Annotated in this window: 35 protein-coding genes, 1 tRNA gene, 1 rRNA gene and 1 pseudogene; 15 read left to right on the top strand and 23 right to left on the bottom strand. The window is 70.1% G+C overall.

Features of this window, described 5'->3' with window-relative positions; all coding sequences use genetic code 11:
• Positions 1-304: 304 nt before the first annotated feature.
• Positions 305-1357: a hypothetical protein gene (locus tag ACIBU0_RS14270; protein WP_398816783.1), complete on the bottom strand. Its 1053-nt coding sequence runs from the start codon at positions 1355-1357 to the stop codon at positions 305-307.
• Positions 1358-1670: 313 nt separating this feature from the next.
• Between ACIBU0_RS14270 and ACIBU0_RS14275 the strand changes: the two genes are divergently transcribed.
• Complete coding sequence (locus ACIBU0_RS14275) at positions 1671-1811, top strand: hypothetical protein (RefSeq protein ID WP_398816786.1); 141 nt, start codon at positions 1671-1673, stop codon at positions 1809-1811.
• Between the two features lie 80 nt (positions 1812-1891).
• Here the strand turns inward: ACIBU0_RS14275 and ACIBU0_RS14280 are convergent, their stop codons facing one another.
• Entirely contained in the window at positions 1892-2296 is a 405-nt protein-coding gene (locus ACIBU0_RS14280; RefSeq protein WP_398816789.1) for a MazG nucleotide pyrophosphohydrolase domain-containing protein, read from the bottom strand.
• Positions 2297-2391: 95 nt separating this feature from the next.
• On the opposite strand from ACIBU0_RS14280, the gene ACIBU0_RS14285 reads away from it, so the two are divergent.
• A complete protein-coding gene (locus ACIBU0_RS14285) occupies positions 2392-3387 on the top strand; it encodes a TAXI family TRAP transporter solute-binding subunit (RefSeq protein ID WP_398816792.1) in 996 nt (331 codons plus the stop codon).
• Between the two features lie 329 nt (positions 3388-3716).
• Here the strand turns inward: ACIBU0_RS14285 and ACIBU0_RS14290 are convergent, their stop codons facing one another.
• Together ACIBU0_RS14290 and ACIBU0_RS14295 are read right to left on the bottom strand one after the other, a co-directional pair.
• Complete coding sequence (locus tag ACIBU0_RS14290; RefSeq protein WP_398816794.1) at positions 3717-5108, bottom strand: sensor histidine kinase; 1392 nt, start codon at positions 5106-5108, stop codon at positions 3717-3719.
• A 9-nt stretch (positions 5109-5117) separates the two neighbouring features.
• Positions 5118-5804, bottom strand: coding sequence for a response regulator transcription factor (locus tag ACIBU0_RS14295; protein WP_398816797.1), 687 nt, complete (start codon positions 5802-5804; stop codon positions 5118-5120).
• Between the two features lie 297 nt (positions 5805-6101).
• On the opposite strand from ACIBU0_RS14295, the gene ACIBU0_RS14300 reads away from it, so the two are divergent.
• The 8 genes from ACIBU0_RS14300 (at position 6102) to ACIBU0_RS14335 (ending at position 12868) form a co-directional block, all read left to right on the top strand.
• Positions 6102-6878, top strand: a complete 777-nt coding sequence (locus ACIBU0_RS14300; protein WP_398816800.1) for an amino acid ABC transporter ATP-binding protein — start codon at positions 6102-6104, stop codon at positions 6876-6878.
• Positions 6879-6973: 95 nt separating this feature from the next.
• Positions 6974-7813, top strand: a complete 840-nt coding sequence (locus ACIBU0_RS14305; RefSeq protein ID WP_398816803.1) for a glutamate ABC transporter substrate-binding protein — start codon at positions 6974-6976, stop codon at positions 7811-7813.
• Between the two features lie 96 nt (positions 7814-7909).
• Positions 7910-8584, top strand: coding sequence for an amino acid ABC transporter permease (locus ACIBU0_RS14310; protein WP_398816806.1), 675 nt, complete (start codon positions 7910-7912; stop codon positions 8582-8584).
• Complete coding sequence (locus tag ACIBU0_RS14315; RefSeq protein WP_398816809.1) at positions 8581-9492, top strand: amino acid ABC transporter permease; 912 nt, start codon at positions 8581-8583, stop codon at positions 9490-9492. Before ACIBU0_RS14310 ends, ACIBU0_RS14315 begins: the two co-directional genes overlap by 4 nt.
• Positions 9493-9668: 176 nt before the next feature.
• Complete coding sequence (locus tag ACIBU0_RS14320; protein ID WP_398816812.1) at positions 9669-11339, top strand: FAD-dependent monooxygenase; 1671 nt, start codon at positions 9669-9671, stop codon at positions 11337-11339.
• 146 nt (positions 11340-11485) lie between these two features.
• A complete protein-coding gene (locus tag ACIBU0_RS14325; RefSeq protein ID WP_313960178.1) occupies positions 11486-11572 on the top strand; it encodes a putative leader peptide in 87 nt (28 codons plus the stop codon).
• 91 nt (positions 11573-11663) lie between these two features.
• Positions 11664-12212, top strand: coding sequence for a cysteine dioxygenase (locus tag ACIBU0_RS14330; protein ID WP_398816815.1), 549 nt, complete (start codon positions 11664-11666; stop codon positions 12210-12212).
• Positions 12213-12382: 170 nt separating this feature from the next.
• Positions 12383-12868 carry a rhodanese-like domain-containing protein gene (locus tag ACIBU0_RS14335; RefSeq protein WP_398816932.1) on the top strand — a complete coding sequence of 162 codons (486 nt, stop codon included), beginning with the start codon at positions 12383-12385 and terminating at the stop codon, positions 12866-12868.
• A gap of 201 nt (positions 12869-13069) precedes the next feature.
• Here ACIBU0_RS14335 and recX read toward each other — a convergent pair whose 3' ends face one another.
• From recX to ACIBU0_RS14355, 4 genes are all read right to left on the bottom strand, one after another.
• Positions 13070-13990: a recombination regulator RecX gene (gene recX, locus ACIBU0_RS14340; RefSeq protein ID WP_398816818.1), complete on the bottom strand. Its 921-nt coding sequence runs from the start codon at positions 13988-13990 to the stop codon at positions 13070-13072.
• Between the two features lie 4 nt (positions 13991-13994).
• Positions 13995-15122, bottom strand: a complete 1128-nt coding sequence (gene recA, locus ACIBU0_RS14345) for a recombinase RecA (protein WP_398816821.1) — start codon at positions 15120-15122, stop codon at positions 13995-13997.
• A gap of 388 nt (positions 15123-15510) precedes the next feature.
• Entirely contained in the window at positions 15511-16785 is a 1275-nt protein-coding gene (locus tag ACIBU0_RS14350) for an AI-2E family transporter (protein WP_398816824.1), read from the bottom strand.
• A gap of 60 nt (positions 16786-16845) precedes the next feature.
• Entirely contained in the window at positions 16846-17040 is a 195-nt protein-coding gene (locus ACIBU0_RS14355) for a DUF3046 domain-containing protein (protein ID WP_398816827.1), read from the bottom strand.
• Positions 17041-17120: 80 nt separating this feature from the next.
• On the opposite strand from ACIBU0_RS14355, the gene ACIBU0_RS14360 reads away from it, so the two are divergent.
• Complete coding sequence (locus ACIBU0_RS14360) at positions 17121-18065, top strand: hypothetical protein (protein WP_398816830.1); 945 nt, start codon at positions 17121-17123, stop codon at positions 18063-18065.
• A gap of 7 nt (positions 18066-18072) precedes the next feature.
• On the opposite strand, the gene ACIBU0_RS14365 is transcribed toward ACIBU0_RS14360, so the two are convergent.
• From ACIBU0_RS14365 to ACIBU0_RS14375, 3 genes and pseudogenes are all read right to left on the bottom strand, one after another.
• Positions 18073-18381: an AzlD domain-containing protein gene (locus ACIBU0_RS14365; protein WP_398816833.1), complete on the bottom strand. Its 309-nt coding sequence runs from the start codon at positions 18379-18381 to the stop codon at positions 18073-18075.
• Positions 18378-19109, bottom strand: a complete 732-nt coding sequence (locus ACIBU0_RS14370) for an AzlC family ABC transporter permease (RefSeq protein ID WP_398816836.1) — start codon at positions 19107-19109, stop codon at positions 18378-18380. Before ACIBU0_RS14370 ends, ACIBU0_RS14365 begins: the two co-directional genes overlap by 4 nt.
• Positions 19016-19971: pseudogene (locus tag ACIBU0_RS14375) on the bottom strand (AraC family transcriptional regulator); the annotation flags it as partial. The gene ACIBU0_RS14370 and the pseudogene ACIBU0_RS14375, both read right to left, overlap by 94 nt.
• 142 nt (positions 19972-20113) lie before the next feature.
• Here ACIBU0_RS14375 and ACIBU0_RS14380 point away from each other — a divergent pair.
• From ACIBU0_RS14380 to ACIBU0_RS14390, 3 genes are read left to right on the top strand one after another with little or no spacing between them, the layout of a single operon-like run.
• Positions 20114-25063, top strand: a complete 4950-nt coding sequence (locus ACIBU0_RS14380) for an ATP-dependent helicase (RefSeq protein ID WP_398816839.1) — start codon at positions 20114-20116, stop codon at positions 25061-25063.
• Between the two features lie 50 nt (positions 25064-25113).
• Entirely contained in the window at positions 25114-25983 is an 870-nt protein-coding gene (locus ACIBU0_RS14385; RefSeq protein ID WP_398816842.1) for an Fpg/Nei family DNA glycosylase, read from the top strand.
• Positions 25984-26015: 32 nt separating this feature from the next.
• Complete coding sequence (locus tag ACIBU0_RS14390) at positions 26016-26777, top strand: SDR family NAD(P)-dependent oxidoreductase (protein ID WP_398816845.1); 762 nt, start codon at positions 26016-26018, stop codon at positions 26775-26777.
• Here ACIBU0_RS14390 and ACIBU0_RS14395 read toward each other — a convergent pair.
• From ACIBU0_RS14395 to ACIBU0_RS14435, 9 genes are all read right to left on the bottom strand, one after another.
• Complete coding sequence (locus tag ACIBU0_RS14395; protein ID WP_398816848.1) at positions 26725-27003, bottom strand: hypothetical protein; 279 nt, start codon at positions 27001-27003, stop codon at positions 26725-26727. The genes ACIBU0_RS14390 and ACIBU0_RS14395 overlap by 53 nt on opposite strands.
• A gap of 288 nt (positions 27004-27291) precedes the next feature.
• Complete coding sequence (locus ACIBU0_RS14400) at positions 27292-27672, bottom strand: helix-turn-helix domain-containing protein (RefSeq protein ID WP_019756312.1); 381 nt, start codon at positions 27670-27672, stop codon at positions 27292-27294.
• A 109-nt stretch (positions 27673-27781) separates the two neighbouring features.
• The gene (locus ACIBU0_RS14405; RefSeq protein ID WP_398816851.1) at positions 27782-28327 is read right to left on the bottom strand and encodes a CinA family protein; all 546 of its coding nucleotides are present in this window, start codon (positions 28325-28327) and stop codon (positions 27782-27784) included.
• Entirely contained in the window at positions 28324-29103 is a 780-nt protein-coding gene (gene pgsA, locus ACIBU0_RS14410) for a CDP-diacylglycerol--glycerol-3-phosphate 3-phosphatidyltransferase (RefSeq protein WP_398816854.1), read from the bottom strand. The genes ACIBU0_RS14405 and pgsA overlap by 4 nt, the downstream gene beginning before the upstream one ends.
• Positions 29100-30581 carry a 30S ribosomal protein S12 methylthiotransferase RimO gene (rimO, locus tag ACIBU0_RS14415; RefSeq protein WP_398816857.1) on the bottom strand — a complete coding sequence of 494 codons (1482 nt, stop codon included), beginning with the start codon at positions 30579-30581 and terminating at the stop codon, positions 29100-29102. Before rimO ends, pgsA begins: the two co-directional genes overlap by 4 nt.
• 94 nt (positions 30582-30675) lie before the next feature.
• Positions 30676-31506: a helix-turn-helix domain-containing protein gene (locus tag ACIBU0_RS14420; RefSeq protein ID WP_398816860.1), complete on the bottom strand. Its 831-nt coding sequence runs from the start codon at positions 31504-31506 to the stop codon at positions 30676-30678.
• 279 nt (positions 31507-31785) lie between these two features.
• Positions 31786-34527, bottom strand: a complete 2742-nt coding sequence (locus tag ACIBU0_RS14425; RefSeq protein ID WP_398816862.1) for a DNA translocase FtsK — start codon at positions 34525-34527, stop codon at positions 31786-31788.
• Between the two features lie 161 nt (positions 34528-34688).
• Positions 34689-35369: a two-component system response regulator gene (locus ACIBU0_RS14430; protein ID WP_398816865.1), complete on the bottom strand. Its 681-nt coding sequence runs from the start codon at positions 35367-35369 to the stop codon at positions 34689-34691.
• Positions 35370-35613: 244 nt separating this feature from the next.
• Positions 35614-41088, bottom strand: a complete 5475-nt coding sequence (locus ACIBU0_RS14435; protein ID WP_398816868.1) for a HAMP domain-containing protein — start codon at positions 41086-41088, stop codon at positions 35614-35616.
• 386 nt (positions 41089-41474) lie between these two features.
• Here ACIBU0_RS14435 and ACIBU0_RS14440 point away from each other — a divergent pair, with 386 nt between their 5' ends.
• Positions 41475-44225, top strand: a complete 2751-nt coding sequence (locus ACIBU0_RS14440; protein ID WP_398816871.1) for a SpoIIE family protein phosphatase — start codon at positions 41475-41477, stop codon at positions 44223-44225.
• 60 nt (positions 44226-44285) lie between these two features.
• Here the strand turns inward: ACIBU0_RS14440 and ACIBU0_RS14445 are convergent.
• From ACIBU0_RS14445 to rrf, 3 genes are all read right to left on the bottom strand, one after another.
• Positions 44286-44361 (bottom strand) — tRNA-Thr (locus ACIBU0_RS14445).
• 78 nt (positions 44362-44439) lie between these two features.
• The gene (locus ACIBU0_RS14450) at positions 44440-45102 is read right to left on the bottom strand and encodes a DegT/DnrJ/EryC1/StrS family aminotransferase (protein WP_398816935.1); all 663 of its coding nucleotides are present in this window, start codon (positions 45100-45102) and stop codon (positions 44440-44442) included.
• A gap of 113 nt (positions 45103-45215) precedes the next feature.
• Positions 45216-45302 (bottom strand): 5S ribosomal RNA (rrf, locus tag ACIBU0_RS14455); the annotation flags it as partial.

Raw genomic sequence — 45302 nt, forward strand, 5'->3', positions numbered from 1 at the left:
ACCGACGGAGCGCCAACGGCAGAGGCCGGCAAAGCCGAGACCCGGCACCCGCATGTTTCCGCTGGACCGACGCCAAGGCTGTCCGCCCAAGGCCGACCGACGGAGCGCCAACGGCAGAGGCCGGCAAAGCCGAGACCCGGCACCCGCATGTTTCCGCTGGACCGACGCCAAGGCTGTCCGCCCAAGGCCGAGCGGCGGGTTGCCGGCCGGGCAGGGGCCGACGGGACCGGGCCGCCGGGCCGTAGTTCGGGTGCGGTCACCGGGCCGTATTCGGGTGCCGTCACCGGGCCGTACTCGGGTGCGGTCAGACGTGGGCCTTGGCGGTGGTCATGACTTCCTGGCGTTGTCGGTGGCGCCGTTCGTACTCCAGCACCTGGCGGGCCGTGTCGGAGGGGGCGTCCTGGAGGCTTGCGGAGATCTCTTCCGTGGCCATGGCGTCGTAGCCGGTCCACGGCTCGTCGCCGCGCAACTGCTCGATGGCGTCCAGGACCCTCTTGCGGCGGTCGTGTGCGAGCTCGTAGCCCTCCACCACGGTCAGATCCAGCTGGGACAGGGTGCGCAGCCGCCTCTCGATCTGGTGCGCGCTGAGCGTGCTGAACCCGGGAATCGGCAGATCCTCCTCCCGCCTGACCGCTCCCAGGATCTCCTCGGCCATGGGGCCGCGCTCACGCATCTCCCGCGGCGTGCCCCCGACCGCACTCCGGGCCTTCTGGACGCCGCGCTGGGCGACGTCGCGTGCACGGTCGAAGGCGGTCCACATCGCCTGGGCCGCTGTGTCGGCAAGACCGGTGTTCGCCCCTTCACTCGGGGCCTGGCCGTTTCCGGCCGTCGCCACGGCGCGGGCGTGTTCGGCGAGGCTGTACTCCAGTTCCTGCAGCAGTTCCTCGTCCTGGCGGCGCAGCGAGCCGAGCAGGTCGGCGGTGGACTGCTCGTCCATCTGCTCGGCGAGCACCTCCCCGGCCCGGCACGCCGCCAGCGCCCGGGCTGCCGCGGCGTACTCGTCCTCCGTGTTCCTCATCAGCCGGCGTGGATCGGCCGGGCCCGCGGCGGGCAGCATGCCCTTGACGGCCCTCGACCCGAGCGTGAACGGCAGCATCGCCGTGCGCACCGCGCCCCGCGAGACGGAACGCGTCACGCCGGCCGCGGTTCCCAGCACGCCCCGGGGACGCAGGGCACGCTGCTGGCGCTGAAGGCGTTGAAGGCCGCTTTCGACCTCGGCGGCCCGGCGTTCGAGAAGCTGGCGATGCGGGCCGGGTGGCGTGACCGTGGCGTCCGTGCGGAGGCGGTCGAGGACCGCGGTATGCGCCTGATGCGCGTCCTCCAACGCCGGTACGAGTTCCTCCGTCATCACTGCCATGAGGGGCTCCTGGGTGAGGAAGGGGGCGGCGGTGCGCCGCACACGAGGCTGCGTCGGTCAGCCGCACACGAGGCTGCTGCGGTCAGCCGCACACGGGAACGGCTGCCCTCGACGGCCCCCTGACCGGGCAACCGCCACCATCCTGGGGGACCCACGCGAAGATCGCCCGTCGAAGCGGATCGGGGAGCGGCACAAAGACGCCGGGCTCGACGGCGGTCTCACTATGCGATCGCCCTTTTGGTCCCTATTCGGACAGCCCGTTGAATGAGGCCTTCCACCGAAGGAGGGCTTCCAGGCCGGAGGGAGACGAGTGATGGGCGAGCACGTTCACGTGCGCATCGCGGACGGCGTCCGAGTGGGCGACGACGGGGAGCTGGTCGAGTTCTCCCGCTGCCGCTGCGGCGCCACCTGGACCAAGACTTTTCGGGTGGCCGACGGCGCCCCCGAGGAGTAGGCGCGGCCCAGGTCACCCCGTACACAGTGGCGGCATCTGAGAGGGGCTTCCCCGACCCGCGGCGCGTACCGGTGAGAGCCCTACGCCCTGCCGACCGCCCACCCCTGACGCCGCAGTACGCCCGACACGTCCGGTGCCTCGTAGTGCTCGCCCTTGAGGACCTTGCCGTCCGCGCGGCGGGCGACCTGGCCGTCGGGGCCCAGCTTGGTCATGTTGGAGCGGTGGATCTCGGCGATCACCGCGTCGAGGTCGATGCCATGGACCAAGGCGGTGCCGTACGCCACGTAGACGACGTCGGCGAGTTCGTGCGCCAGCCGGTCCAGCGGCCCGCCGACGGACACCTCGGCGACCTCCGCCGCCTCCTCGGCGAGGAGTTCCCCACGGTGCGCGGCCAGTTCCGGGGACACCTCGGTCGGTGTACTGCGGGCGTCGAGCCCGAAGGCGAGGTGGAATTGGCGGACGAGGTCGGCGGGCGAGGAGTTCATGGCCCGACTGTAACGTCCGCCTCCGACACTCCCTGCCGCACCGCTGTGACCCCCGCCCTGGTCAGCCCCGTGTACCGGCTGGCAGGATCTCGGCCATGTCCAAGGCACTCACCCGCATCAGCAGGCGCCGGGCCCTGCAGGGCTCGGCCGCAGGGCTCGTCGCCCTGGGGCTGCTCCTGTGGTGGCTGCTGCCCCTCGGTGAGGAACCGCCGAGCGGGACGATCACCTTCAGCACGGGCACGCGCGCGGGGGTCTATCAGGAGTACGGCGCCCTGCTGCGCAAGGAGCTCGCCAAGGACATGCCGCAGCTGAAGGTGCGGCTGCTGACGAGTGACGGCTCGCAGGAGAACGTCGAGCGCGTGGCGACCGGGCAGGCCGACTTCACGATCGCGGCCGCCGACGCGGTGGACACCTTCAAGATCGAGGGCAAGCCCGTCCTCGACCGGCTGCGCGGTGTGGCCCGTCTCTACGACGACTACGTCCAGCTCGTCGTCCCGCCCGACTCCGACATCCGCTCCGTCGCGGACCTGAAGGGCAAGCGGGTGGCCATAGGGCTGCCGAACTCCGGTGTCCGGCTGATCGCCACCCGGGTGCTGGAGGCCGCCGGCATCGACCCGGAGAAGGACATCACGCCCCGGTCGGACGGCATCGACACCGGGCCCGCGCGGCTGGGACACGAGCTCGACGCGTTCTTCTGGTCGAGCGGGGTGCCGACGGACGGGCTGGAGAAGATCGCCGAGACCTCCTCCTTCCGGTTCGTTCCGATCGAAGCCGGCCTCGTCGCCAAGGTGCACGCCCAGGGCGACGTGGCCCACTTCTACCGCGCGACCAACATGCCGGAGTCGGCCTACCCCACCATCCAGAACGGCGACACCGTGCCGACGATCGCCGTCTCCAACCTGCTGATCACCCGCAAGGACATGGACCCCCGGCTCACCGAGTGGCTGACCCGCACGGTGATCAAGAGCCGCGACGGCATCGGCGCCCACGTCCACTCCGCGCAACTGGTCGACCTGCGCACGGCGATCTACACCGACCCCCTGGCCTTGCACGAGGGCGCCCGGCGCTACTACCGCTCGGTCAAGCCGTAGGAGCCTGCCGGCGCCGATACCGCCATTCCACCGGCCCCGATCCCGCCATTGCACCGGCGCCGCCCCCCGCCCGCCACTACGCGGGCATCGCTGCCGCCACTGCGCCGGGCCCCACTGCGCAAGCCCTGCTGCTGCCCCGGCCCGGCCGCCGCGTCACGCCGCGCGTGCACCGGCCCCGCCACCACGCCACGCCGCGCGTGCACCGTCCGGGCCACCACGCCATCCCGCTGCCGCTGCCGCTCGCCCCGACACTGAGCCGGCCCCGCTACCCGTGCACCCCACGTCTGCGGCCGGCCCAGTCGCCGCGCCCTCCCGCTTCCGCTCGCCCGCTACTGCGTCGGCGCCGTCCTGGGCACGGTCACCGTCACCCGCAGCCCGTGCGGTTCATTGCGGCCGTACGAGATCGAGCCACCGCCCGCCGCGAGCAGTGCCCGTGAGATCGACAGGCCCAGGCCCGAGCCCTTGATGTTCTGGTGCCGGCCGCTGCGCCAGAAGCGGTCGCCGATGCGGGCGAGTTCCTCGTCGGTGAGACCGGGGCCGTGGTCGGTCACCACGATCGTCGAGATACCGCCGTTGGACGTGACGGTCACCTCGACGCACTCGTCCTTCGCAGTGAACTTGACCGCGTTGTCGATCACCGCGTCCAGCGCGCTGGACAGCGCCACCGGGTCGGCCCAGGCCGTGGTGGGCGGGCAGTCCCCCACCAGCCGTACCCCCTTGGCCTCGGCGGTCGGGGCCCAGGCCGCGACGCGCTCGGCGGTCAGCGCGCCGACGTCGGTGAGCCTCAGGTCGGCTTCGGTGTGCTCGGCGAGGGCAAGATCGAGCAGGTCGTCCAGGACCTGCGCCAGGCGCTTGCCCTCCGCCTGGACCGAGGCGATCTCCTCATTGCCCTCCGGAAGTTCGAAAGCGAGCAGTTCGATGCGCAGCAGCAGCGCCGCGAGCGGGTTGCGCAGCTGGTGCGAGGCGTCGGCGACGAAGGCGCGCTGCTGCTCCAGCACGTCCTCGACGTTGTCCGCCATCTCGTTGAACGACCGGGCCAGGCGCCGGAGTTCCGGCGGACCGCTGGCCACCGCGACGCGTGTCTTCAGTCGCCCGCTCGCGATCGCGTGCGTGGTGCTGTCCAGCACCCGGACCGGCCTGAGCACCCAGCCGGTCAGCCTGAGCGCGGCTCCGACGGCCACCAGCATCGCGGCCGTCAGCCCCGCGCCGATGATCAGCCAGCCCTCCAGGATCCGCGAACGCATCTGCCCGGTGGGCGAGTCGGTGACGACGACCGCGACGACGTCACCGTCCCGGATGACCGGCGAGGCGATGACGAGGCGGTTGCGCTGCCAGGGCCACACCTGCTTCGGGTCGTGGCTGCGCCGGCTGAGCAGCGACTCCTCGAAGGCGTCGCGCACCTCGCCGGTCTCGGGCAGGAACCAGGTCGTGGGCCCGTTGGCGAGAGGCGTGTCATTGGGCAGGAAGACCCCGGCCCGGATGCCGTAGACCTCGTAGTAGTTCTCGAGTTCCCGGCTGAGGATGCGCAGCTCGTCGCGGGGTCCGGAGGTCGCGTCGGCGGCGGGCCGCGCGATGGCCGCGAAATAGGCCGTGTCGTCGATCCGGTCGACGACCACCTTCTGCTGCTGGGCCGAGGCCAGGCTGACGGCGAGCGGTACGCCGAGGGCGAGCAGGACGGCCGCCATCAGGACGATGAGCAGAGGGAGAAGACGAGTGCGCACCCTTACCCGCTATGCGGCCGGGGCGACGAGCCGGTAGCCGACGCCGCGTACGGTCTCGATCAGCGCGGGCATCCGCAGCTTGGCGCGCAGGGACGCCACATGCACCTCAAGAGTGCGCCCCGTCCCCTCCCAACTCGTGCGCCACACCTCGCTGATGATCTGCTCCCGGCGGAAGACCACGCCGGGGCGCTGCGCGAGCAGGGCCAGCAGATCGAACTCCTTGCGGGTCAGCTGGACGACCGAACCGTCCACGCTGACCTGACGGGTGGGCAGTTCGATGTGCACCGCGCCCAGGCGCAGCACGCTGTCGCCGCCCGTCCCGGGGTCCTCCTGCACGGTGCGCCGGCTGACGGCATGGATCCGAGCCAGCAGCTCCCCGGTGTCGTACGGCTTCACCACATAGTCGTCGGCCCCGAGGTTGAGGCCGTGGATGCGCGAGCGGACGTCGGAGCGCGCGGTGACCATGATCACCGGGGTGCTGGTGCGCTTGCGGATCTTGCCGCAGACCTCGTATCCGTCCTGGTCGGGCAGGCCGAGGTCGAGGAGGACGACGCCGAAGCCGTTGCCCTCGGGGACGAGCGCCTGCAGGGCCTCCTCGCCGCTACGCGCGTGCGTGACGTCGAAACCGTGCCGCGCCAGCACCGCGGACAGCGCGGCTGCGACATGGTTGTCGTCCTCGACGAGGAGGAGTCTCATCCCGGCCTCCCTCGGTTCACCGGCCGTACGATTCAGATGGATACACGTGGATGCACAGTGCGTGCACACGCGCGCGTGCACCATGCAGTCACGCTGATGGACGAGGACGCCGTCAAGTGGGTTCCGGTTGCGGGCGGCTTCCGTTATCCAGCCGGTACGCGCCCAGCTCACAACTGCTACGACACGTGTCCGATTGCTATCGGATCGTGATGCTCAGATTCCCCTCAGAACTAATGACGCAGGTCGGATACGGTTATTACTGTCCTCCGAAACCGAGGAGGACGGAGCCTGAGAGCGATGACCGAAGTATCGGTGGCCAAGGAAGATGTGGCCGCGACCGGCGAGCTGGTCGTCCTGAAAGACGTGAACAAGCACTTCGGCGCGTTGCACGTACTCCAGGACATCGATCTGACGATCGCCCGCGGCGAGGTCGTCGTGGTCATCGGGCCCTCCGGGTCCGGGAAGTCCACCCTGTGCCGCACCATCAACCGCCTGGAGACGATCGACTCCGGCACGATCGCGATCGACGGCAAGCCACTGCCCGCGGAGGGCAAGGCGCTGGCGAAACTGCGTGCCGACGTCGGAATGGTCTTCCAGTCCTTCAACCTTTTCGCGCACAAGACCGTGCTCGAGAACGTGATGCTGGGCCAGATCAAGGTCCGTAAGACGGACAAGAAGAAGGCCGAGGAGAAGGCCCGCGCCCTGCTCGACCGGGTCGGCGTGGGCACCCAGGCGGACAAGTACCCCGCCCAGCTCTCCGGCGGCCAGCAGCAGCGTGTGGCCATCGCCCGGGCGCTGGCCATGGACCCCAAGGTCATGCTCTTCGATGAGCCGACGTCGGCCCTCGACCCGGAGATGATCAACGAGGTCCTGGAGGTCATGCAGCAGCTCGCCCGCGACGGCATGACCATGATCGTCGTCACCCATGAGATGGGCTTCGCCCGTTCGGCCGCCAATCGGGTGGTGTTCATGGCGGACGGCAAGATCGTCGAAGAAGCTGTGCCGGACCAGTTCTTCAGCAACCCGCGCAGCGACCGCGCGAAGGACTTCCTGTCCAAGATCCTGCACCACTGACGGACTGCTTCACGCACCGACGACCTGCGTCATCCAACCCCCTGAGGGACACCTCAGACGGGACGCATCTCTTCATCACTCAAAGGATGTTCACCATGAAGCTCCGCAAGGTCTCCGCCGCGGCGGCCGCTGTAGTTGTTCTGTCGATCACCGCTACGGCTTGTGGTGGGGACGGAGACAAGGACAACGCCGGTTCCGGTGGCGGCAAGACGATCAAGATCGGCATCAAGTACGACCAGCCCGGTCTCGGCCTGAAGGAGCCGGGCGGCAAGTTCTCCGGGTTCGACGTGGACGTGGCGACGTACGTGGCGAAGGAGCTCGGCTACAAGCCCGACCAGATCGAGTTCGTCGAGACCAAGAGTGCCGACCGTGAGAACGCGCTCGCCCGCGGCGACGTGAAGTTCATCGCGGCCACGTACTCGATCACCGACGAGCGCAAGCAGAAGGTCGACTTTGCCGGCCCGTACCTGCTGGCCCACCAGGACCTGCTGGTCAAGGCCGACTCGAAGATCTCCAAGGCCACCGACCTCAACGGCGAGGACCTGTGCTCGGTGACCGGCTCCACCTCGGCGCAGAACGTGAAGAAGGACTTCGCTCCGAAGGCCAATCTGCAGGAGAGGAGCGGCTACTCGGAGTGCATCTCCTCGCTCCAGAGCGGGGCCGTGGACGCCCTGACCACGGACGACTCGATCCTCGCCGGCTTCGCCGCACAGGAGCAGTACAAGGGCCAGTTCAAGCTCGCCGGCCTCAAGCTGAGCAACGAGAACTATGGCATCGGTGTGAAGAAGGGCGACACCGAGACCGTCAACAAGATCAACGCCGCGCTGGAGAAGATGGTAAAGGACGGCGCCTGGGAGAAGGCGGTCAAGGACAACTTCGGTCCGGCCAACTACAAGAACGAGCCCGCGCCGAAGATCGGCGTCATCGTCAAGTAGCGCAGTGCCTGACCGGCGCGCCGCCGTCCACCGCGATCAGGGCGGCGGCGCGCCGCGCTATCCACGTACGCCACCCACCCGGAAGCGCGGGAGATCGTGTTCGACTTTCTTTCTGACTACAACAACCCAACCCTGTTGGGTGCCTTCTGGATGACGGTGAAACTCACCGTCTTCTCCGGCCTGGGTTCCCTGATCTGGGGCACCCTTCTGGCCGCGATGCGGGTCAGCCCGGTCCCGCTCATGCGTGGGTTCGGCACGGCCTATGTGAACATCGTCCGGAACATCCCCCTGACGGTCATCATCATCTTCACCTCGCTCGGCCTGGCCGATGTCTTCGGCGTGACGATGGGCGCCTCCGACTTCCAGGTCCGGGGCTTCCGCCTGGCGATCCTCGGTCTCGTCGCCTACACCGCGGCCTTCGTCTGCGAGGCGATTCGTTCCGGCATCAATACCGTGCCGCTCGGCCAGGCCGAGGCGGCCCGTGCCATCGGGCTGACCTTTAGTCAGACTCTCCGGCTCATCATCCTGCCGCAGGCATTCCGCTCGGTCATCGGCCCGCTTGCCAATGTGTTGATCGCCCTGACCAAGAACACCACGGTGGCGGCCGCGATCGGCGTGGCCGAAGCCGCGTACCTGATGAAGCAAATGATCGAGAACGAGGCTCAGACGCTGCTCATCGGCGCGGTCTTCGCCTTCGGTTTCGTGGTACTGACCCTGCCCACCGGCCTCTTCCTCGGCTGGCTGAGCAAGCGACTGGCGGTGAAGCGATGAGCTCCGTTCTCTACGACGCCCCGGGCCCCAGGGCCAAGCGGCGCAATGTGATCGTCTCGGTGGTCTTCTTCGCTCTGCTCGCCCTTCTCGCGTGGTTCGTCTGGAACGCCATGGACGAGAAGAACCAGCTGGAGTGGGCGCTGTGGAAGCCGTTCACCGAGTCCCAGGCCTGGACGACCTACCTGCTGCCAGGTCTGGCCGACACACTGACGGCCGCGGCACTGGCCATGGTGATCGCCCTGCCGTTGGGCGCGATCTTCGGTATCGCACGGCTCTCCGACCACCGGTGGGTGCGGGTTCCGGCCACCTCGGTGATCGAGTTCTTCCGGGCCATCCCGGTCCTGCTGCTGATGCTGTTCGCCAATGAGGCCTACGACCGCTGGGCGGACTTCACCACTGAACAGCGGCAGCTCTACGCGGTCGTCACCGGCCTGGTGCTCTACAACGCGTCCGTGCTCGCCGAGGTGGTTCGGGCCGGCATCCTCGCCCTGCCCAAGGGGCAGTCGGAGGCCGCTTTGGCGATCGGCCTGCGCAAGAGTCAGACAATGCGGACCATCTTGCTGCCTCAGGCCGTTACCGCCATGCTGCCGGCCATCGTCAGCCAGCTCGTGGTCATCGTGAAGGACACCGCGCTGGGCGGCGTGATGATCGGGTTCACCGAACTGCTCAACACGCGCAGCACCCTGGCGGCCTACTACGCCAACCCCATCCCCAGCTTCATCGTCGTGGCGATCATCTACATCGTGCTGAACTTCATCCTCACCAGCTTCGCAAGCTGGCTGGAGAAGAGGCTGCGGCGCAGCAAGAGGAGCACGGGCGCGGTCCTCAGCGCAGAGGACATGGAAGAGCTCAACCCGGCCGCGACAGGTGGCACCTACGGAACCGGCGCTGGCGGCGCGGTCATCTGACCACTGGTCACATCGCTTGAGCTGACGGAGGGCAGTGGCATGATCGCCACTGCCCTCCGTCACTTGACGCAAGCACCGGCAATGGGTTGCATACGTTCTGTGATCGTGCACCCTGCTCCAACTTTCTGTTCACTTGCGTCCTTCGGGACACCGCTGCGGGCAGGGGGCGCCGCGCCGTGGACCCGGTGATCATCGTCGGCGCTGGGCCCGTCGGGCTCACGCTCGCCCTGGCGCTGGCCCGCCAGGAGGTGCCGTCCGTCGTTCTCGACGAGGGGCCCGGCAAGGACGAACCGCGTCTCGCGCGCACTGTCGTACTGCGCGAGGACACCGCCGCCCTCATGGAGCGTCTGACGGATGTTCCGCTCTCCGAGGCCGGAGCCCGTTGGTCCGGATGGCGGGCAATGCGGCGCAAGCAGGTGATGCGCGAGGTCACGTTCGACGACACCGAAGCAGGCCGCGAGGGCGGCACGAACCCCGTCTCCCCCGCTCCCCTGCACATCGCCCAGCACGTGCTGACCGGCGCCCTGCGCGCGGCCCTCGCCGGCGAACCGCTCGTCAAGGTCGCCGTCGACAGCCGTCTGGACGCCATCGAGCAGGAGCCGTCGGGCGTCGCCGCCCACACCCGAGGCCCGAAGGGCACCTGGTGGCGCGGTAGTTACCTGGTCGGCTGCGACGGACCGCGCTCCACGGTCCGCAAACTCCTGGACATCCGTTTCCCCGGCCGTACGGCAGTGGAACGACACGCCGTGGCCGCCCTGCGTGCGGAACTTCCGTGGGACGGTCAGGCGTTGCTCCATCGGATGCCGCCGTGGCGGACGTCCGGACCTTCGGGCGGGGAAATCACCGCACGGCCGCTCCCGGACGGGGTGTGGCGCCTCGACTGGCTGCTGCCGCCGGGCAAGGACCTGGTCACGCCCGAGACACTGGTGGCCCGCATCCGGGAGACGCTCGCCGGCTGGACCGAGGGGCCGACACCGCCGTACGAACTCCTCGACACCGGAGTGCACACGGTCCACCACCGCCTGGCCCGCCGCTGGCGCGTGGGCCGCGTCTTTCTCGCCGGGGACGCGGCGCACTGCCTGGGCACGCTGGGCACACACGGACTCGAGGAGGGTCTGCGAGACGCCGACAACCTCGCCTGGAAGCTGGCGCCGGCCTGGCACCACGGCCCGCGCGAGGCGCTGCTCGACAGCTACCAGGCGGAGCGACGCGCCGTCGTCGCCGCCCGGCTGCGCGCCGCCGACCAGGCGCTGCCGCTGCTGCGCGGCGGCGGAGGGCTGCGCGCGGTCGTCCCCGGCTCCGCCCGGGGCCATGACGCGCTGCTGATGGACGGCCACCTGGGGCACGGAGCGATCGGCGCGCCGGGGGCGTACACCGACTCACCGCTTTCACCCGGGCGCCTGGAGGGCGAAGTCCCCGTGGACACACCTCCCGGTGCGCAGGTCATGGACGTCCGGGTCACGGCGGAGGACGGTTCCTTCGTATGGCTGCGGGACCGGCTCGGACGCGGCGCGCTGCTGGTCGTACTGATCGCGCCCGGCACGGAGGTGTGGGACCGCAAGCACTGGGTGTCCGCCGGAGTCATGCCCCGGCTGGCGGCGGCGGTGACGGCGCTGCCCTATCCGGCCGAGCTGCTGGTCGCGGGGAGCTATCCGGGGGCCGCCGCGCACAGCGTGCTGCTCATCCGGCCCGACGGTCACCTGGTGACCGCGTTGAGCGGGGTCCGGCCGGCCGATCTGTACACGGCGGCCGAAACGGCACTGGGCGGACCGGTCAAGACGCAGGCCGGGACGGCTGCGGGGCCTGGGGCGGCTGCGGAGGCCGGGGCAGCGGCCGGCTCGCGCTGACGTCTTCGTACGGAGGCTGATCTCGTCGTGCGGGGTGCCGCCGTACGGAAGCAGTACTCACCTGAAAGCGGCACCCACCGTGACTGTGCGGTCCGCATCGTGACAGTGAGTTGACCGGTTCGCACCGCCATGGTGTACTCCCGACCATGACCGACACCTGTGTGCGCCTGTGGCGGAGGGTCCATATGGACCTCGTCCGCTATGCGGGCTGCGTGTGTCGTCCGTCCTGCTGAAGTCGCATCCCCTTTCTTCTCTTCCCGCGCCAGCCACTCCTTTCCCTGTGGTGTCGCGCGCTTTTCGCGAACTCTCTTCAGGACGGTGCACGTGTCTGTCTCCTCCGCCGCCGTTGCCCCCTCTCAGCCGGGTGTTGCGCCGGTCTCCACGCCGACGCAGGCGGACCTTCTCGACTTCGTACGGCGAACTGCCGCCGACGCCGACTTGATCGCCTCGCTTCCGCTCGATCCCGAGGGCCGTACCTGGGTACGGCTCGAGGGGCCCGGCGGCAGCGAGGCCTGGCTCATCGGCTGGCCGCCCGGGACGGGTACCGGCTGGCACGACCACGCCGACTCGGTCGGGGCCTTCGTGACGGCGGCCGGTGAGCTCAAGGAGAACTCGCTCGCCGTCCGGCTGCCCGCCGACGGCTGGAAGACCCTGGAGCTCACGGACGACGTGGACCGCGAGCGCCGGCTGCCGACCGGCAAGGGCCGCTCTTTCGGCCGTCACCATGTGCACGAGGTCCTCAACGAGTCCGCCGACCAGCACGCGATCTCCGTTCACGCCTACCACCCGCCCCTGCCGCAGATCCGCCGCTTCAGCCGCAGCGGCCCGATTCTGCGACTGGAGCAGGTGGAACGACCGGAGGACTGGCAGTGAGCGGGGCGGCAGGACCTGCTGAGGCGCGGGGAGGGGCTGCGGTGCGGGGCTTGAGCGGACGGCCGGTTGGCGGAGGTGGCGAGGTGACGGTGAACGGCGTCGGCGAGCGGTCGGTCCGCGGAGGCGATCCCACGGCAGGTCCGGGCGGGGTCGAGAAACGGCCGGTCGGCATCGACGAGTTGCTGGAGCGCGTACGCGCCGGTTACGCGCGGATCGAGCCCCGGGCGGCGTACGAGGCCGCGCAGCACGGCGAGGCTCTGCTGGTCGACATCCGATACGCGGCCCTGCGCGAACGCGACGGACTGATCCCCGGCGCCCTCGTCGTCGAGCGCAACGAACTCGAGTGGCGGCTCGATCCACAGGGCAGCCATCGCGCCCCCGAGGCCACAGGCCACGATCTGCGGGTCGTGGTGATCTGCAACGAGGGCTATGCGTCGAGTCTGGCGGTCGAATCTCTACGGCGGCTGGGACTGCACCGGGCCACCGATCTCGTCGGGGGGTTCCAGGCGTGGCGGGCCGAGGGACTCCCGGTGACGTCGGTGAGGTCGGGAGCGGGTGCGGAGGTGGAGGCGGAGGTGCAGGCGAAAGCGGAGGCGGAGCCTAAGGCGAAGGCGGGTGCGGAGGCGAGGGCGAAGGCGAAGCCAGAAGCAGCCTAAGGCCCTGCCCCCGTGGGCCGACGTCCGCGCCCTCTCAAAGCGAACCCGGCCCCGAACGCGATCGGCGCCCCCGCGCGTCCACCGTGTCCGGGGCCGGAATCCTGAGTTCGCGACCTTCGCCCATGCCAGGCCTCTGCTCCCCAGGCCTCTGCTCCCCAGCCTTCGGCTCCCCGACCTCTGCTCCCCAGCCCTTCTGCGGGATCAGAACCCCTCGTCGCCGAGAAACTCCGTGTCCTCGCCCTCTTCCTCCAGCGCCTGTCGCACGACCCGGAGAGCCATCCCCTCGGGATAGCCCTTGCGGGCGAGCATGCCCGCGAGGCGGCGCAGGCGTTTGTCGCGGTCGAGGCCGCGCGTGGAGCTGAGCTTGCGGGCGACGAGTTCGCGTGCGGTCGCCTCTTCCTGCTCGGAGTCGAGCTGCGCGACGGCCGCGTCGATCAGGGTGGAATCGACGCCCTTGGTCCGCAGTTCCCGGGCGAGCGCGCGCCGGGCGAGCCCTCGGCCGTGATGCCGGGACTCCACCCAGGCGTCCGCGAACGCGCTGTCGTTGATGAGGCCGACCTCCTCGAACCGCGACAGCACCTCCTCGGCGGCATCGTCAGGGATCTCCCGCTTGCGCAGGGCGTCCGCGAGCTGTTTCCGCGTACGCGGGGTCCCGGTGAGCAGGCGCAGACAGATCGCCCGCGCCTGCTCCACCGGGTCCGCTGGGGGCGCACCCCTCTCGGCCCTCGACGAGGAAGAGGCGCCTCCGTCCTCACCGGACGGCTCTGTTCTGCCGCGCCGACGACGCCCGCGGGCACCGCCCGAGCCATCCGAGCCCCGAGCCCCACCACGGCCGCGGCGCGAGCCGCCGCCGGACCCACCGGTGCTGCCGGGCCCTGAGCCGTCGTCGGACCACGCTTCGCCGTCCACCGTCCCCGGGGGCTGCTCATCGCCGTACCCCCCGTGCGACCAGCCGCTGCCGTACGGCGTCGCGCCGTCGTTCCCCCCGTCCATGTCCTGGGCCGCGTCCCCTCCGTAAGCGTGCCCGCCCATCCCGGAGAGGCCCTCGTCGCCGCCTCTCCCCCGCTCACGCGGGACGTCCGGACAGGCGGCGTACTCGGCCCAGTCGGTTCGCCGTGTCACGGGATCAGCTCTTGGCGGTCGCAGCCTTGGTCTTGGCTGCCTTGGCCGCCGCAGGCGCGGGCACCGCCTTGGCGGCGTCGGCCGGGGCGGCGGAGACCGCGGCGTCCGCGCCCGGCTCGGCGGCCGGCTCCTCCGGGCGCACGCCGACGCCCAGCTTCTCCTTGATCTTCTTCTCGATCTCGTTGGCCAGGTCGGGGTTGTCCTTCAGGAAGTTGCGTGCGTTCTCCTTGCCCTGGCCGAGCTGGTCGCCCTCGTAGGTGTACCAGGCGCCGGCCTTGCGGACGAAGCCGTGCTCCACGCCCATGTCGATCAGGCCGCCCTCGCGGCTGATGCCCTGGCCGTAGAGGATGTCGAACTCGGCCTGCTTGAAGGGCGGCGCGACCTTGTTCTTGACGACCTTGCAGCGGGTGCGGTTGCCGACCGCCTCGGTGCCGTCCTTCAGGGTCTCGATGCGGCGGATGTCGATGCGCACCGAGGCGTAGAACTTCAGCGCCCGGCCACCGGTCGTGGTCTCCGGCGAACCGAACATCACGCCGATCTTCTCGCGGAGCTGGTTGATGAAGATCGCGGTGGTCTTGGACTGGTTGAGCGCACTGGTGATCTTCCGCAGGGCCTGGCTCATCAGGCGCGCCTGCAGACCGACGTGGCTGTCGCCCATCTCGCCCTCGATCTCCGCGCGCGGGACGAGCGCGGCGACGGAGTCGATGACGATGAGGTCGAGGGCGCCGGAGCGGACCAGCATGTCCACGATTTCCAGCGCCTGCTCGCCGTTGTCCGGCTGGGACAGGATCAGGTTGTCGATGTCGACGCCGAGCTTCTTCGCGTACTCGGGGTCGAGGGCGTGCTCCGCGTCCACGAAGGCGACCTGGCCGCCGGCCTTCTGCGCGTTGGCCACGGCGTGCAGGGTCAGGGTCGTCTTACCGGAGGACTCCGGTCCGTAGATCTCCACGACACGGCCGCGCGGCAGGCCGCCGACGCCGAGGGCCACATCGAGGGCGGTCGACCCGGTCGGGATGACCTCGATGGGCTCCTTCGCCCGCTCGCCCATGCGCATGACCGCGCCCTTGCCGAATTGCCGTTCAATCTGTGCGAGTGCGGCATCCAGGGCCTTCTCGCGGTCGGTTCCTGCCATGGGTTCCACCCGGTTTGCTTGAGTCGATCGCTTCACGTCAAAGACGCTAACGCCTGCCACTGACAATGCGCCCCGACGCCCGTCCGGCCTGTGGATAACTCGGGCACTTCCAGGTCGAAACCATGGCGAAACGCCCGCCGAGAGCCTTGCCGGAGCCTCCATAAGAATGGATGTTCGATTTTCGTGTCAAGCGCACCACACGGCACTTCCGAGGCTACGTTCGCGGTCTCGTTCGCGGTCCGCCAACGCCCGGAAGCCGTAGCTCGGCATCGCCCGATGCCCGCCGGGCGGCAGTCACCGCGGCACGGCCCACACGGCCGAGCAGCACGGTCCACGCGGCTGGGCAGCCCGGCCCACACAGCCGGGCGGACGGCCCACACGGCCGGGCTCAGGAAGAGGAGCTCTTCCCGGAACTCCCCGTCTCCGCCGGAGGCCGCCGCTCCCCCGGCCGTCGTGCCCACAGCTCACGCGCGCGTGCGAACAGGCTGGGCCCGCTCCCCCACCGGTGGCCGTGGACGCGGGGGTCGTCCGTGACGTCGTACCGCTTGACGTACGCCCCCAGGAACGCCTGCAGCGTGGCGACCGCCGGGATGGCGATCAGCGCGCCCACCGCACCGAGGAGGGCGGTGCCCGCGATGACCGAGCCGAAGGCGACCGCGGGATGGATGTCGACGGTCCTCGCGGTCAGCTTGGGCTGCAGCACATAGTTCTCGAACTGCTGGTAGACCACGACGAAGATCAGCACCCACAGCGCGTACCAGGGATCGACGGTGAAGGCGATCAGCATGGGCAGGGCGCCCGCGAGATAGGTGCCGATGGTGGGGATGAACTGCGAGACCAGGCCGACCCAGACGGCCAGCACGGGCGCGTACGGCACGTCCAGGCTCGCCAGCAGGATGTAGTGGGCCACGCCGGAGATCAGCGCCATCAGGCCGCGCGAGTACAGGTAACCGCCGGTCTTGTTGACGGCGATCTCCCATGCGCGCAGCACCTCGGCCTGCCTGGCAGGCGGCAGCACGGAGCACAGAGCGCGGCGCAGTCGCGGACCGTCCGCGGCGAAGTAGAACGAGAACAGCGTGATCGTCAGCAGCTGGAAGAGACCGCCGAGGACCTGGGCGGACACGTCCAGGACGCCGGTGGCGCTGTTCTGCACGTAGTTGCGCAGCCAGTCGGAACGGAGCAGGCCCTCCTGGACGTCCACGCGCCGCAGCTCGGTGTGGAAGTGCGTGTTGATCCAGTTGATGACGGAGTCGAGATAGTTCGGGAAATCCTCGACGATCTTGATGATCTGGCCCGCGAGCATGGACCCCAGCAGCGTCACGAACCCGGCGGAGACGATGATCACGGCGAGGAAGACGATGGCCGTGGCCAGCCCCCGGCGCATGCCTCGCGAGGCCATCCAGCTCACCGCGGGCTCGATGGCCAGAGCGAGGAAGAACGCGATGAGGATGTTGATCAGCAGCCCGGTGAGCTGGTGAAAGGCCCAGCTGCCCAGCTGGAACGCGCCGACGAGCGCCAGCGCGAGCACCATGGCGCGCGGCAGCCAGCGCGGCATGCGAGCGCTCGGCCCGGCGGCGCCCTCGCCCGGAGGCGGGCTGGGCGGCGTCGTGCCGAACGGGGATCCCTGCCGGGCGAGCTGCCCGGTCTCGTCAATGCGTGCCACGGAGCAAGTGTCACCCACGCAGCCGACAAACAGCTGCCGTCCTGCGATCTCCGTGACCGGTCAGCGCTTCTCCCCCGGAACGTTCATGACGGCGCAGACCACACGCCACACGTCCTTGGCGTCCCAGCCGGAGTCCAGCGCCTGGTGCACCGTGCGCCCGCCGAGCTCCGCCATCACGTGGTCGCGCGCGAAGGTGTCGGCGTACCCCGGACCGAAGTGCTCCGCCATCCGCTGCCAGAAGACCGTCAACCGCATGCGTCCAGTATCCCGCCCCTGAGGGTGGGCCTGTGCGGGGACCGCTTGCCGAGACCGCTTTCCGCCCTACGGTCTGACGCATGCCCGAAACAGGAGCTTCCGCACTCCCCCCGCCGCCCCCGGCGCACTCCCCGGTCTTCCGCGCCGAGCAGTTCGTCTGGCTCACCGCGCGCGTGCTCGAACAGCGCCTCTTCGCGTACCACTTCCTGAACGGCGCCGCCGTCCCGGTGGAGACCGCGCTGGACGCCTACCGCAACGAGGACGGCGGGTACGGCCACGCCCTGGAGCCCGATCTGCGCGGCCCGGTCAGCCAGCCGCTGCACACCGGTCACGCACTCCGCGTCCTGGACGCCATCGAACGCTGCGGCGGGCAGCGTGTGGACCGCGTATGCCGCTACCTCACCTCGGTCTCCACGCCGGACGGCGCCCTCCCGGCGATCCACCCGAGCCAGCGGGGCTACCCCGCGGCCCCGTTCATCCCGATCGTGGACGACCCGCCCAGCTCACTTCTGGCCACCGGCCCCGTGGTCGGTGTGCTGCACCGCAACGAGGTCTGGCACGCCTGGCTGTTCCGGGCCACGGACTTCTGCTGGCAGGCGGTCGAGTCCCTGGAGAAGTCCCACCCGTACGAGATCGAGGCCGCCGTGGCCTTCCTGGACTCCGCTCCCGACCGCACGCGCGCGGAGGCGGCCGCCGATCGTCTCGGCCGCCTGGTGCGGGAACAGCGCTTGGCGGCTCTGGAGCCGGACAGTCTCGACGCCTACCCGGTCTCCCCCGGCTACGCACCTGGCGAGCACCACTTCCCGCACGACTACGCGAAGACACCGCGCTCCCTCGCGCGCGCGTGGTTCACGGACGACGAGATGAGCCGCTCCCTCGACCACCTGGCCGGCGAGCAGCAGGAGGACGGCGGCTGGCCCGTCCGCTGGCGCCAATGGGCGCCGGGCACCGCCCTTGAAGCCCGCCCCCTGGTGACGATCGAGGCGCTGCACACCCTCAGGGCGTTCGGCCGCCACATCGGCTGACCGGCCCTCACCCGCCGATCGCCCGCACGCCGGCCGTCACCACCACGGCAGCCGCGACGACGAGCAGGAACGGGGCCCGCAACATGAGCACCACGGCGGCCGCTGCGACCCCGGCCACCCTTGCGTCCAGCACCAGCGCATGCCCGTCGGCGAAGGTCTGCTGAGCCGTGAGGGCGGCAAGGAGTGCGACGGGCAACAGGGCGGCGAGCCGCCGGACGAGAGGCCTCTCCAGAGCCCCTGCGGGCACGAGCAGCCCGGCAAGCTTGACGGCGTAACAGCCGAGAGCGGTGACGCCGATCGCGATCCAGGTACTCACAGCGCTCCCTTCCGTACGTCTCCCCTGCGACGCCCGTCGGCCCACAGCACGACCGGCGCCGCGAGGGCGGCCACCAGAACGGGCACACCGGCAGGCAGCACTGGCAACAGTCCGAGCCCGAGAACCACGGCCAGACCTGCGACAGCGCGCTCGGTCGCGGACTTCAGCATCGGCGCGAGCAACGCCAGAAACACGGCGGGCCCGGCCGCATCGATCCCCCAGGCGTCGGTGTCACCAAGGGCCTCGGCCCCCAGCGCACCGAGCAGCGTGGTGAGATTCCACAGCACGTACAAACTCAGCCCCGTCACCAGGAACCCGATCCGCGCACTGCGCCGCGTCGGCTGCGCCAGCGCGACAGCAGCCGTCTCGTCGATCACCCACTGCGCGGCGAGCGGCCGCACCGCGCGCGTGGGGCTGAGCACCTGCGACAGCCGCAGCCCGTAGAAGGCGTTGCGCACACCCAGGAAGAAAGCTCCCGCCGCCGCGGTCAGCGGACTGCCGCCGGCCGCAAGCGCCCCCACGAGCGCGAACTGCGACGCCCCCGTGAACACCAGCAGACTGAGCGCACAGGTCTGCACGACCGTGAGCCCGCTGCCCGCCGATGTCACCCCGAAGGCGAACCCGGACAGCCCGACGGCGACTCCGACGCCCAGGCCGTCCCGTACGACCACCCCGTCGGGCTTGCCTCCGACGTCGCGGAGGTCTTCGAGAGCTCTCTGTTCTGCCACGCCTGCGACGCTAGGGCAGCCCCTGCCACGCGTCTTGTACGTTCTTGCGCTCCCGCTGATAGGCGCCCGGCGGCACACCGACGATCCGGGTGAAGTGCCGGTTGAGATGCGGCTGATCGGTGAACCCCACGGCAACGGCCGCCGCCGCCGGCGAGCCACCCGCGTCCAGCAGCCGCCGAGCCCGCCGTACCCGTGCGTCGGTCAGCCAGGCGTGCGGCGGCATCCCATACAGATCCCGGAACGCCCGCAGCAGGGCAAACGGCCCGGTACCGAGATCGGCGGCCAGCTTCTCCAGACTCGGCGGCTCGGCCATCCGCGCCTCCAGCACCTCACGCGCGCGTACCGCGATCCGATCCCCCGCCGTCCTCACCTTCCGCTGCATCAGCGCCCCACCGTTCAACCGCAGCAGCCGAGTCACGGCAACCCGAAGCAACGTGTCGGCGGCCAGCGCGTCGCCCTCGTCCGCGGCACGCAGCACTCGATGCACCAGCCCCACGGTGTACGGATCATCCAGCACCGGCCTGACGAACCCCGGCGTCCCGCGGATCACTGTGGTCTCGGCCGCGATCTCCGCCACCACCTCCGGCGACGGATACACGGCCCCGTACCGCCACCCCTCGGGAACCCCCGCCCGCCCGGTGTGCGGCGTGTCCGGATTGACCAACGCGAGCGCCCCGGCACCCGCGTACTGATCGGCACCCCGATGGTGAAAGACCTCCACACCGTCCGCGATGGCGGCGATCACAAAGTGCTCATGGGTGTGCCGCACAAACGTCTTCCGCACGTACCGGGCCCGCAGCAGGTCGACACCGGGCAACTCGGCGTACCGCCAGTGCCGCGCCCGCTCACCCGAACCTGCCATGGTCCCATTCTCCGGTACAGCGCCCGGAGCCGAAGGCGGTGAACCCCGCCGGCCGACACTCGCGCACGACGGGAAGGGGACGTGCCCGAAGACGTTTCCCCAGCTCAGCCCCATTGTCAGTCCCCGGGTGCAGGATGGACGCATGGTCAGCAAAGGACACCGAGCCCTGGAAGGCTTCTCGCCCGCAACCCGCGGCTGGTTCACGGGCGCCTTCTCCGCGCCCACCGCGGCGCAGGCAGGCGCGTGGAAAGCCATCCACGAGGGCTCGGACGTTCTGGTCGTGGCCCCGACCGGCTCGGGCAAGACGCTGGCCGCATTCCTCGCGGCCCTGGACCAGCTCGCCGCCACACCCCCACCGGCCGACACCAAGAAACGCTGCCGCGTCCTCTACGTCTCCCCCCTCAAGGCCCTGGCGGTCGACGTGGAACGCAACCTCCGCAGTCCCCTGACCGGCATCCGCCAGGAATCCGTACGCCTGGGCCTGCCCGAACCCGAGGTGAAGGTGGGCATCCGCTCGGGCGACACCCCCGCCGCAGAGCGCCGAGCCCTGTCGACCCGCCCCCCGGACATCCTGATCACCACCCCCGAGTCCCTGTTCCTGATGCTGACGTCGGCCACACGCGACGCGTTGACCGGCATCGAGACGGTGATCCTCGACGAGGTGCACGCGGTGGCGGGCACCAAGCGCGGCGCCCATCTCGCCCTCTCCCTGGAGCGCCTGGACGAGCTCCTGCCGAAGCCGGCCCGCCGCATCGGTCTCTCCGCGACCGTCCGCCCGGTCGACGAGATCGCCCGCTACCTCTCCCCCCGCCGCAAGGTGGAGATCGTCCAGCCGAAGTCGGGCAAGGAGTTCGACCTTTCGGTCGTGGTCCCCGTCGAAGACCTCGGCGAACTCGGCGGCTCACCCGTGGCCGACGGCTCCGAAGGCACTGAGCGTCCCTCGATCTGGCCGCACGTGGAGGAGCGGATCACCGACCTGGTCCAGGCCCACCGCTCCACCATCGTCTTCGCCAATTCCCGCCGGCTCGCGGAACGCCTGTGCAACCGCCTCAACGAGATCGCCTACGAACGGGCCACCGGCGAAACCCTCGACGAACACCACGCCCCGGCCGAACTCATGGGCGGCTCGGGCGCGGCCCAGGGCGCACCGCCGGTCATCGCCCGCGCCCACCACGGCTCGGTCTCCAAGGAACAGCGTGCCCTGGTCGAGGAGGACCTCAAGGCGGGCCGCCTCCCCGCGGTCGTCGCCACCTCCAGCCTCGAACTGGGCATCGACATGGGCGCGGTCGACCTCGTGGTCCAGGTCGAATCACCCCCCTCGGTTGCCTCCGGCCTGCAACGCGTCGGCCGCGCGGGACACCAGGTCGGCGCGGTCTCCACGGGCGTGGTCTTCCCGAAGTACCGCGGCGACCTGGTCCAGGCAGCCGTGGTCACCGAACGGATGCGCACCGGGTCCATCGAGTCCCTCAAGGTCCCGGCCAACCCCCTGGACGTCCTGGCGCAGCAGCTCGTCGCGATGACCGCGATGGACACCTGGCAGTTCGACGACCTCCTCGCCACGGTCCGCCGAGCCGCTCCCTTCGCCTCGCTCCCCGAATCCGCCTTCACCGCGGTTCTCGACATGCTCGCCGGCCGCTACCCGTCCGACGCCTTCGCGGAGCTTCGCCCACGCGTCGTCTGGGACCGGGTCGCCGGTACGATCACCGGCCGCCCCGGCGCCCAGCGCCTTGCCGTCACCTCCGGCGGCACGATCCCCGACCGCGGTCTCTTCGGGGTCTTCCTCGCCGGATCCGACCCCAAGAAGGGCGGCGGCAGGGTCGGCGAGCTCGACGAGGAGATGGTCTACGAGTCCCGCGTCGGGGACGTCTTCACGCTCGGCACCAGCTCCTGGCGCATCGAGGACATCACGCGCGACCGCGTCCTGGTCTCCCCCGCCCCGGGTGTGCCGGGCCGCCTGCCCTTCTGGAAGGGCGACCAGCTGGGCCGTCCGCTCGAACTGGGCCGCGCGGTGGGCGCGTTCCTGCGCGAGGTCGGCTCGCTGTCCAAGGAGGACGCCCGTCTGCGTCTGCTCGCCGCCGGCCTGGACGCGTGGGCGGCCGACAACGTCCTGTCCTATCTGGACGAGCAGCGCGAGGCATGCGGCCATGTCCCGGACGACCGCACGATCGTCGTCGAGCGCTTCCGCGACGAGCTCGGCGACTGGCGGGTCGTCGTGCACTCCCCCTTCGGCGCCCAGGTCCACGCCCCTTGGGCACTCGCCCTCGGCGCGAAACTCTCCGAGCGGTACGGCATGGACGCACAGGTCATGCACGCCGACGACGGCATCGTGCTGCGCCTGCCCGACGCCGACCTCATGGGCCTGGACCTCCTGGACCAGGAACCGGTGAAGGCCGGCACGGAGTACGACGCCGACCAGGCGCCCGTGGGTGCGGCGGACGTCGTCTTCGACAAGGGCGACGTCGACCAGATCGTCACCGACCAGGTGGGCGGCTCGGCCCTGTTCGCGTCCCGCTTCCGCGAGTGCGCTGCCCGCGCGCTGCTGCTGCCACGCCGTAACCCGGGCAAGCGCACCCCGCTGTGGCAGCAGCGCCAGCGGGCCGCCCAACTGCTGGAGGTGGCCAGTGAGTTCGGCTCGTTCCCGATCGTCCTGGAGGCGGTCCGCGAGTGTCTGCAGGACGTCTTCGACGTCCCGGGTCTGACCGAGCTCATGGGGGACCTGGAGTCCCGCAAGGTGCGTCTGGTCGAGGTCACGACCCCTGAGCCGTCGCCCTTCGCCCGCTCCCTCCTCTTCGGGTACGTCGCCCAGTTCCTGTACGAGGGGGACTCCCCGCTCGCCGAGCGCCGTGCCGCCGCCCTGTCGCTGGACTCCCGTCTGCTGGCCGAGCTGCTCGGCCAGGCGGAGCTGCGGGAGTTGCTCGACGCCGAGGTGCTGACCGAGCTGGAGCAGGAACTCCAGTGGCTCACCGAGGACCGCCGCGTCAAGGACGTCGAGGGCGTCGCGGACGTCCTGCGCCTTCTCGGCCCGCTCACGGACGCCGAGTTGGCCGAGCGGGGCGCCGAACCGCACTGGGCCCAGGAGCTGGCCGCCGCGCGCCGCGCCATCAAGGTCCGTATCGCCGGCGGCGACCACTGGGCGGCGATCGAAGATGCGGGGCGCCTGCGCGACGCGCTCGGCACGGCCCTTCCGGTCGGCGTGCCCGAAGCCTTCACCGAGCCCGTCAAGGACCCGCTCGGCGATCTCCTCGCGCGCTATGCCCGCACCCACGGCCCCTTCACCTCGGCCACGGCAGCTTCCCGCTTCGGACTGGGCGTGGCGATCACGGACGGCGCCCTCCAGCGGCTGGCGGCGAGCGGGCGCGTCGTACAAGGCGAGTTCCACCCGGCGGGCATCGGCCAGGAATGGTGCGACGCCTCCGTCCTGCGCCGCCTGCGCCGCCGCTCCCTCGCCGCCCTGCGGCACGAACTGGAGCCGGTACCGCCGGCCGCGCTCGCCCAGTTCCTCCCGCAGTGGCAGCACATCGGCAAGGGGCACGGACTGCGGGGCATCGACGGACTGGTGCGCGCCATCGAGCAGTTGCAGGGCGCATCCGTGCCCGCGTCGGCCCTGGAGAAGCTCGTCCTGCCGTCCCGGGTCGCCGACTACACGCCCGCGATGCTCGACGAGCTCACCGCGGCCGGCGAGGTCGTCTGGGCCGGAGCGGGCTCACTCCCCGGCAAGGACGGCTGGGTCTCCCTCTACATGGCGGACGCGGCCCCGTTGCTCCTGCCGCAGCCCCACCCCCTGGAGCTGACGGCGCTGCACCAGTCGGTCCTGGACACTCTGTCCGGCGGCTACGGCCTGTTCTTCCGTCAGATCGCCGACCAGGTCCGCGCCACCACCCACCCCGACGTCACCGACCCCCAACTCGCCGACGCCCTCTGGGAACTGGCCTGGTCGGGCCGCCTGACGAACGACACGCTCGCCCCCCTGCGCTCCCTGCTGGGCTCGGGCCGCACCGCCGGCTCCACGGCCCACCGAGCCAAGCGCACCGTCCCACGCGGCCGCTACGGCTCCCTCACGGCCGCCGCCCGCCCCGCCTCCCGCACGGGCCCGCCGACCGTCGCCGGCCGCTGGTCCCTGCTCCCGGCGCACGAGCCCGACCCCACGGTGCGCGCCCACGCCCTGGCCCGCACGCTCCTCGACCGGCACGGCGTGGTGACCCGGGGGGCGGTCACCGCGGAGGGCGTCGAGGGCGGCTTCTCGGCGACGTACCGCATCCTGTCCGCCTTCGAGGAGAGCGGCCAGGCGCGGCGCGGCTACGTGGTCGAGGGACTGGGCGCCGCCCAGTTCGCGATGGACGGCGCGGTGGACCGCCTGCGCGCGGTGGCCAACGCCCGCGACCGCGGCGAGGGCCTCCCCGTCCCGAGCACCGCCGACGGCTACGGCACTCCCGGCTCCGACGGCCCCGACGGCTACGGCACTGCCGGCCGCCCCGACGGCTTCGGCACCACGGGCGACTTCGGTGACACGGCCCCCGCGTACGACATCCCCGACCTCGACCACGACTTCCTGGACGCCCACCTGGGACCCGGCGACTACGTCTCGCCCCGCGACCGCGCCCCCCAGGCCGGCCCGCGCGGCCCGCAAGCCCCCGCGTGGCACAACGGCGGCACACCGTCCGGCTCCGCCTTCGCCTCCCGCCGCAACCGTCCGACCGCCGACACGCGAGCAGTCGTCCTCGCCGCCGCCGACCCGGCGAACGCGTACGGCGCCGCCCTCGCCTGGCCCGAGCCTCCCACCGGTGCCGGGCACAAGCCGGGCCGCAAGGCGGGCTCGCTCGTGGTGCTCGTCGACGGTGAGCTGACCCTCTACATGGAGCGCGGCGGCAAGACCTTGCTGGCCTGGCCCTCGGCCCCGGACACCGAACCCACCGACGACCCCCGACTGCACACGGCCGCAGAGGCCCTCGCCGCAGCCGCCCGTGCGGGCTCCCTCGGCACGGTCACGGTGGAACGCGTGAACGGCGCCTCGGCCCTGACCTCCGCCCTCGGCACCCTCCTGGAAGGAGCGGGCTTCATCGCGACCCCCCGAGGCCTCCGCCTGCGCGCTTGACCTGGACCTCCCCCGGCCACCTGAGCCCCACCCCATGCCACCCTTGACCCATGCCCGAAGGAGACACGGTCTGGCAAACCGCGAAACGGCTGCACACCGCCCTCGCGGGCAGAACCCTGACCCGCACCGACTTCCGGGTGCCGAAGTACGCCACGGTCGACCTCACGGGCCGCAGCGTCCTGGACGTCACCCCACGCGGCAAACACCTCCTCACCCGTGTCGAGGGCGGCCTGACGCTGCACTCGCACCTGGGGATGGAAGGCTCCTGGAAGGTGTACACCGACCAGCAGCGCTGGACCGGCGGTCCCGCCCACCAGATCCGCGTGGTCCTCACCGCCGCCGAAGCCCGCACGGACCGCTCCACCCGCACAGCCGTCGGCTACCGCCTCCCCGTCCTGGAGCTCCTGCACACCACCGAGGAACACCGCGCCGTCGGCCACCTCGGCCCCGACCTCCTCGGCCCGGACTGGGACCCCGACCGCGCCCTCACCCACCTCCTCGCGGACCCCGACCGCCCCCTCGGCGAGGCCCTGCTGGACCAGCGCAACCTCGCCGGCATCGGCAATGTGTACAAGAGCGAGCTCTGCTTCCTGCTCCGCGTCACCCCTTGGCTGCCGGTCGGCGCCCTCCCCGCCGAGCACACCGCCCACCTGCCCGTACTCGCCAAGAAGCTCCTGGAAGCCAACCGCGACCGCCCGATCCGCAGTACGACGGGCCGCCGCGGCCAGGACCTGTTCGTGTACGGCCGCACGCATCGCCCCTGCCTGCGCTGCGGCACTCCGATCCGGGCGGCCGACCAGGGCGACGGCTCCCGCGAGCGCCCCACCTACTGGTGCCCCCACTGCCAGGCGGGCCCGGCCCCGAGCCCGATGTCCGGCACCGCCTCACACCGCGGGACTCGGCACCGTACGACTAATTGACGACCCGTCAGAATCCCTCGTACCGTCCCTTCATGGCCGTCAAGGCGTACGACCTCACCGGACGCACCGCATTCGTCACCGGCGCCGCCAGCGGAATCGGCCGTGCCTCGGCCGTGCTGCTCGCCGAGGCCGGCGCCACCGTGCACTGCGCCGACCGTGATGCCCAGGGCCTGCACGAAACGGCGACCCTGATCAAGGCGGGCGGCGGCACCGCCCGCACCCACCACCTCGACGTCACCGACCGCGACCAGCTCCGGTGTGCCGTCGCCGCCTGCGAGCGTCTCGACGTGCTGGCCGCCGTCGCCGGGATCATGCACAGCAGCCCGGTCCTGGAGACCCGCGACGAGGACCTCGACCGCGTGCTGAACGTCAACTTCAAGGGCGTCCTGTACGCCTGCCAGGAGGCCGCCCGCACGATGCTCGCCCAGCACATCAAGGGCAGCATCATCACCATGGCCTCGGGCGCCGTCGACACCGGCGGCCCCGGCCTGCTCTGCTACGGCGCCGCCAAGGCGGCCGTCGTACAGCTGACGAAGACCCTGGCGAACGAGATCGGCCGGTACGGCATCCGGGTCAACGCCGTCGCGCCGGGCTGGATCCGCACGCCGATGACCGACCGCCACGGCGAGGCGCAGACCCGGACGGAGACGTTCATGGCCCGGATGTCGCCGTTGGGCAGGGTCGGCGAAGCTGAGGACGTCGCCCACACCGTGCTGTTCCTGGCGTCCGACGCCTCGTCCTTCACGACGGGGCAGATCCTGCGTCCGAACGGCGGTGTGGCGATGCCGTGGTAGCCCGCCCCGCCCGCCATGCCCGCGCCCATCGCCGCGGGTCGACGGCTCCTTCGGCCCGCGCCTTCGGCACACACTGCACCGGCAACAGGCTCAGGCCCCACCCTCCGGCCGCCAGAGCCCCTTCGAGCACCCCCGCTTCCGGCACCAGCGCGAGCCGCAGCACGGCCCACCACCACAGCGCACCGAGCCCGAGGGCCACCCCCCAGCGCGCTATCGGCCGTGCCATCCACTCACCTCCAGCCCGAGGCTAGGGTGCCCGTTCACCCGCCGGGAGGGCGCATCAACGGCACACGGATGCAGCGCGGGCCAACGCCGTCACCGCGCGTCAGGCGCGGTCACACCCCTCCACCATGACCGCCGGGCCACCCACCGGCAAACGGACCGTGCGGGCCCCGTACGGCACGAGAAAGCACGAAACCCCGACCGCACTTCCCCAGATCTTCCTGGAGAAGGCCCGGCCGGGGCCTCACACAACTCTCAGCGCGTGATCAGTCCACGCGCATCGGCGGCACCGTCACGCGGCGACCACGTCCACCGCCTCGGACGGCGCCTTGATGGTCACCCGTTCCGGTGGCACGCCGGTCACCGACACGGAACCCAGCATCGGACGGACCGACGTGGGTACAGGCTCGCTGGGGGTGGCCGCAGCGGACTGGGCCAGCTCGGCGAGCGCGAGTTCGTCGCTCACTTCCCGCATGAGCTCGGACATCCGTACGTCCAGCGCGTCGCAGATAGCGGCGAGCAGCTCGGAGGAAGCCTCCTTCTGCCCCCGCTCCACCTCGGAGAGATAGCCGAGTGAAACTCGGGCGGACGAGGAGACTTCGCGCAGAGTACGGCCCTGGCGCTGGCGCTGCCGACGCAGCACGTCACCCAGCAGGCGACGGAGCAGAATCATCGGTGGCTCCCTCCTCGGACCGCGTAGCCGCATCCTTCACGCCCCACCGTACCGCCTTGCGCCGCGGCCGTGCGGGGAGCGATGTCGTGTTCACTCAGGGCTGCAAACATCAAAACCCCCCGTTCTGTTCCGTATCCTGTGCCCGCTCATTCCCAGTGTGTTCGCTCGCGAGCTCCTTCAGGAGCAGTGCGAGTACGCTCCGTACACTCTCCATACGAATTTCCGCGCGGTCGCCGTTCAACCGCAGGGCCTCCACTTTTCCGCCAGCGGCGGAACCGGAACCTGGGCGGAACGGCCCATCCACGGCCACGAAAACCGTCCCCACGGGTTGTCCGTCCTGTCCCTCTGGCCCCGCGACACCCGTTGTGGCGATGCCCCAGTCGGCCCCGAGAGCCTTCCGCACGCCGACCGCCATCTGGGCCGCCACCTGCGGATTCACCGCTCCGTGCTGCGCCAGCAGGGTGGCGTCGACGCCGAGCAGCTGATGCTTCAGTTCCGTGGCGTAGGCGGTCACCGAACCCCGGAACGCCTTCGATGCCCCAGGGGCCGCTGTGATTTCCGCCGCAACCAGTCCACCGGTCAGCGACTCGGCGACAGCGAGCGTCTCACCGTTCACCGTGAGTAGTCGCACGACGTCAGCGGCCGTGGAATTCACGCTTCCGTCTCCTCCAACGCGGCCTTGCGCTCGGCGATTCCTCGCCTGCGCAGCACAATGGCTTGTCTCACATAGTCGAGCCCGGTCACCACGGTCAGGACGACCGCCGCAGCCATCACCCAGAACCTCAGAGTGGCCAGCCACCCCGTCAGCGCCAGGATGTACATCCCGACGGCCACGCCCTGCGTCAGGGTCTTCAGCTTGCCGCCCCGGCTCGCCGGGATCACGCCGTACCGGATGACCAGGAAACGCAGGAGCGTGATCCCGAGTTCCCGGCCGAGGATGACTCCCGTCACCCACCACGGCAGATCGCCCAGCGCGGACAGACAGATCAGCGCCGCCCCCATGATCGCCTTGTCGGCGATGGGGTCGGCGATCTTCCCGAAGTCGGTGACGAGGTTGTACGTCCGGGCCAGATGGCCGTCGAACAGATCGGTGATCATGGCGACGGCGAAGGCCGCCCAGGCGAACGAGCGCCATGCGGGGTCGTATCCGCCCTCGGCCAGCATCAGCGCGACGAAGACGGGCACGAGGACCAGCCGGAGCATGGTCAGAAAGTTGGCGATGTTCCAGACGCTGGCCTGGTTGACGGCCGCCGCCACGATCTTCCCGCCGCGCGCGGGCTTCGTACCGTCCGGGACACCGGCTTCGGCGCCGTCTCGTTCCGCACCGCTCGTCCTCGAGCCACCGGCGGCGGACGACCCCATGGCACTCACCTTGCCTGCCGCACCCGCCTGGGAGGAGCCACCCGCGGCGGACGCCGGAACTCCGGTCATCTGCCCGCCTCCTCACTACATGCGAGCGTGCCCTGCAGCGGCTCGGCCACCAGGTCGACGCCCTCCGTACCGACCACCTTCGCCTCGACGATACGACCGATGCCCAGCCCAGCGCCGCTCGTGAGCAGCACCTGGCCGTCCGTCTCCGGCGCCTGGTGCGCCCCCCGGCCGTACGCGCCCTCCGCCGAGTCCTCGGCGTCCACCGCCTCCACGAGCACGTGCACGGTCTCCCCGACGCGCTCCTCGGCCCGCTGCGAGACGAGCTCCTCGGCCAGCCGGGAGACACGTGCCAGCCGCTCGGCGACGACGTCCTCGTCGAGCTTGTTGTCGTACGTCGCGGCCTCCGTGCCCTCCTCGTCGGAGTAGCCGAAGACACCGATGGCGTCCAGCCGCGCGCTGTTCAGGAACCGCTCCAGCTCGGCCAGGTCGGCCTCGGTCTCGCCGGGGAAGCCCACGATGAAGTTGGAGCGCACGCCGGCCTGGGGCGCCTTGCCCCGGATGGTGTCGAGGAGCTCCAGGAATCGGTCGGTGTCGCCGAAGCGGCGCATCGCGCGCAGCACGTCGGGGGCGGAGTGCTGGAAGGACAGGTCGAAGTACGGGGCGACCTTCGGGGTCGAGGTCAGCACGTCGATCAGTCCGGGCCGCATCTCGGCCGGCTGCAGGTAGCTCACCCGCACCCGCTCGATGCCGTCGACCTCGGCGAGCTCGGGCAGGAGGGACTCCAGCAGGCGGATGTCGCCCAGGTCCTTGCCGTACGAGGTGTTGTTCTCGGAGACCAGCATGATCTCCTTGACGCCCTGCTCGGCCAGCCACCGCGTCTCGTTCAGCACGTCGCTCGGGCGGCGCGAGATGAAGGAGCCGCGGAAGGACGGGATGGCGCAGAAGGAGCAGCGCCGGTCGCAGCCGGAGGCGAGCTTCACCGAGGCGACGGGCGAGCCGTCGAGGCGGCGGCGCAGGGGCGCACGGGGGCCGGAGGCCGGAGCGAGCCCCTCCGGAAGGTCTGCGGGGGCGTGCCCGGGAAGGGCGACGCCCGCTGCCGACTCCTGCCGCTCGGCCGGGCTGATCGGCAGGAGCTTGCGCCGGTCGCGGGGGGTGTGCGCGGCGTGGATGCCGCCGTTCAGGATGGTCTGCAGGCGGTCCGAGATGTTCGCGTAGTCGTCGAAGCCGAGTACGCCGTCGGCCTCGGGGAGGGCCTCGGCGAGGTCCTTGCCGTACCGCTCGGCCATGCAGCCCACCGCCACGACGGCCTGGGTTCTCCCATGCCCCTTGAGATCGTTGGCCTCCAGGAGCGCGTCGACGGAGTCCTTCTTGGCGGCGTCGACGAAGCCACAGGTGTTGACCACGGCGACATCGGCGTCCGCGGCGTCCTCCACGAGGTCCCAGCCGTCCGCCTCCAAGCGGCCTGCGAGCTCCTCCGAGTCCACCTCGTTACGGGCGCAGCCAAGAGTGACGAGTGCGACGGTACGGCGTTCAGGCATGGGCTCAAGACTACTTTGTCTGACTGACACCCCACGTCGACGGGGTTGGCCGATCTTGGCCAACCCCGTATGGTCCTCACCCCTTCAGCCTGACTTATCCGGCCTGCGGGTCGCCCTTCGTGTACGTGAGGCGCTCCACGGCGCCCGGCTGCCAGTCGTCCTCGATCTTCTTGCCGTTGACGTAGAGGTCGATCGCGCCCGCGTCGCCGAGGACGAGGTTGATCTTCTCGCTGTCCTGGAAGGTCTTGGAGTCGCCCTGTTTGAGGAGTCCGTCGAAGAGCAGCTTGCCGTTGTGGTCCTTGGCGGAGATCCAGCTCCTGCCGTCGGCGGCGCTGACCTGGACGGTCACCTTGTCCTGCGGGACGGCCGCGATGGCGCTGTCCGACGGCTTCGGGTCCTTGGGCTTGTCGGTCTTCGGGGTGGGCTTGGTCTTGTCGGCCGTGGGCGTCGAGCCGCCTTCGGCCACCGCCGGCTTGCCGCCCTCGCCGTCGCCCTTGAACGCGGTGAACCCGACGAAGCCGATCACCACGACGATCGCGGCGACCATGGCCGCGGTCCAGTTGGGCCCGCGCCGCTCAGGACGGATGCGTTCCGCCTCGAACAGCGGGGCAGCCGGGGTCGGCGCCGGTCGTCCGCCGTGGGAGGCGTCGTACTGGGCGAGGAGCGGAGCCGGATCGAGGTGGACAGCCTTGGCCAGGGTCCTGATGTGGCCTCGGGCGTACACGTCGCCGCCGCAGGGAGCGAAGTTGTCCGCCTCGATGGCATGCACGATGGCGATGCGGACCCGGGTGGCACTACTGACGTCGTCGACGGTCAGCCCGGCGTCGATACGAGCCTGCCGCAGGGCACGGCCGATCGAGGGGCGGGCTTCCTCGGACACGTCTTCGAACGGACGCTCGTCTTCAGGGGAGTTGCCGATGGACACGGGGGCGCCTTTCGAGCGTTTAAGCCACCTGTGCTGGAGGTTCAGTCTATGGGGGGTGCGAAAGGGTGAGGCAACCGGGCGGTGGGACTTTATACGCCATCAGAATGGCCGGACACGCTGATGGTGGGGTACGAGATTGTCGCTTCGCTCAACTTGACGTACGCCGACGGGAAACGGTTGCTCAATGATCCCTTACGGGTGGGTCACGATCGGGCATCGGCTCGTCAGCCCGCCCGCCCGTACGACGACCACCGCGTCCGTCTCCGCCCCGGACTCCCTTTAAGCCTCCCCGCGGATCACGGCGAGCACGCCGTCCAGCTCATCAGGTTTCACAAGAACGTCACGAGCCTTGGAGCCCTCGCTGGGCCCGACGATGTTCCGCGACTCCATGAGGTCCATGAGCCGCCCGGCCTTGGCGAACCCGACGCGCAGCTTGCGCTGCAGCATGGACGTCGACCCGAACTGCGTGGAGACCACCAGCTCCGCCGCCTGGCACAGCAGATCGAGGTCGTCGCCGATGTCCTCGTCGATCTCCTTCTTCTGCTTGGTCCCCACCACGACGTCGTCCCGGAAGACGGGCGCCATCTGGTCCTTGCAGTGCTGGACGACCGCCGCGACCTCGTCCTCGGTCACGAAAGCGCCCTGCATACGCGTGGGCTTGTTCGCACCCATCGGCAGGAACAGCCCGTCGCCCTTGCCGATCAGCTTCTCGGCGCCGGGCTGGTCGAGGATGACCCGTGAGTCCGCGAGCGACGAAGTGGCGAAGGCGAGCCGCGAGGGGACGTTCGCCTTGATGAGACCGGTGACGACGTCGACCGACGGCCGCTGCGTGGCGAGCACCAGGTGGATGCCGGCCGCGCGCGCGAGCTGCGTGATGCGCACGATCGCGTCCTCGACGTCACGCGGCGCGACCATCATCAGGTCGGCGAGCTCGTCGACGATGACCAGCAGGTACGGGTAGGGCTGAAGCTCGCGCTCACTGCCCTCCGGCGCCTTCACCTTGCCGTTGCGCACGGCTTCGTTGAAGTCGTCGATGTGCCGGTAGCCGTACGCCGCCAGGTCGTCGTAGCGGAGGTCCATCTCCCGTACGACCCACTGGAGCGCCTCGGCGGCCCGCTTCGGGTTGGTGATGATCGGCGTGATCAGGTGCGGGATGCCCTCGTAGGCGGTCAGCTCGACGCGCTTGGGGTCCACCAGGACCATGCGGACGTCCTCCGGGGTCGCGCGCATCATGACCGAAGTGATCAAGCAGTTAATGCACGACGACTTACCGGAACCGGTCGCACCGGCAACCAGCACATGCGGCATCTTCGCGATGTTGGCCATCACGTAGCCGCCCTCGACGTCCTTGCCGAGGGCCACCAGCATCGGGTGGTCGTCCTCCGCGGCGGCGGCGAGGCGCAGCACGTCACCGAGGTTGACCATCTCGCGGTCGGTGTTGGGGATCTCGATGCCGACCGCGGACTTGCCGGGGATCGGGCTGATGATCCGCACGTCCGGGCTGGCGACGGCGTACGCGATGTTCTTGGTCAGCGCGGTGATCCGCTCGACCTTCACGGCGGGCCCGAGCTCGACCTCGTAGCGGGTGACCGTCGGCCCGCGCGTGAAGCCGGTGACGCGGGCGTCGACCTTGAACTCGGTGAAGACGGTGGTGAGCGACTCGACGATGGCGTCGTTGGCAGCGCTGCGGGACTTGCCCGGGCCGCCGCGCTCGAGCAGGTCGAGCGACGGGAGCGAGTAGGTGATGTCCCCGGACAGCTGGAGCTGTTCGGCACGTGGCGGCAGGTCGCGGATCTCGTCGGGCGCGGCCTTGGTGAGATCGGGCACCTCGGACTTGGTCAGGTCCGGGGCCTCGGTCCTGGGGAGCTTCTCCTGCTTGGGTCGCGCGGCCGGGACGGGCGTCGGCACCGGCGTGGTCTCCTCGCGGTCGCCCACGCTCACGCCCTGGGTGAGGTCGGCGACGATCGGCGAGGGCGGCATCCCGTGCAGGACGGCGCCGTCGAGCGCGGCAGCGGCGGCGGCCGCGACGTCCACAGCGTCCATGGGACGGTCCATCTCGGGCTGCGGCACCGCGGAGCGCCTCGGGCGCCCACGGCGCCGCGAGAGGGCGTCCTGCTCGGCTCTGTCGGGGTCGTACGCCTCGGGGGCCGGACCGCGCCTGCGGCCGCGCGACGCGGGCAGCGCCTCGCGCCACTGGTCGTCGTAGCGCTGGTCGTCGTCGTTGAACGCGTCGTCCTCGTCGGGGTCGGGCAGGATGCCGAGCTTCACGCCCAGGTGCCGCAGCCGCTGGGGGATGGCGTTGACCGGGGTGGCCGTGACGACCAGCAGGCCGAAGATCGTGAGCAGGACGAGCAGCGGTACGGCGAGGACCTCGCCCATGGTGTACGTCAGCGGGGTCGCCGCGCCCCAGCCGATCAGCCCGCCGGCGTCCCTTATGGCCTGCATGCCGTCGCTGCGGGCGGGCGAGCCGACGGCGATGTGGACCTGGCCGAGCACGCCGATGACGAGCGCGGACAGGCCGATGACGATACGGCCGTTGGCCTCGGGCTTCTCGGGATGCCGGATGAACCGTACGGCGACGACCGCGAGCAGGATCGGCACGAGCAGGTCGAGCCGGCCGAAGGCGCCGGTCACGATGATCTCGACGAGGTCGCCGACGGGACCGCGCAGGTTGGACCAGGTGCCGGCAGCGACGATCAGCGCGAGGCCGAGGAGCAACAGCGCGATGCCGTCCTTGCGGTGGGCGGGGTCGAGGTTCTTCGCGCCCTGCCCTATGCCGCGGAACACCGCGCCGACGGCGTGGGCGAGCCCGAGCCAGACGGCGCGCACGAGCCGGTAGATGCCCCCGGTGGGGTTCGGTGCGGGCTTCGGCGGCGGCGCGGCTTTCTTCGCCGCGGCCTTCTTGGCCGGCGCCTTTTTGGCGGGGGCTTTCTTGGCGGCGGCCTTCTTCGCCGGAGCCTTCGCTGAAGCGGCCGCCTTCTTCGCGGGCGGCTTCTTGGCTGCGGAGGAACGTGAGGCCATGGATGTGAGGTTACCGGTGGAGAAGACAGTGGACACGTGTGCCCACTGCTTCACCCGTTCGTGTCGCCCTCGCGGATGCGGTGAACTGACGCCGTTTCACGGGCCCGTCACGGACAGGACGATCCGGCGGTGCCCACCCGCCAACCGGTGCCGTCGCGCCGTCAGTTCTGTGAAGGCACCGAGGATGTGCTCCCGGTGCCCGGCTCCAGCGCGTCCAGCGCCCGCCGCAAACCCGTGAGTTTGCGTTCGAGATGGGCCGCCGTGGCCACCGCCGCCGCGTCCGCCGACTCGTCGTCCAGCTGCTTGGACAGCGCCTCGGCCTGCTCCTCGACCGCGGCGAGCCGCGCCGACAGCTCGGCCAGCAGGCCCGCCGGCTCCTTCGACTCGGCGCCCCCGGCCTTGCCGCCGCCTTCCAACTGGAGCCGCAGCAGCGCCGCCTGCTCGCGCAGCTGGCAGTTCTTCATGTACAGCTCGACGAACACGGAGACCTTGGCCCGCAACACCCACGGGTCGAACGGCTTGGAGATGTAGTCCACCGCGCCCGCCGCGTAGCCGCGGAAAGTGTGGTGCGGGCCGTGGTTGATCGCGGTGAGGAAGATGATCGGGATGTCCCGGGTCCGTTCCCGCCGCTTGATGTGCGCGGCGGTTTCGAAACCGTCCATTCCCGGCATCTGGACGTCCAGCAGAATGACCGCGAAGTCGTCCGTCAGAAGTGCCTTGAGCGCTTCCTCCCCGGACGATGCCCGCACCAGGGTCTGATCGAGCGCAGAGAGGATCGCCTCCAGCGCCAGCAGATTCTCCGGCCGGTCATCGACCAGGAGGATCTTGGCCTTCTGCACCATGGCCCGCCCTCCTCGCCCCGGCAGTGCACCGGGCTCCGCCCCAGGGGACGACTCCCTTACGCCGTCCGCCCTCGTGCCGGTCATGGTAGCCGCACCCCGCCTGTCGCCACACCCTGTCACCGCGATGTCACTGTGCACGTAGCAGAAACGCAGCAGGAGACCAGAAGGTTCCCCGAATCCCGCACTTCTACACGGCTTCGAGCACACTGAGTCAGCAACTCCGAGTGAACACTGTTGGTTCCTGTCACTGCTCCCTCATCCACTGATCCATCACCGCCAGCAGATGATCGGGGTCGACCGGCTTCGTCACGTAATCCGACGCACCCGACTCGATCGCCTTCTCCCGGTCGCCCTTCATCGCCTTCGCGGTCAGCGCGATGATCGGGAGCCCGGCGAACTGCGGCATCCTGCGGATCGCCGTGGTCGTCGCGTACCCGTCCATCTCCGGCATCATGATGTCCATCAGGACGACCGCCACGTCGTCGTGCTGCTCCAGGACCTCGATGCCCTCACGGCCGTTCTCGGCGTACAGCACGGACAGACCGTGCTGCTCCAGGACACTGGTCAGCGCGAAGACGTTGCGGATGTCGTCGTCGACGATCAGCACCTTCTCACCGCCGAACCGGATGCCCCGGAACGACTGCGGCACCGCGTTCGGCTCCGCCGCCGACCACTGCTCCTGGTGCACCGGCCGCTGCTCCAGCTCGGTCGCGGCCCGTCGGCGGCGCCTGAAGAGCGCGGCGGCGCCGTTCTGCGTCTCCCGGTACGACCGCACCTCGGCCGGCGTCTCGATCTCCACGTCGGACAGCTCCGACAGATCGGAGGCCGAGGCCACCAGGTCGCCCGGGTCCAGGGCCGGAAGCTGCTGCTGGTAGCCGTGCGGAGGCAGTTCGCTCGGGTGCAGCGGCAAATACAGCGTGAACGTCGAGCCGCGCCCCGGCTCGCTCTGCGCGTGGATCTCGCCGCCGAGCAGCTGCGCGATCTCCCGCGAGATGGACAGCCCCAGACCCGTGCCGCCGTACTTGCGGCTGGTCGTGCCGTCCGCCTGCTTGAACGCCTCGAAGATCACCCGCATCTTGCTGGCCGCGATCCCGATGCCCGTGTCGGTCACCGAGAACGCGATCAGCGGCGCGTCCGCCTCGGTCAGCGAGCCGGCCTCCAGCAGCTGCTCCCGGATCGACTGCGGCACATCCATCCCGGCGGGCCGGATGACCAGCTCGACCGAGCCGGAGTCGGTGAACTTCACCGCGTTGGACAACAGGTTCCGCAGCACCTGGAGCAGGCGCTGCTCGTCGGTGTGCAGCGTGGCGGGCAGCTCCGGCGAGACCCGTACGGACAGGTCCAGGCCCTTCTCCGCGGTCAGCGGCCGGAAAGTGGCCTCCACGTAGTCGACGAGCTGGACGAGCGCGATACGCGTCGGGGAGACGTCCATCTTGCCCGCCTCGACCTTCGACAGGTCGAGGATGTCGTTGATCAGCTGGAGCAGGTCGGAACCGGCACCGTGGATGGTCTCGGCGAACTCGACCTGCTTCGGCGAGAGGTTGCCCTCGGCGTTGTCGGCGAGCAGCTTGGCCAGGATCAGCAGCGAGTTGAGCGGCGTACGCAGCTCGTGCGACATGTTGGCGAGGAACTCGCTCTTGTAGCGCATCGAGACGGCAAGCTGCTCGGCGCGCTCCTCCAGGACCTGCCGCGCCTCCTCGATCTCGGTGTTCTTGACCTCGATATCGCGGTTCTGCTGGGCCAGCAGCTCGGCCTTCTCCTCCAGTTCGGCGTTGGACGCCTGGAGGGCCTTCTGCCGGTTCTCCAACTCGGCCGACCGCTCTCGGAGTTGCTCGGTGAGCTCCTGCGACTGCTTCAGCAGCACCTCGGTCTTGGTGTTCACGGAGATGGTGTTGACGCTGGTCGCGATCATCTCGGCGATCTGGTTGAGGAAGTCCTTCTGGATCTGCGTGAAGGGGGTGAAGGAGGCCAGCTCGATCACGCCGAGCACCTTGCCCTCGAACAGCACCGGAAGGACGATCACCTGCGCCGGTGGCGCCTCGCCGAGCCCGGAGGAGATCTTCAGATAGCCGCTGGGCGCGTTCTCGACCAGGATCGTGCGCTTCTCCATGGCGGCCGTCCCGATCAGGCCCTCACCTGGCCGGAACGACGTCGGCATGGACCCCATCGAGTAGGCGTACGACCCCAGCATCCGCAGCTCGTACTGGTCCTCGCTCTCGGCGCTCATGTCCTTGCCGTCGACCAGCGGCATCGCCAGGAAGAACGCGCCGTGCTGCGCGGACACGACCGGCGTGAGCTCGCTCATGATCAGCGAGGCCACGTCCTCCAGATCGCGGCGGCCCTGCATCAGCGCCGAGATCCGCGCGAGGTTGCCCTTGAGCCAGTCCTGCTCCTTGTTGGCGATCGTGGTGTCGCGCAAGTTGGCGATCATCTTGTTGATGTAGTCCTGGAGTTCCTGGATCTCGCCGGACGCGTCGACGTCGATCTTCAGGTTCAGGTCGCCGCGGGTCACCGCGGTCGCCACGCGCGCGATGGCACGCACCTGCCGGGTGAGGTTTCCGGCCATCTCGTTCACGGACTCGGTCAGGTCGCGCCAGGTGCCGTCGACGTCACGCACGCGTGCCTGGCCGCCGAGCTGTCCTTCGGTGCCCACCTCGCGGGCGACTCGGGTGACCTCCTCGGCGAAGGACGACAGCTGGTCGACCATCGTGTTGATCGTCGTCTTGAGCTCGAGGATCTCGCCGCGGGCGTCGATGTCGATCTTCTTGGTCAGGTCACCCTTGGCGATGGCGGTGGTGACCATGGCGATGTTGCGCACCTGACCGGTCAGGTTGGACGCCATCTGGTTCACGGACTCGGTGAGGTCCTTCCACGTACCGGCCACACCGGGTACGTGTGCCTGGCCGCCGAGGATGCCGTCCGTGCCCACCTCACGGGCCACCTTGGTGACCTGGTCGGCGAACGAGCTCAGCGTCTTCACCATGGTGTTGAACGTGTCGGCCAGCTGCGCGACCTCACCGCGCGCCTCGATCGTCACCGTCCGCGTCAGGTCGCCGTTGGCGACGGCTGCCGCGACCTGGGAGATGTTCCGCACCTGCATGGTCAGGTTCTTGGCCATCAGGTTCACGTTGCCGCTGAGGTCCTTCCAGATGCCCGTGACACCCGGAACGTGCGCCTGGCCGCCCAGGATGCCCTCGGTGCCCACTTCACGGGCCACCCGGGTCACCTGCTCGGCGAAGCTGGACAGCTGGTCGACCATGGTGTTGACCGTCGTGACGAGTTCGAGGATCTCGCCCTTCGCGTCAACAGTGATCTTCTTCGACAGGTCGCCCTTGGCGACCGCGGTCGTGACCTCGGCGATCTGACGCACCTGAATGGTCAGGTTGTTCGCCATGAAGTTCACGGACTGGGTGAGGTCCTTCCAGGTGCCGGAGACGCCCTGCACCTCGGCCTGACCTCCGAGCTGGCCCTCCGTACCCACCTCGCGGGCGACCCTGGTGACCTCCTCCGCGAACGACGACAGCTGGTCCACCATCGTGTTCAGCGTGTTCTTGAGCTCCAGGATCTCGCCGCGCGCGTCCACGGTGATCTTCTGCGACAGGTCACCGCGGGCCACCGCGGTGGCGACCTGAGCGATGTTGCGCACCTGGGCCGTAAGGTTTCCTGCCATTCCGTTCACGGAGTCGGTCAGGTCCCGCCAGACACCGGCAACGCCCGGCACCTGTGCCTGACCGCCCAGCCGGCCCTCGGTGCCCACCTCGCGCGCGACGCGGGTCACCTGGTCTGCGAAGCCGGAGAGCTGGTCGACCATCGTGTTGATGGTGTTCTTCAGCTCCAGGATCTCGCCGCGCGCGTCGACGTCGATCTTCTGGGAGAGGTCACCCCGGGCCACCGCCGTGGTCACCTGGGCGATCTGCCGCACCTGCGAGGTGAGGTTGCCGGCCATGAAGTTGACGGAGTCGGTGAGCTCCTTCCACGTACCCGAAACACCCGGTACGACGGCCTGACCGCCGAGGCGGCCCTCCGTACCCACGTCCCGGGCCATGCGCGTCACCTGGTCGGCGAAGGACGACAGCTGGTCCACCATCGTGTTCACGGTGTTCTTCAGCTGGAGCATCTCGCCGGAGACGTCCACCGTGACCTTCTGCGACAGGTCACCGTTGGCCACCGCCGTGGTCACCTGGGCGATGTTCCTCACCTGTCCGGTGAGGTTCCGGAACGCGGTGTTGACGGAGTCCGTCAGGTCCTTCCACGTTCCCGCGGCCCCCGGCACCTGTGCCTGCCCGCCGAGCTCACCCTCGACACCGACCTCACGGGCGACTCGGGTCACCTCGGAGCCGAACGACGACAGCTGATCCACCATGCCGTTGACGGTGTTCTTCAGCTCCAGCATCTCGCCGGCCACATTGACCGTGACCTTCTGCGACAGGTCACCGTTGGCCACCGCCGTCGTGACAGCCGCGATGTCCCTCACCTGAATGGTCAGATTCCGGAACACCGTGTTGACGGAGTCCGTCAGGTCCTTCCAGGTACCCGCCGCGCCCGGCACGTTCGCCTGGCCACCCAGCTGCCCCGCGGCACCGACCTCGTTGGCCACGCGCGTGACCTCGTCCGCGAAGATCCGCAGCGTCTCGGTCATCTGGTTGATCGTGTCCGCGAGCTGCGCGACCTCGCCGCGCGCCGACACGGTCACCTTCTGCGACAGGTCGCCGTTGGCGACCGCCGTCGTCACCTGGGAGATGCCTCGCACCTGTGCCGTCAGGTTGCCGGCCATCAGGTTCACCGAATCGGTGAGGTCCTTCCACACGCCGGCCACACCCGGGACCTGCGCCTGGCCGCCGAGCTCGCCCTCGGTGCCCACCTCGCGCGCGACTCGCGTCACCTCGGAGGAGAAGGACGACAGCTGGTCCACCATCGTGTTGACGGTGTTCTTCAGCTCCAGCATCTCGCCGGCCACATGGACCGTGACCTTCCGGGACAGATCACCCTTGGCGACCGCCGTGGTCACCAGCGCGATGTCCCGCACCTGAGCCGTCAGCCGGTACGCCATCGTGTTGACGGAGTCCGTGAGGTCCTTCCACGAACCCGACATGCCACGCACGCGTGCCTGCCCGCCGAGCTTGCCCTCGGTGCCCACCTCGCTGGCCACGCGCGTGACCTCGTCGGTGAACGTCGACAACTGATCGACAAGGTTGTTTACAGTCCGTCCGACCTTGAGGAACTCACCCCGCAGGGGATGCCCGGTCCCGTCCGGCGCCTGCGTCCGCAGCTCCATGCGGGGCGACAGATCACCCTCGGCCACCGCGGACAGCACCCTGCTGACCTCGGAGACGGGCCGCACGAGGTCGTCGACCAGGGCGTTCGAGTTGTCGATGGCGGCCGCCCAGGAACCCTCACAGGCGCCCGTCTCCAGCCGTTCCGTGAGCTTGCCCTCACGTCCCACCATCCGGCGCACGCGCGCCAGCTCACCCGTGAGGTGGAGATTGCGGTCGGCCACCTCGTTGAAAACCGCGGCGATCTCCGACATCACGCCGTCCCCGGACACCGTGAGCCGCTTCCGGAAGTTCCCGTCGCGCATCGACACCAGGGCCGCCAGCAGCCGGTTCAGGCTGGCCGTGTCCACGGCAGTGGTCCCGCCTCGCGTCTTGCGCTCGTTCTTCAGGGACGGTCCGCCTTTCGCGCGCGTCTTAGTGCTCCGCGTCGCTGCGCCAGACTCCACTGTGTCCCTCCCGCAGGGGTCGACCGTTACTGCTGTGCTCGGGTTCCACTGCTCGGCGTACCCGTGTACCTGTTACTGCTGGGCATTCCTGCCGGATATACCAGGCCACACCACGTGCTGCTGCCCGCGGTACGCGAATGTCACTCAGCCTGCCCGGACCTTCACAAGAAGCTTGCCCAGTGTTTCACCCTGCCTGAACCCGGCCATAACAGTTCGGCAGCTTCGCACATCGTCCGCACACCCTCCGGACGGAAACACTGCAGACCGGCATCCGCACGGACGGCGAAGGTAAGTAACCTTGCATGCGGCTGTCCAGCCGCGCCGGTCCCGTCCGGCCTGGGCGGTGGCAGGAGGAGCACGAGCGGGCATCGGAGGGGCAGCCGGACATGACCACCGGACTGATCCCGGGGGGACCATCCCCGGACCGGCCGACGGGCGCGCAGATGCCGCACCAGCGGCGCGACCCGGGCGGCCACGGAGCCCTGCACGTCGACAACCGGACGAGGAGTTCTGTGATCACCGCGCGCGCGGCAGCCAGCTTCGATCCCGTCGGGCGATCGGTCGCGAGCGCCCGCTCCTTCGTCCGCGACACCCTCCAGGGCTGGGGCTTCGCCGACATCGTCGACGACGCCGTGGTCCTCACCAGTGAACTGGTGACCAATGCGGTCGTACACGCGGGCACCTCCGCGGACGTCCTGTGTCTGCGCAGTGACGAGGGCGTGCGGATCGAGGTGGCCGACCGGTATCCGGAGCGCGAGATCCCCCTCCAGGGGTCACCCGTCAACATGGGCAGCCCCGACCGGGAGGGCGGCCGCGGCCTCCAGCTGTGCGCGGCCCTGGCCACCCGCTGGGGCGTCGAGTACACACCCACCCACAAGCAGGTCTGGTTCCAACTGGACCTCCCCGAACGCCCGGTGGGCACCCGAGCCGCCGGCCCGTCCCTGCCCTCCGACCTCCTCCCGATCGCCGACGGCCGCGTCCGCGTCGCCGTGGTCCAGATCGACCGTACGGGCGCCATCTCGTCCTGGAACGAGGACGCTGAGGATCTCTTCGGCTACGCCGCGGAGCAGGTCACCGGCAAGCCCCTCACCGACCTCGCGGCCTGGCCGCACACCCCCGGCACCAGCACCGGCATCGCGGAGGCACTCCAACTCTCCCGCTGGGAAGGCAGCTACGGCATAAGGGGCGCCAACGGCCGCGTCACCCCGGTGTACGCCTCCCACCTCCGAGTCCGCGACACGGACGGCGAGCCGTCCACGGTCTGCCTCCTGGTCCGGGACCACGAGCGCGCCGTCCTGCAGACCCCGCTGCGCGTCCCGCCGTCCGACACCTCCACCACCTCCGAGTCCCAGAGCACCGACCCCTTCGAGGTGTTCATCGGCTCCCCTGCCCCGGACGACCTCGACGGCCTCCTCCAGCGCACGGTGGAACGCGCCCGCGACATGCTCGACGGCGACTCCGCGTTCCTGCTCCTGGCCACCGACGACGAAACGGAGCTGGAGGTCCGCGCCTCGACCGGCCTGCCCTCCGCCCGCCAGCGCTTCGCGCGCGTGCCCGTCGAAGCGGGCCCCGGCCGCTACGGCTCCGCCCGCATGCCGGCCGTCCACGAGGACCTCACCATGGTCCCCGGCGCCGTACCCCTGCTGCGCGGCACCGGCATGCGCTCGGTCGTCACGGTCCCGCTGAAGGTCGAGGGCCGCCTCACCGGCTCCCTGGGCGTCGCCGCCGAAGCGCCCGCCAGATACTCCAACGAAGAGGCGCTACGCCTCCAGTTCGCCGCCGACCGCATCGCCCTGGCGGTGGAGTCCGCCCGCCTCGGCGAACTCGAACGCCTGCGCCGAGGCTCCCTCAGCTTCCTCGTCGAGGCCTCCGACCTGCTCGCCGGCACCCTGGACCGCGACCAGACCCTGGCCCTGATGGCCCAGATGACGGTCCCGACCCTGGCCACCTGGTGCGCGGTCTACACGATCGCCGACCAGGCCTCTGAGCCGTACCTCTCGTACGTCCTGCACGAGGACGAGGAACTCATCGACGGCATTAAGTCGTTGTTGTCCAAGATCCCCCCGCCGGAGCCGATCGCCACCCCCGGCGCCCGCGTCTGGTCGGCCCCCGCCGAATCCGCCCACCAGGCCGCCTTGCGCACCTCCATGCGCAGCCTGGGCCTGGGCGAGCCCGTCGGCCGCATCAGCACCGGCATCGGCCCCACCCTCGCCACGGCGTCCGCAGTGGGCGGCGAGACGGTGGTCCTCCCGCTGGTCGCCCGCAACCGGGTCATCGGCATGCTGACCCTCGGCAAGCCGACCGACGAGCACTTCCGCCAGGAAATCCTGGAACTGGCCGAGGACTTGAGCCGCCGGGCCGCCCTGGCCCTGGACAACGCCCGCCTGTATTCCGAGCGCACGGCCATCAGCCAGTCGCTCCAGCGCAGCCTCCTGCCGCCCGAGCTCCCCGAGATCGACGGCGTCGAGGTCGAGGTCATCTACCGCGCGGCCGGCGAGGGCAACGAGGTCGGCGGCGACTTCTACGACCTCTTCCCGATCAGCGACGGCGCCTACGGCTTCGCCATCGGTGACGTCTGCGGTACGGGCCCGAACGCGGCGGCGGTCACCGGCCTTGCCCGCCATGCACTCCGGCTCCTGGCCCGCGAGGGCCTCAGCGGCCCCGCGGTGCTGGAGCGCCTGAACTCCGCGATCCTCGACGAGGGCGCCCGCAGCCGCTTCCTGACGCTGCTCTACGGCGAGTTGAGGCCGCAGGAGGACGGCAGCGCCGAGCTGAAGGTCGTCTGCGCCGGTCACCCGCTCCCGCTCCGCCTGCGCCAGGACGGCACCGTCGAACCGGCCGCCGAGCCCCAGCCCCTCCTCGGCGTCATGGACGACCTGGAGCTCTACGAGCAGACGGTCACCCTAGACCCGGGCGACGTCCTCCTGTGCGTCACGGACGGCGTCACCGAGCGCCGTGAAGGCAGCCGCATGCTGGGCGACGACGGCCTAGCCGATGTCCTCACCACCTGCACGGGCCTGACGGCCGGCGCGGTCGCGGCCCGCATCATGCGCGCGGTCGAACGCTTCGCCTCGGACGCTCCGTCCGACGACATGGCCATCCTGGCGATGCGCGTCCCGGGCATCCACAAGGACTGAGGAATAGATCAGGAGAAGGGCATGAGAAAGGCCCCGCCCGAATGGGCGGGGCCTTCTGTCTGGAGCCCCCAAACGGAATCGAACCGTTGACCTTCTCCTTACCATGGAGACGCTCTGCCGACTGAGCTATAGGGGCCGGCTGCCTTTTGCGAAGTTTCCCTCGCGGCAACGGAATAGATCATACCCCGAACACGCCCGCGCTCCCAAATTCGCCTCAGAAGGCGGGCTGGAGCAGTCCGCCGAGCGCGTTGCAGGCGGACACGATCCGCTGCATGTCCCGCTTGGTCAGTGAGGCATCGACAGGCAGAGCCAGCGTTTCATCGGCGGCCTGTTCGGTCGCCGGCAGGGACACACACCGCCGGAACTCCGGCAGCCGATGCACGGGCGTCTTCACCGGCACCCGGCACTCAACACCCCTGGCCCGAACGGCCCGAGCGAATGCGTCGCGATCCGGCCGCCCGTTACCGGGCACGCGCACGACGTACTGCTGATAGGTGTGCCCGTCACCGCCATCGGGCGTGCGTACGCCCTTCAACTTCGCGTCCAGGTACGACGCTCGCTGCCGACGCTGAGCTATCTCGTCGTACGGAGCTTCGGACTCCCCCTGCTCCAACACCAACAGCCCGTGCCGCTGCCCGATGTCGTGAAGCCGCACGATATCGGCCGACCGACCGAAGCGGTGTACGGCGACGACGGCCGCCGTCCGCGGGGTGACGACCGCCTCGACCGCGACGGCGTCCAGGCAGTAGGTCACCGGATCTATGTCGGCGAACACCGGCAGCGCCCCGGCCTGGACCACGGCCTCGGCGACCTCGATGTTCCCGAAGGCCGGTACGACAACCTCGTCACCGACTCCGACGCCGGCGGCCCTGAGCATTGCAGCAGTACCCATACGGGCGATAGTGGTTGCGGTACGTGAACTTCAGGTGACGCACAACAAAAAAGGGTTGGACCCGGAACCGAAGTTCCGGGTCCAACCCGATAAAAGGAGTTCGGCGGTGTCCTACTCTCCCACAGGGTCCCCCCTGCAGTACCATCGGCGCTGTAAGGCTTAGCTTCCGGGTTCGGAATGTAACC

It is taken from the genome of Streptomyces sp. NPDC049627, from assembly GCF_044465645.1.
GTDB lineage: Bacteria > Actinomycetota > Actinomycetes > Streptomycetales > Streptomycetaceae > Streptomyces.

Coding starts and splice junctions, on each gene's coding strand:
- ACIBU0_RS14270 (WP_398816783.1), bottom strand. CDS start 1,357: ATGGCAGTGATGACGGAGGAACTCGTACCGGCGTTGGAGGACGCGCAT.
- ACIBU0_RS14275 (WP_398816786.1), top strand. CDS start 1,671: ATGGGCGAGCACGTTCACGTGCGCATCGCGGACGGCGTCCGAGTGGGC.
- ACIBU0_RS14280 (WP_398816789.1), bottom strand. CDS start 2,296: ATGAACTCCTCGCCCGCCGACCTCGTCCGCCAATTCCACCTCGCCTTC.
- ACIBU0_RS14285 (WP_398816792.1), top strand. CDS start 2,392: ATGTCCAAGGCACTCACCCGCATCAGCAGGCGCCGGGCCCTGCAGGGC.
- ACIBU0_RS14295 (WP_398816797.1), bottom strand. CDS start 5,804: ATGAGACTCCTCCTCGTCGAGGACGACAACCATGTCGCAGCCGCGCTG.
- ACIBU0_RS14300 (WP_398816800.1), top strand. CDS start 6,102: ATGACCGAAGTATCGGTGGCCAAGGAAGATGTGGCCGCGACCGGCGAG.
- ACIBU0_RS14305 (WP_398816803.1), top strand. CDS start 6,974: ATGAAGCTCCGCAAGGTCTCCGCCGCGGCGGCCGCTGTAGTTGTTCTG.
- ACIBU0_RS14315 (WP_398816809.1), top strand. CDS start 8,581: ATGAGCTCCGTTCTCTACGACGCCCCGGGCCCCAGGGCCAAGCGGCGC.
- ACIBU0_RS14325 (WP_313960178.1), top strand. CDS start 11,486: ATGACCGACACCTGTGTGCGCCTGTGGCGGAGGGTCCATATGGACCTC.
- recA (WP_398816821.1), bottom strand. CDS start 15,122: ATGGCAGGAACCGACCGCGAGAAGGCCCTGGATGCCGCACTCGCACAG.
- ACIBU0_RS14355 (WP_398816827.1), bottom strand. CDS start 17,040: ATGCGGTTGACGGTCTTCTGGCAGCGGATGGCGGAGCACTTCGGTCCG.
- ACIBU0_RS14360 (WP_398816830.1), top strand. CDS start 17,121: ATGCCCGAAACAGGAGCTTCCGCACTCCCCCCGCCGCCCCCGGCGCAC.
- ACIBU0_RS14380 (WP_398816839.1), top strand. CDS start 20,114: ATGGTCAGCAAAGGACACCGAGCCCTGGAAGGCTTCTCGCCCGCAACC.
- ACIBU0_RS14385 (WP_398816842.1), top strand. CDS start 25,114: ATGCCCGAAGGAGACACGGTCTGGCAAACCGCGAAACGGCTGCACACC.
- ACIBU0_RS14390 (WP_398816845.1), top strand. CDS start 26,016: ATGGCCGTCAAGGCGTACGACCTCACCGGACGCACCGCATTCGTCACC.
- ACIBU0_RS14395 (WP_398816848.1), bottom strand. CDS start 27,003: ATGGCACGGCCGATAGCGCGCTGGGGGGTGGCCCTCGGGCTCGGTGCG.
- ACIBU0_RS14400 (WP_019756312.1), bottom strand. CDS start 27,672: ATGATTCTGCTCCGTCGCCTGCTGGGTGACGTGCTGCGTCGGCAGCGC.
- pgsA (WP_398816854.1), bottom strand. CDS start 29,103: ATGACCGGAGTTCCGGCGTCCGCCGCGGGTGGCTCCTCCCAGGCGGGT.
- rimO (WP_398816857.1), bottom strand. CDS start 30,581: ATGCCTGAACGCCGTACCGTCGCACTCGTCACTCTTGGCTGCGCCCGT.
- ACIBU0_RS14425 (WP_398816862.1), bottom strand. CDS start 34,527: ATGGCCTCACGTTCCTCCGCAGCCAAGAAGCCGCCCGCGAAGAAGGCG.
- ACIBU0_RS14430 (WP_398816865.1), bottom strand. CDS start 35,369: ATGGTGCAGAAGGCCAAGATCCTCCTGGTCGATGACCGGCCGGAGAAT.
- ACIBU0_RS14440 (WP_398816871.1), top strand. CDS start 41,475: ATGACCACCGGACTGATCCCGGGGGGACCATCCCCGGACCGGCCGACG.
- ACIBU0_RS14450 (WP_398816935.1), bottom strand. CDS start 45,102: ATGCTCAGGGCCGCCGGCGTCGGAGTCGGTGACGAGGTTGTCGTACCG.